We start from the raw sequence: 57,671 nt of genomic DNA, 5'->3' as shown, positions 1-57,671 counted from the left end.
AAGTTGAGTTTTTCGAGTTTATTAATAAATCTAGTACTTGTGGAAGGTGCAATTGACAATTTATCACAAAGTTTTTTTTGCGTGATTCCAGGATATTGATACACCACTATTAAGAGATAAATGTAAGAAGGAGACAGATTAGTCTCTGCAAAAGCATCTTCTGCAATCTTCGTCATATAACGAGAAAAACGATTCGATGTAAAAAATAAACACAGAGATAAAATAGAATCATCTATTTTCACTTGATTTCACCTCTCATTTGCATATACAAATTAACATATAATTTATTAAGAGTCAAATAATTAAAAGGGTTATCGCCATCACCCCAAACGGTATTTTTTGTACTGGACAACTTTTTCATAATATAATTCACTTCTAAATTATTCTCCCTGATTGTTTATTTCTCATTCCATTAATCTGCTTTGTTAGTTTAAATGCAAACCTTCGCAATCTCTTCTAAACTTTAATATAGATATCCAATTTTCTTTAAATGTGTTGTTCCACAATCTGACCCGATTGCGGAACAACAAAGTCCTGCATATCATACAGGACTTTTAATCAATCTTTTTATAAATTATCGAACTTTATTTTAAATCAACACTTTCTCTTTAGAGCAACCGACCATTGCAATAAATAAACATAATAATAAAACAATAAATTTTTTCAAAATATTCCCTCATTTTTACTTTCGAATATTAACTAAATGTGTAAGCCTCTGTATAACCTAAAAAATAAGAAAACCAGCTAAACCTATAAATAGCAGGGTTTTGCTGGTTTAGTTACTTCCTATTCTTATTTCTATCTATTTTTTATTTTCTTCTAATGAATGACATAACAAGAGCAACGATAGAAAGAACTAACGCGATGATTGATAAAATCATTCCTGTATTTGTTGTTTTATTATCAGTTGCTTTTGTTTTTGTATCAGTTGTTTTTTCAGCTATATCATTTGCATTATGATCTGTAGCTGCTTCTGTTTTATTTGGAACAGAGGTAGTAATTGAAGTAATAGAATGAGGTAAATTAGAACCCTTATCTCCAGTCCATTCTACAACAGAACCATCTTTCTAGTATTGATAGGCATCCCAAGCTGCTTTTCCTTCCTTCATTATTTATAAGGCTGAAAATCCACTGATTTTGGTTGGTACATTTTGTCACGATATTCATAAGTAATAATAAACTCTTAATTCTGCATCTATTTAAATAGATCTGCTAATTCATTTTCTGTTTCACTATTTTGATTTTCTCGTCTTTATTGGTAATATTTCCCTATATCAAGTACGTTTTCCTTCAATCCATGCTCTTCTCGACCATTTATAGTTGTACTCTGCACTGTCATTTCTTTATACTTATTTTTGTAAAACCCTACATCTTCTTTTAAATTATCAATTTCTTTTTCTTTACTATATAGAATTTTCTCAAACTCATCTACTTTGAGGACTTTTTCAAATGCACTTTGATAAGCATTAAGAATTTGATGCACTGCCTCTATTAATCTTTTTTTATTATAATAATTGTTGTTTACTAAGTCTTCTGCTGAAACAAGAAAAGCCTGTTCTTTTAATAAATCAACAATTTCTATTGGTGTTTTATTTAATCTTTCAATCTTATGGCCGGTTCGCAAAATCCTGGAAATGCTGGATACTTATCAGGCCTACCTTCTCTTGAAAGTGATAAGGTAGAAAAAAATAAATAAGGCAATGATAATAACAATAATACTAAAGAAGGAACCAATAATAACAATGAAGATAGAGATAACTAAAGAAGATCACCAAACGATCTATGCATGGCAATCCTAGTAGTAAACACTATATTTCATTTTGCTAAAAGGAATCAGTGCCGGTTGGCTTTGGTTCCTTTTTCTATCCTATTTTATTATGCTGGAACCGATATATGGTGGACATAGTAAGTAAAACGCCCTTTCACCATAAAAATAATAGCCCAAATCTTGGTCACTTATATATGACCAAAATTAGGGCTATTCTTAAAATCTAAATAAAGATCATCTTCATCATGAAATCAAATACCAGTTAGATAATAGCTGCCTCTTCTAACTCCTAATTTTTTATCTTTTCATGTCATATTAGCAGTATCTGAGTTTTTGCAATTACTCAAGCAACCTCTACTCGGTTCCGCGAAATGATTACGCGATGGAGGACCATTGCACCAAGGCTCTGTATAACCGTCTTCACAATTACCTGACCTAGAATCGCAAAAGGTACAGCTTCCCATGGTAGGAAATTGGCACCCAATGGGCTTAAGCCAATAATGACAAAGATAGCAGAGTCCAGGAAACCACCGACTAAACCGCTATAAAAAACTCGCCAAGCCATCGGCAGTTTCAATCTCGAGTAAATTTCGGTATCGGTTGTTTCTGAGATGACAAACGAAATAGCAGATGCAAGAACGATTAATAATGTGTCTCCCAACAATTTTGACATGATCGCTGAAAGAGCTAAAGCTGTTCCGATTGCTATATAGGTTTTCTTTCTGCCAAATGTATTTTGAACCAAATCTCTTAGGATAAAAGTTGCACCAATAAATAGCGTTCCCATTGGCACAATAAACACACCGAGAGATAAAGGGGCAAAAGAAGCCGTCACAACATTGGCTGTTACAATGGCGATTAAATATAGTAAAATTCTAATCATTTATTCTCCTCGTTTCTTACACGCCTCGTTTATTTCCCCATACTAATGCATGAAGTTGAGGGAGTACTTTAACTTCTTTTAACTCTTTATCTTGTATCACTTGCTCGATTAACTCTGCGTATTTTTTCAGCAAATGGGTAATTAACTCAGCGTCATTTACAGTCTTCGTATCATCATTCCCCACCTGCATGTAAAAAGGAATGCCAGGGTATCTTCTATGAATTTCCTTTGCATAGTTAAAATCAGCTTCATTGAATACAACGACCTTCAAACTGACATTTCCTGAAAAATCGTCTGACATGAGTTTATCGAGGATCATATCAAGTGAGTCAAAGTTTGTGATCATACCTGAACTAGGTGGCTTAGGTGAGATCGTCAACTCATCAATCAAAAGCATCCAATCTTGCCACTTCGACCCTTGCGTTTCAAGACAGGTTTTCATGTTCTCTTCCTTTATTAATTGGACAAATCCTGCAAGATTCTTCAACAGAGCCGGGTTTCCACCTGAAATGGTCACATGAGAAAACCCGTCTCCCCCAAGTTCTCTTAACTGTTGCAAGATTTCGTCTGGCTCCATTTGCTTAATGAGATGTTTACCGGTTCCATCCCATGTAAAAGACGAGTCACACCATGAGCAAGAATAATCACAACCCGCCGTTCTGACAAACATCGTCTTTTGACCGATGACCATGCCCTCTCCTTGAATGGTTGGTCCGAATATCTCCATAACAGGAATTTTACTCATGTTCCATCCACTCCCTTTTTGCCTCGGCATAGCTCGTTGGCGTTTCATAAAGACGGACAAATTCAACCCTTGCTCCATCATATTGTTTTTGTCTATTTTTTAATGCTTCCGCCATTTTTTCATAAATCCAAACAACCATATTTTCAGCGGTTGTATTCATTAATGGCAACGTTTCGTTTAAATATTTATGATCAAGAAAAATTTCAATCTCATTTTTCCAAATTTCTTTAATGTCGCCAAAATCAATAAGTAAGCCTCGATCATCGATAAAACCACTAAGTCCAAAAATAACCCGGTAGGTATGACCATGAAGGTTTTTGCATTTCCCTTCATAGCAATGTAAATGGTGAGCCGCATCGAATGTAAACTCTTTACTAACTAGTACTCGTTTAGCATGATATTTTAATTGACCAGCTTTAATATCTTTATTGATCTTTTGCAATTTATCTACTACGCGAAAGCCATACATCAATTCTTCACCTTCTGACTCAAGTAGTCATCGAGGCCTTTTCGACGTAATTTACATGCTGGACAATCCCCGCAACCATCTGCCATGATTCCGTTATAACAAGTTAGTGTCTTATTACGAACAAAGTCCAAAGCACCTAATTCATCCGCCATGCCCCAGGCCTCCGCCTTATTCATCCACATAAGCGGTGTATGAATCACAAATGGCTGATCCATCGATAGATTTAATGTCACATTCAATGATTTTATGAAAATATCTCTGCAGTCCGGATAGCCGCTAAAGTCTGTTTCACACACACCCGTAATAATATGCTTCGCACCAACTTGGCTAGCAAGCACCCCAGCAAAAGATAAGAATAACAAATTTCTCCCCGGAACAAAGGTGGAAGGAAGCTCCCCCTCTTCTCCATCACTCACGGCAATGTCATCACGCGTTAATGCATTCGGCGCCAATTGATTAAGCAGCGACATATCCAGAATGTGATGTTTAATGCCAAGTTCGTCTGTAATCTGCTTAGCACAGTCTATCTCTAACCGATGCCGCTGATTATAATCAAACGTAACTGCCTCCACTTCTTTAAACTGCTTCATCGCCCAGAATAAACATGTTGTACTATCCTGACCGCCACTAAAAACTACTACTGCTTTCTCTTGCTTCATTAAAAAAATCCCCTTTTCGACAGAAAAACAGCACTACTAAGAAAGCAGTGCTGTTTTCCTTAGTTTTTTAGAGAGGGTAGCTAGAAACCTCTACCGTAATTAAACGGATTTTATATTTACATCAGTTCATTTTAGACTAAAATCATTATTTCTTCAAACTAAAAATAAAACATGCATAAATTGGTACATCGACTTGTATCAGCGCTTCTCTTTTCAAAGTATAATTTGCTTTGAAATACACTCAAACATCCCAGAAACTTAAGACAAAACCTTGACCATTTGGTAGAATCTGAAGTGTTGTTGAATTACATTACAGAATGGAGAACATATGAAGTCAAAATTCAAGGTACTAACACTTGTCATTGTCAGTTTATTATTACTTGCATCTTGTTCAAACGACAATTACCAAGAAGCAATGGATAAAGGTATCGAAAGCTTGATAGAAAAGGATTATCATCAAGCTGCAATCCAGTTTGAACTAGCATTAAAAGAAAAAGAAGGAGACGAAGATGCCTCCTCTTATTTTGAGCAATCGACTCAAATGAAAAACGCACTGAGCGCCTATGAGCAAAAACAATATGATCCTGCCATTGATTCGCTTAATGCTGTCATTAATCATAGAAATGGATTAAAAACCTTGCAGTCAGAAGCGAAAAGTCTTCGAAACCTCGTCCATTCAGATCAAAATATCACAGCTTCTTTTCAAAAAAACCTTGACCTTGTTAAAAGCCTGATCACAAAAGAGAGCTATAATTTAGCTGAAGAAAAGATACAGCTTTTACAAAAAGACATCGAAACAAACAAAATTCTAGCAGACTATCAATCTGAAGTGACTAAACTATCTGAACAAGTAACAGTAGCTTTAACGACCTATGAACCTATAGTGCAACAAACTGACACAGATCATAACGAAGAAAAATCTAACAGCAAAAAGAACAAAAAAAAGAAAGCTAAAACATTCAAGTATCGTTCATATGCAAACGACCGTTTTGGTTTTTCAATGCAATATCCAGACGATTTAACAATGGATACTCCACCTAGTAATGGCGATGGAGCAAGGTTCTATAATGCAGAATTTGAAGTCACTGCCTATGGCGGTCATACGAATATTGTGAACGAAGGAGAAACAATCGAAACCTATTACCAGGAAGAATTAAATAGCATCTCAGGACAAATTGCCTATCAAAAATTGACAGATGATTGGTATGTAGTTTCATATGAAGAAAATGGCCAAATTTTCTATGAAAAATTTTTCTTTGGCCCAACAGTTTTTAATAAATTTATCATCTCCTACCCGACAAATAAACAAGATAAGTATGATCCAGTAACGACTCATATTGCCAAAACATTTGCTCCAGCTGCTCAATAGAATTAGGAAAGAGTTTGTCTCATAAGGGTCTGACCTCACACTCTAAATCAGTAAGTAGTGTTCCATACACTTATCTTATGTTGTATTTAGTTGTTGCGTGGTCTGACCCTTCTTTTGGGACATTCAGATTTAATTATTATTAAATAAATTTTATCCCCATGCTACTTTCCCCCATTCCGAAGTTATAAAGAGAGTGACAAGCAGAATTCTCTGCATAACGGGAGGGATTAGAATGGCGAAGAAAAAGATTGAATATATTGCAGGTGTCCAAACGTATCAGGAACTAGCATCATTTGCGTCGGTAGAAGAATTAAACGAGGCTATTTTGCTTCATTTAGATTCATTAGAATTAACCAAAACAGAAACAGAAGTCTTACTCCTTCTTGCAAGATATAGTTGTGTGTATCCAGGTGTGAGTTTTTTATGTAAAACGAAAATAGCGGAGATGATTGGAAAAAGTAGGAGAACGGTAATTCGCGTCTGCCTTAAATTAGAACAGCTCGGCGCCATTCGGCAATATGAAATGAAGCGGACAACAGATATGAAACAAACATCCAATGCGATTGTGATTCAATTCATTCAGAAAGAAAAACTTGTGCAGACTGATCTTTCTTCCACTAAAGAAGATGTTGTCACACAAGAGATGCCTGAAAATGTCACACCAAAAAGCTGCATTCCTTTTAAGCAAAAAAATAAAGAATTAGATCATACGTATCAAGACGGTCATTCGTCTGCTTATCAACGATTTAAGGGGATGATTCATAATTTTGTCAGTGACTGCCCTTTAGTGGATAAACTTTATGGCATCTATGTCGCACAAACTCATTACATAAAAAATGTTTATACGCAGGAAGAGCTTTTACATATTGGCATTTCAGCTATTAAGACGTGCTTTCAGGCTACAAAACGAAAAAAAATCCGTAATCTTGCTGGATATTATAACGGTACATTGTCCAATATGCTGGATCAATTATATTATGACTCTGTATTTCCTAATTTCGATGAAGAAGCTACAAACGAAGAATTGGAGTGGCTAGTTTAGTAGTTTAATTGGAAAGATGCCCATTATATCTATTGATGTTCATACTAATACAATCCCAATTAAACGTTACCATGTTTGGTTTCCACGACTATATCTATAGAGTCATCATTTACATATTTCTAGATGGTGCTTGTCACCTAAGTATATTTGCCGTATATGTATTATCTCCAGGGCGTTTCTTGATGTTGTTCCAGGCTGCAATTGCTTCTTCACGACTTTTCCCATTATTTTCCGGGTCAGCGAACAAGTCACGAATAAATGGATTATATTCAAATTGAGGAGCAATTTTTTCCTTATATGATGGGTCTTTCTTTCGTTCTTCTTCTTCATCCCAAGCAACTACAACTTCACGATATGTTTTCATTGTTTTAAAATAATTTTGAATTTAGGTAGAAAAATGAAACCTAGGACTGATCACTGTCTTGTTCCTATCAATCAATTTAATCTTAGACAATTACTACAAACTATACGAAAACAGCCTAAGAAAATGCTCCCTAACACAACACGGGAATATTCGCGCGCCATTATCCGCTACTTTTCATAGAATTTCTGAATCCACAATTACACATTACTGGATGGTACCTGTTACCTACCAAAAAACGGATAGCCCCAAAAGGGCTATCCAGCAATTCTACTATATTTTCCTATCATTATTCTGATAGCTGTTCAGCTACTTTACTTGTATCTTATTATTAATCCATGTAGGTGGAATTTCTCCCTGTAAGCCAGCAACTAGGTTCGTTGCTGCTAACATTGCCATTTTCAAGCGAGTTTCATACGTTGCGGAACCAATATGCGGCAAAGTCACAACATTATTCATAGCAAGCAATGGATTATCCAAATTAACCGGCTCTTTTTCAAAGACATCAAGACCAGCTGCATGAATTTCTCCAGTTTCGAGAGCATGAATTAAAGCGCCTTCATCTACCACTCTGCCTCTTGAACAATTGATAAAAACTGCTGTCTTTTTCATGAATTCGAACTCTCTATTTCCTATCAGCTTTTCAGTCTGGGGAGTTAACGGTGTCATTACACATACAAAATCAGACTGCTTGAGCAGATCTTCCATCGAACAATATGTAGCCCCATACTTTTGTTCAGCTTCATCATTTCTGGATCTATTGTGATATAAAATATCCATATCAAATCCAAAATGAGCCCTTTGGGCAACCGCAGAGCCGATTCCACCCATTCCAATAATTCCTAATACTTTATGATGGACATCAATCCCAAACCAATTTTCCTCAAGTTTTGTTCCCCACTGCCCTGTCTTAACCATTTGATCCAATTCCGGCATCCTTCTAGCCGATGATAAAATTAATCCCATAATCGTATCTGCAACTGTCTCGTTCAGTACTTCTGGAGTATTTGTAGCCATAATTCCTCGTTCTGATAGCTCTGAAATGTCCAAATTGTCGTAACCGACCGAGGTATTGCAGACAATTTTTAATTGTGGAGCCTGATCCAGTAAATTCTTATCCACCTTTAATCCTGAGCCTAATATCCCCTGTGCGTCCTTTAACTCATGTAGAAATTCTGGATAGTTTTGGGAACCAAACTCCTCAAAATAAACAACATGACAAGTCTTTTGAATAAAATCTAATACACTTTGGTCCACTTTCTTATAGACAATTACTTTCGGCTTCATGACTGTTTCCTCTCTTTCAATATAGTAAGAATTACTAGACAGCTGGATTCCACTTTGGTTTGCCATCAATTCTTACCATTATTATTGCACACAGACTTTACAATCTCTATTAAATTACAATATTCTTTAAAGTTTCAATCAACTTCAACAATGAAAAACATCTATGAGCGTCTAATCCCAACCCTCCGCTGAAAAAGGTGCAGGATCTCAAACTGTATCACCTGATGAAGGTGGCGGGACGGGGCTGATTTTGCGAAGCCCCGCCCCTTTTCCGCAGAAAAATAACGACTCTTCACCATTGTTTGTGATTCCCACAAATTCTGGTATAAAGTTAGCTAGATTGGAGCCAATCATCGCAAATTAAAAAGCTGTAGAGTTATGTATATCCAGGGTTACGGTTATTCCTTTCCTATCGGGGAAATGTCCATCCATTAGCTAGTTGTAAATATTTAATTTTATATTCGAGAACTGTTGCGGTATATAAAATTTATTATACATTAATGGATAATCTGCATTGCTGTAAAGGCTTTCCAATAATAAAAAACATTCATTTTGGCCGATTAATTTTTCTTTCTTGTTGACTAGATTAACAGTACGGGTATATTTGATTTCAATTTCTCCGTGGTTGGCATTCAAATACACTTGGTTCTCTAGAAAATCCAGTAACTCATTCTTATTATTTAAGTCCAAGGATAAACTTTCGACCATTTCCATCGACATAAATGTAAAAGCATAGGCTACTAAATCGTCTCCCTTTCTATACAAACGTTCTAAAGCTACAACTGTAGATGAATCTCTTTTTAATACTTGTTTCGTATATTCCGTTTCCTTGTCCAGACGATAATTTGTATCTATTCGATCAAATGTACTTATATGACACTTATGCATAGGGTTACTTAATTTTTCTAACTGAACACCCTCTTGCTTATAAAACGAATCGATCACAAAATTTCCTTTTCCACGTATATTTCTTACTATTCCATCATCTTGCAAAAGGGCTAAAGCTTGTCGTAAAGTTGCGCGACTAATCCCTAGTCTACTTGCTAAATCTGGTTCTGAAGGAAGCCTACTACCTACAGGGTATTCTCCTTTCGTAATTTGAAGCAGGAGCTCGTCATATACATTGATATAGAGTGGTCTTTTCAATTTATCTCGTTTATTTTTAGTCATTTAGTCAATCCGTATCCTTTTCTAAATAATTTTACAAAAAGGGTCAGACCCTGCAACGACTATATACAGATTATAATATACTGTGTATAGAGTGCGAGGTCAGACCCTTTTTGGATATCCTCTTTCATGTATAGTAACGTAATATTTTAGAAATTGTAAGGAAGAGTTACCATATTAGGACTTATTTAACATGATCAGTCATTACAAGCTTCCTTCACGTTCGTCTATGTAGAAGTGAAGGAGGCTTGTCTAACTCAAAGATGGAGCAAATTTACGCTAATTCTAATGCAATCTCCATCATTTTAGTAAATGCAGTTTGACGTTCTTCAGTAGTAGTCTGTTCTCCTGTAATTAAATGATCACTAACCGTTAAGATACATAATGCATTTACACCTGCTTGAATGGCATTCCAATATAATGATACAGATTCCATTTCGACACTCAAAATGCCCATATCCTGCCATTTTTTGATGTATGTTGGATCAGCATGATAAAATACATCGCTTGATAAAATGTTTCCAATATGAACTTTTTGCCCTTTTTCATCTGCTACTTTTTTCGCTTTTTCCAAAAGTTCGAAAGAAGCCGTTAATGGGAATTGGCCAGGTAAATTAAATTGATCGCCAAAATTTGAATCCGTTGCAGAACCCATCCCTAAAATAACATCATATAACTCAATGTTTTCTTGCATGGCACCACAAGTACCAATTCTAATTAAATTTTTAACGCCAAAGACATTAATTAATTCCCAAGAATAAATCCCCATGCTCGGTGCACCCATTCCAGTACCCATAACAGAGATTTTCTTACCTTTATATGTGCCTGTGTACCCTAACATACCTCTCACTTCGTTAAAGCACTCGTAATTATCTAAAAAGGTTTCCGCAATAAACTTTGCTCTTAAAGGATCCCCAGGTAATAGTACCGTTTCCGCTATTTCTACTCCGTTTGGCTTAATATGAGGTGTTTCTTTAGTAGTACCCATCGTTTTCTTTTGCTCCTTTAGTTAAAAATTGAGTTTTTAACATGTCTATTTTTTATACAAGTTTAAATTATCATAATCTTTTTTCGGATGCAAGCACTTTCAAAAATATTTTTATAATACGAAATAGTTAACAAGAGGTGTTTCAAAAGCAAAGAAGGGTCAGACTTCGCAACAACTAAATTCAGTATGAAACACAACATACTGTTTTAGAGTGCGAGGTCAGACCCTTATAAGATACCCTTTCGTTTGAAACTTATTTACTCCAAATTTCATAAATCAATTCTTTAATAATCTCATTTAAATCCGCTTTTTTTTGCTTAGATAACCATTCCGTTTGGTCAATAGGTAAATTTAGTTTTAATATTACTTTCTCATTGGGCATTTCAACTTTTCTGATTTCTTCTAAAGTGATGCCTTCTTCTATGTTCGGGAAAAACGACTCGTTTTCTATTACCTTTTCGAAATCATGATATTCTTCAAGATCATTCACTTCACAATATAAATTAAGCTGTGGTAATGTTCCCGACCATATTTTCAGTTGCATAATTGCACCGATGATTCTGCCGTCTTGTAATTCAATCTCAATAATTAAATTTTCCTCCTTTCTATATTTTTTTACGATCACCTCACTAACAATCATATTTAACTCCAATGTATTTCCCGTACTTGTTACAAATATATAGATTGCACTTTTGAAGACATGGATACTTTCTCCATCAATTTTTACAGATTTCACTTCAACCATGAAACATCCCCCTTCACATGTTTACTTTACAAAAGAAGAAAATATATGCTGAATTGATGCAAACAACAATATTAAGATCTTGTCACGTGAGTACAATCTATTCGTCTAACTGCCTCAGTAAAAGATCCTAAAGTAAGACAATTGTAGTCTATGAAACTTACTATTTTTGTAGGATTTCCCTAGATTAGTTCTTGTCTCTATTGTACTATTCGTGGGCTTTTTTCTCTTGCTATGAATCTTCATTCAACTGCGCACTAACTAAGTTTTTTGGTTATATACTGAATTATTTCTATTATGTCATAATTTTCGGATATTAAGCAGAAAAGGGGCTTACGAAAATTATTCATTTTGAGTTAGCATCAAGTATTGAGTTTAACCAAGTTATTTTGTAATTTCTTAATAGCCGATTTTCTCCATGATTTTACGGCACTGTTGGAAACGCCGTAAAGCTCAGCCATTTCACTAATACTCAACTGATACTGAAATGTGCCGATTACCCATCGCTTCTGTGAAACTGTAAGATTTTCGCAATAACAAGATAAGTACTCCGATTCCAGCAGTAGATCACAGGATGATAAAGCAGGATCCTCAGCCATCTCACTTATATCAGTTACCTTACAAGTATCGTCAATCCGTACATTTTTTCTGAGTGCATTTAATAGTTTTCCTTTGATTACTTTATAAGCATAGGTAGAAAATAGAGCACCGTGATCTGGATCGAATTTTGATTGTGCTTCCCACAACGCAATCAACCCAATCTGATAGAACTCTTCCTTATTTTTATAAATGGACAAAGACTGAATAATACTATAAATCATCGGCCGAAATTGTTCAGCCATTTCAGTAAATTTTTCCAAAGACTTCGCCTTTCGAAATATGCATACTTCTTGAATTCCTAGGTAAGTCCACCGTACAGAACTTCAAGATGTTTGACGAAAGATGAAATCGAACATTTGGAATGAATAATTCACGATATTTAAGTAATTCCTCTTTCAAAAACACTGTTTCAATAAAGCAAATTAAGAAATTGCATCTATTTTGATCCGAATTGAATAGAACTAAAAGGCTCTTTTCGTAAAGATTGTTGCTTTTAGCAAGAAACCAATTCGAACAGATGTTGATTGTAGTGGAAGGTGCGAGACTCCTGCGGGAAAAGCGTGTTGAGGGAGACCCCGCAAGTGCAAAGCACTGAGGAGGCTTCTGAGACCGCCCGCGGAAAGCGAGGACCTGCAACGGAAATCAACCCGGGTTATTAGTGTAAAAATGATTGAAAAGCAACAAAGTATGTGAAAACAGCCAACTAAAAAAAGCCATCCAATGATGGCACCTTGTGAAAATTTATAGGGAAATATCTATTATTATTATTATGTGTTCCTAATGAAAGTACTTAATTAGGAGGAGGGAAAAATGACAAAAGTTCTTATAGATATCCCTTGTTTGAGGGTATTACACAAAGGATCAGTCCCCATTTATTGATTGTTGCGGGACTGATCCTGGCTCTCAACCACTCACTTAATTAGCTTATAATTTTTATGATTAACAACAGTATTTATTGGTTCATCCTTTTTTGTATTTCTACCAATTTCTACAATAACCGAGTTTTCTCGCACGATGACTACTTTCCCCTTCTTTCCTTTTTCAAGTCCACTCTTTATATCAATCATATCTCCTACTTTCACTTTTATTTTACTATCTGTTGGGTTTTTACGATTCGCTTTTTCTTCTGTCAAATTATTTACCCCTTTTTTATGATTTTATTTTGAATATACACTTATATGTAAGATCTAAACTCTATTCCATATGTGCCATAGTTTCACCAGTCCAATTTTTTTCTGAACAGTGTCTTTACTTTTAGTTTATCCTTATCCATCCGACAGCAAGTAAAATTGCCCAGGAAATACTATCTACATATAATATAATTATTCCAGACAATGAATAGATCCAAGCAGCAAAAAGAATAAGTATCCTACAGGTAATTATAGTTAGCAATTTGGGGTTTAATATACTTATGAATGCATGACAAATTTCAAAAAGCTAAAATGACAGTACCTATGTTAGTATGTGAAGATATTAGCTTATATTTCCACAACGTTCAATTATTAAACAAACTTCACAACTTTTCCGCCGAGTTTTTCAGAAGGATTTTTTCCTGATGTTCATCATATCGATTTTTCTTCTTTAAAGTCACTATCTGAAATATGTTTACCTCTCTTTTGGAACGTGATAGCCAAAAAGCAGATATTGTGATGGAGGTAAAAGGGAGAGTACTTTAATTCCGAAGATTACAAGTCTCGATTTTAAGGCAATTGAACATATCAAAGTACTCTATAACATAAAGGAAGCTAGGGATGATTCAAATTTTGAATCACCACCTAGCCTCTTATCTTGTCATTTATTATTGAACTTGCAATTGTCTAACTTCTGTTAATCCAAACCTTGATCCGAAGTACAACTACAGCCTTTCTTTCGTGACACTGATGCCATATCCCTCTCTCATTTCAAATCCCTCTATTTACTTCATCCATTCAGGTTTTCCGAATCCTTTAAATTCTTCGTCAATAATTTTTTCGAATTCATCAGACTCAACAACTTCTTTAATGTCCTTTGCAAACTGTGAATCTTTATTATCTGTTTTTACAGCTACTACATTGCGATATTGATCACTCATATTTTCAAGTGCTAATGCATCAAGCAAGTCCATCTTGGCAGCTAACGCGAAGTTTCCAGGTACAGCCGCTAAGTCTGCACTTTCCACTGAACGGGGAAGTTGCCCAGATTCAAGTGGTTGGAACTTCAAGTTTTTCTTATTTTCCGTAATGTCTTTTTCTGATGCTTTTAATGGATCTGTATTTTTATCAATTACAATTAATCCTTCATCTTGAAGCGTATTAAGAGCACGAGCCGCATTGACTGGGTCATTAGGAAGTGTAACTGTTGCCCCGTCTTTTACTTCATCTATAGATTTATATGTGTTTGAAAAAATTCCCATTGGCGCTGTAGGTACAGCGAGTAATGCTGTTAAGTCCATTTTGTTTTCTTTCGCGAAGTTTTCGAGATATATTGTATTTTGGAACAAGTTTGCTTGAATATCGCCATTGTCCAAAGCTTTGTTCGGTTGGATGTAATCACTAAATTCTATGACTGTCACCTTGTATCCTTTTTCTTCTAATCCAGGAATAATAGCTTTCGTTACCATGTCACTATAAGGACCTGCTGTAGCACCAAATTTAATTTCTTTTGATTCTGAACTTGTCCCTTTGTTACTGCTTTTCTCGCTATTAGTATTGCCACATGCAGCTAAAACCGTTATAACGGCTACTAAAATTAATGCTGTTAACCATTTTTTCATAATTGTCTCCCTCTTTCTGTTTCTTTATCCCGCATTAACGGGCAGTAACACCCCCACTCAAGGCTTGGAGGAATCGAAGAAGCGTAGGTGGGGGATAACTGCCCGTAAAAGCCCGATTGGTTCAACTAACAATTAGTAGGGGATGAAGAAAACCCCTACTGATTGAAGTTTCACTTTATCTTTTATCTACAACTTTAGCGATGAAATCACCAGCAAGTTGAATAATCTGAACTAAAATAATTAAAATAACTACTGTTGCAATCATAATCGTGTTGTCATAGCGATAATAACCAAAACGGATAGCTAAATCACCGATTCCACCGCCGCCAACAGTACCAGCCATAGCCGAAAATCCAATTAAACTGACGAGCGTTAACGTGACACCTGAGATAATGCCTGACTTGGCTTCTAGCAGTAGTACATCTTTAACGATCATCCATGGTGTTGCACCAGCAGCAATAGCTGCCTCAATGACACCTTTATCAATCTCACGCAATGCTGTCTCGACAATTCGAGCAAAAAACGGAATCGCGGCCACCGATAAAGATACGCTTGCTGCAGTAGGTCCAATTGTTGATCCTACGATCCAGTCCGTTAGTGGAAGTAGTGCAACTAATAAAATGATAAACGGAATCGAACGGACTAAATTCACTACAAATCCTAAACCATTTTTGAACCAGCGATTTTCTAAAAATAAACCTTTGTCCGTCACAAATAATAATATTCCAATCGGCAGACCGATCAGAACAGCAACGATTAACGAAATTGTAATCATATAAACTGTTTGCATAAATGCTAGATTTATATCTGGGATAAGTTCTATGAAATGATGATAATCAAAGCCCACCGCGTATCACCTCTACTTGTGCAGCCCGACCTTCAATAAACTGGAGTGAGCCCTCTATTTCTTCCTTTTCACCTTTTAATTCCATAATAAAGATGCCAAGTGGTATTTCCTGAATATATTCAATAGAACCGTGCAGAAAATTACCACTAACGTTAAATTGCTGAAGCATATCGGAAATAATTCCTTCAGAAGCAATCTTCCCTTTAAAGATCACTTTGACAATCGGTCCAGTGCATCCATTCAAAATCACTTCTGGGATTTCAAAAGATACAACACTTTCAATAAACTCATTGGTAAGTTCCGTCTGTGGGTTAGCAAAAATATCATATACCGCCCCTTCTTCAATAACCTTACCTGATTGCATAATAGCCATTCGATTACAAATTTCCTTTACAACATTCATTTCATGCGTAATTAAAACAATTGTAATATGAAGCTCTTTGTTAATTTTCTTCAATAAACTCAATATGGACTTTGTAGTAGTCGGATCTAGTGCTGATGTGGCCTCATCACATAAAAGCACCTTTGGGTTATTAGCAAGAGCCCGTGCAATTCCAACTCTTTGTTTTTGACCGCCACTTAATTGCGAAGGATATACGTCTTTTTTATCAGCAAGACCTACCATTTCTAGCAATTCTTCTACTCGCCCTTTTATTCGATTTGCTGGTACATTGGCAGCTTTTAAAGAAAAAGCAATATTATCAAATACAGTCTTTTGACTAATCAAATAAAAATGTTGGAAAATCATACCAATTTTCAACCTTGCTAAGCGTAAATCCTCACCTTTTAAAGATGTAAGATCGGTTCCATCCACTTTAATTTGACCTGAAGTAGGTCGCTCCAACAAATTAATGCAACGCAGCAATGAACTTTTTCCTGCTCCAGAATATCCAACAATTCCATAAATTTCGCCTTTTTGAATCGTTAGAGAGACGTCATCTACTCCCTTAACTAATCCTTTTTTCGTTTTGTAAATCTTTGAAAGATTACGAATTTTAATCATACAATTCCTCACATTTCTCCAAATTGACAAGTCATTTAAAATATATAGACTTTTCATCCTACGAAAAATGCTCCCTTCAACTGAAAGGAGCATCGAAATACGAAAGAATCTCGACTTATCTTTCAGAATGAAGATCATTCTGCAGGATTGGCACCTTCCCAATTATTGGGGGTTGCCGGACGTCATAGGGCCTAGTCCCTCAGTCGCTCTGGATAAGTAGCTTAGCTTAAATTAAATTTAATGTAATTAATATATTATAAAACTATCCTATTATTGTCAATCTTTAAAAAAAACTAACTAAAAAGGGAAACTTCATTCAGTAGGGGGGTACGGCCCGTTAAAGCGGGATAAACTCTACTACTCTAGCAGAGTACTAATTTTTCCCCTTATAATTCGTATAAATCCGTCCGCCTGTCTTTAAAAACGGGTATCGTCTTCCGCACCTGATCGACTTCCTCTAACTCAAGGTCCGCGTACAAGATCCCTTCCTCTGTTTGTTTGCTAATTAGTAGCTCACCCCAAGGTGCAATGACCATGGAATGACCATTGAATTCATTATTTGGGTCATTACCGACACGGTTGACAGCCACGATAAAACACTGGTTTTCAATCGCCCTAGCTTGCAATAATAATTGCCAATGGTCAATACGTTGCTTCGGCCACTGAGCCGGGATAAACATAATCTTGGCTCCATTTAATGCATGTGTCCGAATCCATTCTGGAAACCGCAAATCATAACAGATGACCCCGCCACATGTAATGCCATTCATTTCAAATACATTCATACTTTGTCCTTCGTTTAAATATACATGCTCATCCATTAACTTGAATAAATGAGCTTTATCGTAGGCCGCGACAATTTTTCCAGTTCTATCCACGATATACATCGTATTAAAGTATTTGTCTCCTCTTTTTGTTGCTACTGAACCACCGACAATGTTCACTTGATGTTTTTTGGCCAGTTGAGACAGTAGCTTTCTTGTTATGCTTCCCTCTCGATCAGCCAGTCTGTCGAGTTGATCAAGAGCGTAGCCTGTATTCCACATTTCCGGAAAGACAATGACATCCGCTTGTGCTTTTGCCGCTTCTTCAATGTATTTCTCAATCGCTGTATAATTTTGATCTGGCTCCCCAAAAGCGATATCCATTTGTACACAAGCAATCTTCATTTTTGACACCTCTAGACTTTTTTATCTAAATATTATAAAATTTTAGATTAAATAGCAACTCTTACATAAAAGGTGGTTCACATGGAATATTCAGAGCGCTTAAAAAAATTACCAGTACAATTTTTTGCAAACCTAGTTGAAAAGGTAGGCAAGGCAGTTGCAGAAGGACGGGATGTTATTAATTTAGGGCAAGGTAACCCAGATCAGCCGACACCACCACACATCATCAAAGCTCTCCAAACTGCGGCAGAGGATCCACTAACTCATAAATACTCCCCGTTTAGAGGACTTAAAGAACTGAAGGTAGCTGCTAGCGAATTTTATTTGAAACAATACGGAGTAGCTATCGACCCAGAGACTGAAATAGCTATTTTATTTGGGACGAAAACAGGTCTAGTCGAGCTGCCAATGTGCTTGTTAAATGAAGGCGAACTAATGTTATTGCCTGATCCAGGATACCCGGATTATTTATCAGGTGCAGTGTTAGCGAATGTCGAATATAAAACATTCCCACTTAAAGCTGAAAATCAATTTTTACCTGATTTCAACGCCATTCCGCAAAAACAAAAAGAATCAGCAAAATTAATGTATCTTAACTATCCGAACAATCCGACTGGGGCTACAGTAGATCGGACTTTCTTCGAAGAAACAGTTGCTTTTGCAAAAAAACATTCAATCACGATTTTGCATGATTTTGCCTATGGCGCAATTGGATTTGATGGAAAAAAACCAGTAAGCTTTCTTGAGGTCAATGGTGCAAAAGACGTCGGCATAGAAATGTATACATTATCTAAAACCTATAATATGGCCGGCTGGCGCGTCGGCTTTGCGGTTGGTAATGCCAAAATTATCGAAGCTCTAAACCTTATCCAAGATCATTTATACTGCAGTCTTTTTCCAGCTGTGCAAAAGGCCGCAGTTGCAGCGCTAACAGATGATCAGCAATGTGTTGGAGAACTCGTCAACCGTTATGAACAACGTCGAAATGCCTTTATTACGGCATGCCAAAATATTGGCTGGAAAGTTGAAGCACCAACTGGATCGTTTTTCGCTTGGTTGCCGGTGCCTAGTGGGTTTACTAGTGAAACATTCGCCAATTATTTGCTTGAGAAAGCAGATGTAGCAGTTGCCGCCGGCAATGGGTTTGGTGAATATGGAGAAGGGTATATTCGTGTCGGTTTATTAGTGGATGAAAAGTTATTGGTAAAGGCCGTAGAACGGATCAAAAAACTCGAATTATTCTAATAATTAAATCTCAAATAAATTTGAATCATAGAGGGCGTCCCATGAGCCAATGTGACAGCCCCCACAATACTATATCTAGCGTGATTTCGATTTAAGATAATCTAGATGCAGTGCTGTGTGGGAGCCAGAACACTTATGGGGCACTCTCTTTTTTGTAAGAAAGTTCCTCGTCGTTTCTTTTGTTTGAAAATTCTTTCTTCTGTTATATATCACTAGTATTAATTTACTTATTTTGGTATGATTTACATATAATATTTCAACTATTCATACTACTATTGAAAGTTCGGTGCAACGATGGACCTTATGACGAAGGACTTACTTATCAATTTTTTATTTATTCTACTCTCTCTATGTTTAGTACAAATGGTTTATTTGGTTAAATATGTGTATCGTTTAGAAGAAATAAAAGGCTGGGTTATCGGTATTTTCCCAATAGTCTCTCTTATCCTATGCATGCTGCTTCCTGTAGCACTTGAAAAGAGTTTCATCTGGGACCTTCGCTGGATCCCCTTTATTTTAGGAAGTTTAATCGGAGGATTTCGTTTAGGTTTTTCACAATTGTTATTAGTCCTAATTATCCGCTATTTACAAGGTAATGATGTAGGTTTTTATGTTACAGCGATTACACATATCTACATCGGTTTACTCGCAATCTTTTTATCTAAATACTACTTAAATATGAACATTAAACAAAAACTAACATTAAGTTTTGCATTAACTCTATTTGCACTATCTAGTTCAGCGATTGTTTCAATACATATATTTCATGTAAAAATAGATAGCATATTCTGGACAAAGTATGTCGTCATACATATCATCGGCATGTTCATATCTACTCTTCTTTGGGAAGTGATCCAAACAAATTTTCAGGTGCTACAAAAGTTAGTAAAAGCTGAAAAGCTACAAATTGTGAGCCATCTTGCTGCAAGCATCTCTCATGAAGTTAGAAATCCGCTCACTGTCAGCCGCGGATTTATCCAAATGCTATCTGAAGGTGAAGCTACACAGGCAAGAAAAGAGTATGCAACTATTGCGTTACAAGAATTGGATCGTGCTACAGAAGTGATTAACGATTATTTAACTTTTGCTAAACCGGCATTCGACATAGAGGAAAATATTAATATTAATGAAGAAGTTCAACATGCCGTCAATGTAATCATCCCGTTAGCCAATATGAACGGAATACAGGTGAAGTTATCTTTAGTAGAGCATCATCATTATCTTGCTAAAGGGGACAAAAAAAAATTCCAACAGTGTTTGATTAATATCATGAAAAATGGAATTGAATCGATGGAAAATCATGGAGAAATTAACATCCATTTAGACTATAAAGATACCACTCTCCATATTAATATCCAGGATGAAGGGGCAGGGATGACACAAGAACAAATCAATCGTCTTGGCGAGCCCTATTTTACAACTAAAGAAAAAGGAACCGGACTCGGAATGATGGTTTCGTATAGTATTATTAAAGGGATGAATGGACATATACATGTGACCAGTGAACACGGTAAAGGAACTTGTTTCTCTATTATTCTACCAGTACAAGCGTATAAAAAAAAGTTAATTAGCAATACTCTATCTTTGACTTAAATCAACAAGATGAAATTGATAGAGAAGCGGGTGTCTCATAAGGGGCTGACCCTTTGCTTTTGGGACACCCTTTTTACATTTTTTTATGATGATCTTGTATGATAAAGTCAAATACTTCTATATTCTCTTCATCTGTTACAACTAGTAAATCTGTATGAATATTGTCAGTCCCCAAAATACCATGTAAATCTTCATAATGAATGCTGTCCACTCTTACTAAAATATCGTCTGCTACATACATGTAAATCGTAAAGTATTTTTGCAAGAAAGAGAAAAAAGCGGCTACTATCATTCCTGATTTTTCAATATATTCACTATTAAATTCTATAAAACCAATCGCTGATTTACAGCTCTCTAGTAACCTGCTCATCCCTTTTAAAACAAACGCTTCATACCCTTCGACATCCACTTTAAAAAGAACGGTTCCATTTGTTGAGCCTTTCTTAAAGATTGAATCAATCGTAATGGTACGAACAGGCACCTTTTCAATCATATTGTGAGCAGGTATATAGGATGCCGAAGATGTTCCCGACCAATGCTTATCGATATAAAATTCTTTTTGTTCGTCGGTTTTGTCTGATGCAAAGGCATTGATAATCGTTATTTGTGCCTTATTCGGGTGAACTTCTCTCGACTTAATGATGTATTGAATCAAATGATGATTCGCTTCGATTCCATAGATGATCGCTCCTACGGGATAGGTTGTTGAAAAAAGACATTCACCATAGTTTACCCCAACATCTATGATCAGATTTGGCGAGAATTCTTTTACAGATGTACTCCAAAAATAAGAAAGTCGCTTTTGTGTGATGCCATCACTAATTAATAATGCTCTACCACGATTCTCCTCTGAGTTAACATAAAGAACATTGGATGATGATAATATAATTTTGTTGGGAATTTTATTAATGTTTAATGTTTTATATTTAAGGAAGATCCCCAAGTCAATTAATATTCTCCAAGTTTTTGGGTGGCGCTCCCACATATTCATTATAAAAGGGGTACGAACTACAACTTTTGATATCAAGATCTGCCCTCCTATTTGTTTTCTCCAATAGAAGCTAATATTCTACTACTGATTTCTTTAATGTTTTGGGAAAATCCTTCAATAGAATCATAGATTAACAAAACATTTACATTCATTAAAGGACATGGGGACGGGGCTTCGCGACTTACTAATCTAGCTAATCTACTTTGCAGCTATACATACTTTATTAAGAAAGTACTGCAACAATCCGGCTCCGCACCGCCACCATTGTATTTAGGCGAGTGTATCGTGCTACAGGATGGGGCTTTCATGGTAAACGGTGGTGGTGCTTAACGTCATACCCATTTCATTCGTTTGATAATATCCAAAAGGAAAATTATGAATACTTCATGAAGGTCGAGAAGAGTACAATCAAAAAAGAAAATGACTCGTTGAATAAACCCACTACCTTCAGAGTCATCTCCTTTCTGTATTAAAATATTCGTTTGTTGTAAGGAGGAATACTTTGAGGAAAGGTAAATACATTATACGGATCATATGCGGTTTTAACTTTTCTTAGCCGGCTGACATTTTCTCCATAGTAGGTTGTTGGCCAATCTTTGATATAAATATCTGGCCAGTTCACATAATCACCCATCGTATCCTTCGATAGCGCTCTTCTGAGCCTTTCAATCCACTCGACGTTTTTCCGTTCCTCACGCTCGGTATTCCAAGAAGAAATATACTCTTGGCCGATAATGGCTTCTCGATAATAGTAAGCTGTATCTTTAGGATCAAATCGGCTCACTGCACCTCCCAGTGATTGGTGCCATATCGCTGCATTTTCGTTAGGTGCGTTTGACAAAAATTGTTTCATCTTTAAAATGGCTTCTCTTGAAAGTGGTTTTTCTATAAAAGAACCAGAACGCTTAAAATGTGTTGGTCGATCTCCGCTTGGAGAATCAAAAAATTTGACCGTGTCAATATACGGTACCTCTTTTACTCTTTGATCTATAGGGCTGCCAGCTTCCAATAATGGCTGAATTAGTTGCTTTAATTTTGTGGCGGGACCAACAAACTCCCCTAGTACTTCAATTCTATTTACTTCCTTTGCTCTTAATTCAATTGTAGAAGTAAGGCGTTTATTCGTGAAAGGTGCCCAATTCTGCCAGACGTTAAATACCTCTTCAAAATCCTCCCATTCCCATGTAATTGAGAAAATCGATACGTCTGAGATTGGATGGACCCTGAATGTAAGTGACGTGACAATGCCAAAGTTCCCACCACCACCACCACGGGAAGCCCAGAATAAATCGCTATTTTCATACTTATTTGCTTTAATGACTTCCGCGCCTCTATTGGAAGAAGCTTTAACCATTTCAATTTCAAGAAGATTATCACAAGTTAGTCCATATAACCTTGTTAATAAACCAATTCCTCCGCCAAGTGTGAGGCCGACAATCCCGGTATTAATAGATGTTCCGGCGGGAATGGTGACTCCATATTCCCATAATTCTTGATATACTTTCCCTAATCCCGCACCCGCCTCAATCTTCGCGGTTAAACTTTGGCGATTACATATGATTTGATTCATTTCACTTACATCAATAACCAGACCTCTGTTCAATAAAGAAAAATTTTCAAAACTATGGCGACCGCTTCTCAAACGGAAAGGAACCCGATTCTCCCTTGCCCATTTTAATGCATTCACTATATCTTCAACATTTTGACAAAAAACGATTACCTTTGGAAACTTAGGTATGCTCAAATTCAGATTTGTTCTCGCTTGCTCATAATCAGAATCTTTCGGTGTTACAATTCGACCTGTCAGTTTCGTCTTTTCCACAAAGAATCCCCTTTCTACAGTTGATAATGGCTTTAATTGTGTGAAGGGTTTTTCTATAAATATTATGAAGCAATTTTAGGAAAAGACCTTTAAAGAAAATACGCTCTGAACTATATCTAAAAAGAAGATTACAAGTCAGAATCTCATGATTACGCGCAAGCATTGGTCTCTCTCATAAGCAAAAGAGCCAAACCCCGCAACAACTAAATACAGTATAAGTACGTGTAAAAAACACTGCATACTGATTTAGTGTGCGAGGTCTGACCCTCTTTTTTGTTATATTTGCTAGCTTCCGGTAACTCTCATAAAGAAAATTCTACAGTAGATCTCTTCTTAATTCTTCTGCAGATTTTGGAGATAAATATACAGGTGCAACTTCATAAACGGTTTTGGCACCAACTTGTCCCTCTTTGTTTAAGCGATATGCAGCTCGTGCATATGCGACTAATACACTTGCAGTAAACTCTGGATTGCTATCAAGATTTAGTGAGAATTCAATAATTTGTTTATTGCCTGATCCTGTTTTCCCACCACGAATAACAAAACCACCGTGTGGCAATTTTGAGTGATTCTCTTTTAATTCTTCTTCTGTAATAAAGTTCACTTTCGTTTCATAATCGGCAAAGTAGTTCGGCATCGTTACAATATCTTGTTCGATTTTGGCTTGATCATATCCTTCTTCTGCTACAACATAGCAAACGCGAAGGTGTTTCTCTGCAGTTGTTAATTCAGGATTTGCACCACTTCTTACTTTTTCAACTGCCTCTTCGATTGGTACGGTATATTGAACAGCACCTTTCACACCTTCAACTCTACGAACAGCATCTGAATGTCCTTGGCTGACACCTTCCCCCCAGAATGAGTAATTTTCACCGTTCGGCAAAATAGCTTCTGCCATTAAACGATTGATCGAGAACAAACCTGGATCCCAGCCAACAGAGATGATGCTCGTCTTCCCACTTTCTTTTGCAGAACGATCAACTGAATTAAAATATTCAGGAATTTTAGCATGTGTGTCATAACTATCTATCGTGTTAAACATTTTTGCAAAATCTGGACCTTGTTCTGGAAGATCAGTTGCCGATCCTCCACATAATATCATTACATCAATTTCATCCTTATAATTCTCAGCTTGAGAGATATGTAAAACCTTCACATTTGGTTCATTTACCGAGATACTGTCGGGTGTTCTTCTTGTAAAAATAGCAACAAGTTCCATATCCGGACATTGTTTAATTGCGTCTACTGTTCCTCTACCAAGATTACCATACCCTACGATACCTACTTTAATTTGATTGCTCATCGTTTTCCCCTCCATCATTGAACATTTCGAGGACATTCATAGTCCTTCATAATATTATATTACTTTTTTTGTGTGGCACACAAATATGAGATGAAGATTGATTTATTTCAAAAGTTAGATTGATTCAGAGAGTTAACCTTGAATATACATAGTTAGACCAGTTTTTATCCTACAAAGGAAACCTTGTGGCTCCTTTGTCGTATTAGTGTTGTTTCTCTAATAAGATCCCTAATCTATTAAAATAAAGTGATAACAATAAAGAAAACAAACATAGTAACTAAACCAACAGGTAGACCGAATTTCGCCCATTCCTTGCTTGTGATCCCTAGTTTTCCAGCTGATATGATATTCGGGATATTGCCTGGTATCAGCATTCCACCACTTATTAATAGACCAAGTAGAATCGCCTTAATAGTCGGTTCATCCATCGAAGGGCTAATTTCAGCCGCAGCGAGAGTCGCATTATCAAGGACTGCTGAAATCATATTAATCCAGTATAAGATCCCCGTATTTAAATCCAGCAGGTAACGGTTGATCAACGTTTCAAAACCTTCCCCTAGAAGCGTCAGTCCCATTACAAACAAATAAATTTTTATCGTTCTAATAATAATTTCACGATAGGTTTCCCTCGATTGATTATTGGACAATCCATCTTGATTTTGTTTCGGATGAACCAGTAACGCAGCAAGAATCCCAAAAATCAGCACAGCAGGAATAACTTCAGGGCCAATTAATCGGAAGAGGTAAAAGAAATCTTCTCCTAATTTACTGATAGCAATAGTTGAAAGTGGCTCACCAATTGGTGTTAATGCTGCTCCAAGACCGATTGAGAAACAGGCTAAAACAACAAGTCGAACCTCTGATTGACGGTCAAGTGTAAGAACACTGACAATAAGAACTAAAATTAAAGCAGCGATAATTGCTGTAATTACACTTGAAAGCAATCCTAAGATAATAACGATTAGAGCAATAAATAACCGAAAAGGCATCGCACGACTTATGCCTAGAATCGCTTTTTCCAAAGGCGTCTTAAGCCATTTAAATAATAGTCCAGCTACCAAAACAGCAATCGTAATTTTAATCGGATCCTCTAATGCTTTAATTAGAAGATGCTTGTCAAATACGCCACCTACAATTGCAGCTAAAAAACCCATGATAAACAAAAATACTTCTAAATTCTCTTCAATGTGTTTGATAAAAAAAGGCAAAAATAACACAAGAAGTAAAATAATTAACAACCCAATAATCATTGAATTCTCCCTTTCAAACAAGCTTTGCTTGTAGCAAAATAATATGTATGACTCTCAATAAAACTATTTTAACATATAACCTGTCATGTTAGTTATATTATTCTGATAATTCAACCAACATTTCAATCTATTAGCCAATACAATGAGGCTTTTTCCAGTCTACTGAACAAAAATGAATGAAAGAATCCTTATCAATGAAGGATTCCGACAAACACCTTGCGATGAAACCTAAGAAACTATCATAAAGTAATTTACGATAGTTTCCTTTGATTACTCAGTTCATTACAGATTCAGATCGTAAAAAAGATATGAAGGCACAAACCTTTCCTATGACTAAAACACCGCTTGCAGAAATAATGGTCACTATTTCAAGCAAAACTGGCTAAACAGAAAACACATGTAACGAAAAGATCCTGCTCTTTTGTTTGAAGGGATAGAGTTTTCTTTTAACTACTTATTCTTCACTCTTTGGCTTCGCTTGATCTTATATTGTTCAAAATCCCACTTCGACAAAAATTCTTTAGTGGAATTATAGCCTGATCTATAGAGAAAATCGATTTCATCTTTATTCAGTTCAAAATCAGTTGCGCTGATATCACCAGTAGGGATTTGAATCGTGCGCTCAATCGTTTCTTCTTTCATATATCTTAAATCATGGGCTTGAAGCATCGTTTTAAATATATTTTTAAAAAGGTGGATTGGCGTTGGTATAACTGCATTTATGTTCACTTCATTTTTCACAAAATGGAAGCCAAACGTTGGAAAGCGGGGATTGTCTGTATCGAATATCCATATTGGGAAGTTACTAAGTAATCCACCATCTAAAATGTAGGATTTGTTACGGTCTTTTGATTTCCAAATAACCGGACGGAAGAAAAATGGTAATGAGGTACTCATCATAATGGCAGTTGAAACTTTTAAATCAGCAGGAGTCATTCCATAGCGAACCAAATCATCTGGCAAAATAAGCAATTGGCCGTTCGAAATATCGGAAGCAATTATCTTCAACTTGCCTTCTGGAAGATCGGCAAATGTCTTAATTCCTTTTTCTGCAAGAAGTGAATCGACCCATGTTTCTAAATAATTGTTTTTATAAATTCCAAGATGTACCACAAGCGCTAAAAAGGTACCGATTATGGGGACTCGATTCAAGATCGTTCTGCCTCTTAGCTTTGAGAAATCAAGTTTACTTAGCTCGTCTCTAATTTCATAGCTTTTATAACCACTTGCCACCAGTGCAGCGATGACGGCGCCTGCTGATGTTCCAGCCAATCGTTCCCACTCAACGTTCTCCTCCTCCATCGCCTGAATCGCTCCAATAAAAGCAATTCCCCTGATCCCACCACCTTCAAAAACAGCATCTACCTTCAATGTACTTCACCTCGTAAAAATTATTCATTACTAAACTACTATGATAGTAGATTAGTAATCACCTCTAGTAAAATTGCATAATTCCTTTTATTTTTCGACTTCGAAATTTGATAAAAAGACGGGGCCACGCTATGCAAACCCGTTTAAAACAGCTGAATTCAGATACCAATGATGACAGCTTTTCTTTATTCTATGTAAGGAGACAAGCTTTTGCTATAAGTCTTAGTCTAATTTGATATAGCATTTTAAAACGTTCTGACTAAGTAAATATAAACCGTTATATTTACTTAGTCACTCTTACAGATATTTTGCTTTCATAAGCTCAATAGGACATTGTACCTTTTTCGATGTGTTTCTTCCGTCCAGAATGGAACAAGGATGATTTTAAATATTTTCACACTTTCAAAAGAACACTTATTTTTCAAAGTTAGAAAGAAAATGACTAGCTTCTCATTTTTTTCTTTTCTTCCCAATCAATAAGGTGATTTGTGTCATAGTAATAGGCAATGAAGTTTTCTTTCGGTAAGCTAAATATTTAGGATGCCATATATCTGCATATTTTTCTTTAAATTTTCTTAAACCATGAAATGAATAGAGAAATTGACCATGCATAAATATTTGGGAAGCTACTTTCTCACTTAAAAATGAATACTTTGAAATTCCAACATTAGATAAAGGTGCCATCCCTATATTAAAGGATTTATATCCTTCCTCTTTTGCCCATTCAAATAAGGATAGAAAAACAAAGTCCATCGTTCCAGAAGGGGCATCCTTACCAAATCGCATTAAATCCAAAGAGATCGTATCTTTTTTATCGTAAACCGGCATAATGTTTACAAATCCAAGAATCCCCTTTCCTTCAGCTTTCACAATGGCAATCTCAGCTTTATTGAGGTAATTCTCATCAAAAAAGCCGAGGGAAAAACCTTTTTCCGTTCTTCCTTGAAGCCATTCATTGGATATTCCCCTAAGTTCCTTCATGAAATCTTCATCAAAAGGAGGGGCTACAATTTCAAAATGATAATTCTCTCGTTCAAACTTGTTTTTTACTGCCCTGGCTCCTTTCATTTTTTTCCCACTATATGAAAAATGGTCTAAATCAACATATGCTTCTTCGCCAAGTTTAAAAAAGTCATAACCGTTTTCATGAAGATAAGGGAGCATCGTATTGCTGACTTCATAAAAGACAGGTGTAAATCCATAAAGATCAGATGTTTCACGGAATTCTTCGATTGCAAGAAGCAATTCATCGCGTTCACCGATCGGGTCTCCAAGGACCACTAGCTTGTCAGAAAATATCTGATAAGAAAACATGACATTGTGCTTTTGATTCCAATAGATATATTTATCATGTAAAAAAATTAAATGCGTTAGAACCGTTCCATTATATCGATCTAAGTGTTCAATAATTTCACCTTCCTGAGCAAGGGATGTTTCCATACTCCATCTTTTATCCCGACTTAACAAATAACCCGCAATAAATAGAGAGAAAGCAATAAGCAAGCCAATTAAAGCACTATTAAATAAGTCATGATAATCTTGAATCACATACGGCGATAGCTTTGAATTTACTTTCAATTTGGAGGTAGGTAAATTTGAATATCCAATTAAGACATACATTAAGGTAATCATGACAAACACAGCTATATCAAAAATCGTTTTGCCCCAGCTTAATATAAAATTTTCTCTGTAAAAACGATTTTTTGACATTCTCAGGAGCACAATAACAATCAAAAGGTATAATGCCTCTTCATAATCAAGTCCTTTAAAGAAAGAAAATAAGGCGGCCAAAAACAATACAGCCATAGTTAGAGAATATGACCGTTTCACCTTATACTGAATACTTCGGGATAAACCAAGCAAGATAAAACCTGTTGCAACGGAGAGCTGATGAGATATATTCATGATTGGCAATGATAAAAATTCCTGGGCAATTTGTAACCTTTCGATAATTCCTGGTACTGCCGCTGAAAGAAGTAAAATAATTCCTGAAAAAAACACCAAAAAGGTTAATATTACATGGCTTATCCTCACCATGACCACTTTGGGTAGATTGTTCCATGATTTATTCCACTTGTTCCAAAAATCTTTGATAAAAAGAAAAACTCCTACTAAAAATGGAAGGATAAAATAGCCTATACGATAAAATAGCAATACGACTAGCACTTTCTCATCTGGAACACCCAGTGCATGGGTTCCCCAAATAAAGACTAAATCAAAGGATCCAAAGCCCCCAGGAATCATACTGATAATACCAGCACATGAAGCAACGATAAAAACAGGGACAAGATCGTTAAAATAAATGGGTAGCTTCAAAATAAAAGATAATAACCAAATGCATAGAAATGCGCCTATCCATTCAAGTAAAGAAACAATGAGTAGTTTTATCATAATTCCAAGATCAGTACCTGAACCAGTAGCTTTTTGGCGTTGGATGATATGTACAATAATAAAAAGCGGCAAATATATACTTACGGCTACAACGGCCCAGAAAAGCCATCTTGTCTCTTGAATCAAAGGGGCATTCCTATAAGCGACAAGTACAATCCAGGAAAGTAAAGAGATACCTGTAAGATAAAAAAGTGAAACAAATGCAATTTTTTTCACCAGTCTTTTCCTGTCAGCTTCGTATTCATTATAGAAATATGTTCTTAGCGTAGCTCCAACAAGACCTCCAAAACCAATTAAATTTGAAAAAGAATTCGCGATAAGAGACTTTTTTACCAACTCTTTCAGAGGAACTTTAATACCTAATATTTTCGCTAAAAATACATCATAAAAAACCATAGGGAAAATGGAACAAAAAGTAAGAAGAAGAATAAAGATCGTCTTAGCAAAATGCAACTGGCTTACTTCATGACGAAGCATTTGAATATCTATGTTTCCAGTAAATTTTTTTATTTCAAAGACTGCAAGTACTAATAAAATCAGTGGAAAAATAATTTTTACAGACTTAAAAATCTTGGCTTTATTTAACCTTTTCATACTCATTCACCTCGTATATTTCTCCTTGGTAACTATCCTTAGACAGATACAATTTGAAACTGGTATTCGTTTCTATTTCAGAAATTACAAATGACTATGACTATAAAAGACAGGGTACCAACACCGTAATTTACATCTGATCAATCTTATAACTGTTTAAGACATTTTTACCACGGACTTTTCCTTCAAACGTATTTGTTTCTTTCCATTCTTGAAAGCCATCATCTTATTGTCTCTAAACTCTTAAAAAATAAAACCGCGATTTCGATTTTTGTTCTTTATTTTTCTGTTTTCACAAACCGGTAAAAGTTTCCTTTAAAAATGTACACATTTGAAATGACCAAAAAAATCGGGGGATAGGGTGAATATGATGTTTAACGTAGGCAAAATTATAACTCGAAATGCAGGGACTAAGAAAAGATAAAGACAATAACTTGTTTTGATTTTAGATTGTGTATATCTCCTTTTTAGCACGTTGTTTTTGCCGTTCGTTTGTAGCTTCATGTTTCCCCTTTAAGTTCCTTCTGAACAATTAATTCATTTAAAGACTCTGGAATGTAAACAAGTTGAATTCCTTATAATTTAAGTCTTGATTTCGGAATATATGAAGGCTTTTTATAATAGAAGTCGAAGTAGGTAGATAGTAGAAAGTCAAAAGGTGGCGAGTTTTATTTTGTTGAATTAGAAGCTGATATCGAAGAAAGGCTTAAACCAACAAAAAGAAATATTGAGCACTCTGAACCATAATGGTGTATGGAGCATTATTGTTTTACACGTAAGAAGAGAGGCTGTCCCAAACAAGACAACCTCTCCCTTATTTTATGTACTTTTATCATTTCTGTCTTGATTATGTATTGACTTAACCTTTTATGTCCTATCTCGCACTAAAGCCTTCCTCTCAAGTAGAACAAATTTCCTTTTTCGAGGTCGTAACTAATCAAGTAGAAATAAAAAAGGCTTCCCGAATCAAAGGAACACCCCAAATAGCCTAAGCACAAATTGTTATGATCTGTTCTATTAGGAAATTGTCCCGTCATCTCACATAATGGCGTTTGCCAGTGCTTTTGCTCGTTTAGATACTCTTAGAGCATTTTAGAAATAACTGCCTTTGCCGTACTTTCTTTATTAATGACAGCGTCCTCATATGTTCGATTAAAAAATTCTGCATATAGAATATCTAATAAGTATAGCTGTGATATTTTTGCTGATAAACTTCCCCCTTGAAGAGGACCTTCGTTTCCACCACAAAGCAAAGTGATATCTGAATAATTTGTTAAAGGTGATTTGGCAAATCGAGTGATGACAATAATCTTGGCTCCTCTTTCCTTTGCACATTTTGCTACTTCAATCATATCTTTAGTTGATCCTGAATAAGAAATAAGAATTGCAACATCATTTTCGGTCATTAATGCTGCTGACATAATTTGCAGATGAGAATCAATTGCACACTCTGTTTTGTTACAGATTCTCATAAACTTATTTTTAGCTTCCATAGCTGTCATTAATGAAGCACCTACACCAAAGAAATGAATTCTTTCAGCCTTAATCATACTATCAATAGATTGAATAATAGCATCATTATTCATATTGTTATAGGTTTCTGTAAGCGCACTGATATTTGTTGTTAATATCTTGGATGAAATCTCCTCAATTGTATCTTGGATATTAATCTGACCAGAAAGCTGTGGAGTTTCATCATCATGTGAAATACTATGAGCTAAAGCAATTTTAAATTCCTGATACCCCTTTAGTTTCATCGTTTTACAAAATCTAAATACACTAGACTCACCGACACTACAAGCATCAGCTAAATCTGTGATCGACATGTATATGACTTCCTTTGTATGTTCAAGGATATAGTCAGCTACTTTTTTCTCCGTATTTGTAAATGAATTGTATCTGGCGTGAATGAGCGGAAAAATATCAGTCTTATTCATTAAACACCTCTTCTAGTAATCTCCTTGTAAATGAAGCGAAACTGCACCAAGGATACCGGCTTTATTTCCTAGCGATGCCTTCATTATATGAACATCTGAAAAACTTTCCATTATAAGCTCTTTTACTTTACTCGAAACCATTTTTACAAGTTTCTCCTGTTCCATAACTCCTCCACCAATTATGATTGCTGGTGGGTTAAAGATGTGAATTAAAGATGTAAGCCCTAAAGCCGCTTCAAAAATCCAATCATGAACAATCTTTTCCAATTCTTTGTCACCTTGATTTACTCGCTCAAAAATGACTCTACCATTTATGAAACTCTTGTCAAGCTCCATTGCTTTTCTTACTAACGCTGTAGTAGATGAATATGTTTCATAGCATCCTAACTTGCCACAATTACAATGGTTGCCTAGTGGGTGAGTAACGATATGCCCAAATTCGCCTGCAACGCCATTATTCCCCTTGTAAATGTTAGAGTTCATAATAATGGCACCACCAATCCCAGTCCCATATGTTAAACAAAGAAAATCTTTATAGGCCTTCCCCGCACCAAAATGCGCCTCTCCTAAAGCTGCTGCATTCACATCATTTTCCACCTCAACTGGAACATGAAATGCATCCTCAAAAATCGTCTTTAATTTAGTGCCTGTATAGTTAGGAATATTATCATTCGCGTAAATAATCGATCCTGTTACACGATCAACTTGCCCCGCAGTACTGATTCCAATGGCTTCAAACCCTTCGTAACCCTTGATAATCTGAATCAATTTTTCAACGATATATTCTCCGCCTTTTTTACTTTCTGTATCATATTCTTTAAAAGCTTCAATATTTCCTTTTTCATCTGACATACCAAGTTTAATAGATGTTCCACCAATATCTGCTGCTAATATTCTCATTTTATTCATCCTTTACGAATACATAGACAGTATCCATCCCTCGAGACATCCGGGGATTTATACTAAAACATTTTCTACTACTATTCAGGTTTAATGGCATTCATAAATCTTTTCGTAATTTCCATTGGTCTAGTAATCGCTGTTCCAACTACTGCTGTATGAACACCTAAATCAAAAATACGTTTTAATTGTTCAGGCGTCCAAATCCCACCTTCAGCAATGATCGGAATTGGAAAGTCCTTAACTAAACGTTCAATTAATTCAAAATTAGGTAAACTACTGCCTTTCGTATATTCTGTATAACCATTCAAGGTTGTACCTAAGCAATCAAACCCTAATTCATAAGCTTCTTTCGCTTCTTCATAAGTAGAGCAATCAGCCATGAATAACTGATCTTTATACGTTTCTCTAATTATCGGAAACACTTCACTTATCGTCTTCCCATCAGGTCTAACCCTGTTTGTTGCATCTATTGCAATAATATCTACTCCAACTTGATAGAGTTGATCTATTTCTTCAATAGTTGGCGTAATGAATACGGCAGATCCTTCATAATCTTTTTTAATGATTCCGATAATCGGTAAATCAACCGTCTCTTTAATTACTTTAATATCCTCAACACTATTTGCTCTAATTCCCTTTGCTCCCCCAAGCATCGCGGCATAAGCCATCTTGCCCATAATAAATGGGCTATGAAGAGGCTCTTCTTCTAGTGCCTGACATGAAACAATCAGTTCTCGTTTAACTCGATCAAATACTTGCTGTTTTTTGTTCATACGTATTCATCCCCACATTGTAAATTATTATTTATCTGCACCAATCGTAATCCCTTTTGTAAAATACTTCTGGAAGAAAATAAATATAAGTAGCATCGGAACCGCTGCAACAGTAGCACCAGCCATCTTATAAGCAAAGTTTGGATTGAGGTCTTGCATTAAGGTTGCAATCCCTACCATTAAAGTTTTTGAAGTTGCATCTTGTCCAACGATTAGCTGCCACAAATAGTCATTCCAAACTTGAACAAAGTTCAGAATAAATAATGCACCAATACCAGGCTTAACTAGCGGTAAGTAAATTTTATAAAAGATTTTAAATTCACTTGCCCCATCAATTTTTGCAGCTTCTCTTAAAGAATCTGGGATACTGTCAAAGAAGCCTTTAAGTAAAAATACTCCGAAAGCAGTTGCTACGTTTGGCCAGATCATCCCACTAAGAGTATTTACCATATCAAAATTTTGAATGATTCTGAACAAAGGAACGATCATTACTTCTTTCGGAATCATCAGACTTGAAATAAAAATGATGAAGATGATATTTTTCCCTTTAAACTTAAGTTTTGAAAAGGCATATGCCGCAAGGGAGCTTACGATGATTAAGGCAATTGTCGCAACTAAAGCTACAACTATACTATTATATGCCCATAGTAAAGCAGGTTGATTATTGAAAACGTCTACATAATTACTCATGGTAAAGGTTTTTGGAAACCAATCAGGTGGCATTTTCACAACATCTGCGCTGTTCTTAAAGGAACTAGTCAAAAGCCAATAAAGAGGGAAAAGACTTAAAATAGCAAAAAATAACACAATGGAATTCGTGATGATATCCAGTTTTTCTTTCTTGTTCTTATTTCCAAACATACTCTCTCACCTCTAATTCTTCTTAAGCATAGCTCTTAGCTGTGGAATAGATAAAGCTAAAGTAATTAAGAACATAATCACACCAACGGCAGAAGCAATACCAAGCTGATTATACTTAAATGCATTGTTATACAAGTAGTACATAAGAGTTGTAGAGGAATTGTTCGGTCCTCCACCGGTCAATAACTGAATAACAACAAATATCTTCAGCACAGCAATAATATTCATAATGATGATGTAAATGGTTGTTGGTTTAACCATTGGAATGAGAATCTTAAAAATGATTTTCATTCTACTTGCACCATCGACTTCAGCCGCTTCGAAAAGCTCTTTAGGAACGCCTATCAAAGAAGCGATATATAAGATGATTGCCTGTCCGACATTCGTGGCAAATGTTACGAAAATAATAACTGGCAACACCCAGCTCTTATCACCTAAGAAATTAACCGTTGATAGCTCCATTTGTCTAGCTACAAACGGGATAAGTCCATTAGCAGGATTCAATAAAAAGCTCCAAACCATACTCATTACAACCATGGAAACCATTACTGGAATATAATAGGCACCTCTTATAAAAGATACATATTTTGCATTTTTATCAAAAATAGCCGTGGATACAAAAAGAGCAAAGATCACTGTTAACGCAACAATAAATACTACGAATATTACCGTATTAAAGGTAGACTGAACAAATACTGGATCACTAAATAATCTTTGATAGTTTCCAAAACCAATAAATGTTTCAGTTTGATAGTTTATTTTATATAAGCTTAGTCTGATTCCTTCAATGATCGGATACACTAAAAATACTAAAAATAGTAACATCTGTGGAGCTATAAACAGATATCCCGTTATATTTTCTTTAAAAGATTCATTTTTTAATTTCATTAGTATCATTTACCTTTCTTCAAGAGCTTGTCTATAGAAGGGGGCTGACCTCACATTCTACTAGTAGATGCAGGGTTTAGCCCCTTTCGTTATGAGACAACTCTTGGTAAAGTCATATACTCTTTAGAACTATTTGCTATATATTACTGAGTCTGCTTTTGCATCTTCAATGATTTTATTACCTTTTGACTGATAGTCCTTAACTGCCTTATCTGCTGTTTTTTCACCAGTATATAGAGCTTGCAGTTCTGGGTATAGAACTTGTCTTAATTGATTGTATCCTGGTACATTTCCTGTGAAGTTGAACATGAATTGATCATTAGCTGTATAGGCAGCGAATAAAGGATTTTCCCCCTTGAACTCCTCAACAACAGATGATCTAACTGGTACACCATTCTTAGAAGCCTTCACTAGCTCTGGGTCAGATGAGATAAATTTAACAAAATCCTTACTCACTTTAATTCTTGTTTCATCCTTCGTATCAAAAATAGCCGCACCTGTTACATACGTAAATGTTAATGGATCGCCACTTTCAGAAGGAATATTAGCAAGTCTCATATCAAATTTAGGAGCTTTGCCAGATTCCATGTCAGCCTTTGCATTATTAAATAAAATGGAGTTTGTGAAGCTAACACCTAGTTGCTGATTCTGGAACATTGCGTTCGCATCATTTGAAGAAACAGATTCAGCACCTGGATTCGTTAAACCATCATCATAGATTTTCTTTAACCAATTTGCCGCCTTAGCCCCGTTTTTATCACCAACGATGATATTTCCTTTTTCATCAAAGAACTTATTGCCAAACATTCTTAGGTAAGCAAGGTTCCAAGTATCCCCCTGATTATTTAGTGCAAATAATGCCATTGGGAATGCATTTGAATATTTGTTCTTAGGTAAATCTTTCTTAAGACCATAAAGAATATTTTCATACTCTGCTAGAGTCCATGTTTTAATTTCATTTTCTTCACCAATATACTTTTCTAGTCCTGCATCTCTTAACATATCCGCATTATAAACTAATGTTCCTGGGTTATGTGAAAATGGATAGAAGTAAATGTCATCACCGAAAGTAACGTTATCCCAGAAATTCTGTGCAATGTCCGCTTTAGCATCTTCATCAACAATGTCATTTAACGGTACTAAAGCACCTCTATGTGCATAGTCCCCCATAGCGAAAACGCTCTCAAAAAAGATATCTGGAGGAGTTCCACCGTTAAGATTTACGTTGATTAGTTCATCTCGTTGGTCACTTGCAACGACCTCTACATTCACTTTTACTTTATGATCTTTGTACTCAGCAGCGAATCTTTCTGCCGCATGTTTAAAGAAGCTATCATAATCAGCACCATCTTCAGATGCATTTAGAACTCCCTTCCACTGCGGAGTTAACCAAACTGAAATTTGAACTTCATCACTTGAACTTTTCCCCGAAGATTTACTTGTTTCCTTTCCAACACACCCCGCAAGTACTCCGAGTATGAGCGCTACGCTCAAGATTGAAGCAAGAAATCGTTTCTTAAACATACATAATCCCCCTTTAAATGTCGTTACTAAATCAATCTCTTAACTTTGTGAAAAACAACTTCTGATAATTTCTTATGTCCTTCCTCATCAAGATGCATAAAGTCAATCTGATTCATCGGAACTAAACCTTTTGTATCTAGAAACTCAATTCCTTGAGCCTGTAGAAGTCCGCTTATATGTACAGCTAGCTCGTCCGATTTACGATCACATTCTCTTCCCATTGACTTTCCTATGTCCGTGTCATAATACTCCTTACCAATTGGCGGTGGGGCAATGACCAGTACTTTTGGAAACCTGCCATTTTCACCGACTGGCGTATTCTTCGCCTTCAGTGACAGTCTAGCTATTCCTTGGGCGATATTAAAAGAAGTTAAATGAAATCTTTCCTTGGTGTCATTCGTGCCGAGCATTATAATCACTAGTTCCAGAGGTGCATGACTCATTAAACATGGATGGATATAGGAATAACCATTTAATCCTTCAAATAAAGGATCATCGACTACACTCGTTCTCCCCGATAGTCCTTCTTCTACTACTTGAAACTCGTCTCCTAATAGTTCTCCTAAAAGACTTGTCCATCTAACTCCATCTGAAAACCTTTTCATCGTTCTAGCATCAAAGCCCCATGTATTTGAATCTCCAAAGCAAACGATTCTTTTTTTCATATCCTTACCTTCTATATTTTAGAATAGCTTGATCAATCGACTCTTTAATTCCTTCTATTTTGAATAAATCTTCTCCTGATACTTCCTCAAGCGGTCCTCTTACACTACCAATGTTTAAACCTCTTAATTTTAATAATTCTTTAATCGCAGAGTACATAGACCCATTTAGTGAACATAAAGCGATAATGATGTCATTAATATCTGTTTGAATTCTTCTTGCATCTGTAAAATTACCAGAAGAAACAAACTCTTCAGCCTGTAAGAAAAGTTCAGGCATTGCCGCGTACGTTCCACCTATCCCACTATCAGCACCGATCAATCTTCCAGAAACATATTGCTCATCCGGTCCATTGAATACGATTACATTTTCTCCGCCACAAGCCTTAAATCTTTCAATATCCATGACAGGCATCGAGGAGTTCTTTACGCCAATAACCTTTTTGTTCTCTAGCATTTTCTTAAATAGATTCATAGAAAGGCTATACCCTGTCGTTTGAGGAATATTGTAAATAATAAAAGGTAAGTCTGTTGAATCAATAATCTCTGACCAATACTTATCAATTGAGCTTTCAGGTAGCTTGAAATAGATTGGTGGAATTGCCGATAACGCATCATATCCTAATTCTTCGGCATACTTTGCCAATATAACGCTTTCTCTAGTAGACGGTGCACCTACATGAGCGATTAAAGTAAGCTTTCCTTTTAACGTTTCTGAAACATACTTTAATGTCGCTTTTCTTTCATCAAGGTTTTGATAAATGCACTCTCCAGAACTTCCTCCTACATAAAGTCCTTTGACCCCTTTTTCAAAGAGATAGTTACAAAATTCTTTCGTTCTATTCTCTGATACTTCCCCAGCATCATCATAACAAGCATAAAAAGCAGGAATAATCCCTTTAAATTTTTCTAATTCCAATTTTCTCTCCACCCTAGATAGACCCCTTTCGTGTTAACGCTTACAAACGAAATATAACATACCAATAAATCATTGTAAATAATTTTCTTCATTTTATGATTATTTTGAAAAAAATTTCTTTGATTATCATGTAAAAATTTTTGATATTTATGATCACCTGACTCCTTAGTCAGAATACACGTAATGAAAAGCCACTGTACGCTCTTTATTTTATTTAAATTCAAGTTTAAGTTCATGATCATTTAAAGAGATGAACAACCTTTTATTAAATCTTTCATCCTCTGATGGATAGTCTTCTCGATAATGAGCGCCTCTGCTTTCCTTTCTTTCAAGCATGGCCTGTAAAAGAATTTTGGACAGCATGATGAAGTTCCTAGCTTTAAAAGCGCTTTTCCGATCCTTTACATTATCAACAAATTGACTGATATTAAAGGATTTCCTTAATTCTTCAATCTTTTCAATAGCAGAGAGAAGATTTTGTTCATCCCTGATAACATTTCCGTTAAACCACATAATGTCTCTAATCGAATCAATCACTTCATTAGGTGTCAAAGAATGATCGACATGAACAGAAAAATGCTTCATAGATTCGTTTAATTTATTGAGCTCTTCTTGTGAATCAATTTCTATAAATGAGTTTTCATTTATATATGCTAGACAATCCTTTGCAGCCCTCTTCCCAAACACCATACATGCACCTGTAGAATTGCCACCGAGTCGATTAGCTCCTTCAATTCCTCCAGCCAATTCGCCTACAGCATAGAGTCCTGCTACATTTGTTTTTCCGAAATGATCAACCTGTACTCCACCATTACTCGCATGGGCGAAAGGAGCTATTTTTACCTGATCCGTTAAAAGATTGATTCCCCGCTCAGTCAACCAATTTAAATAAATCGTGTAAAAATCACTTTCATTCTCATAGAGTGCCTTATTATAAATTAATTCAAAACCTTCTTCACTTCTCGTCTTCATAATCTGTTTCATCATAGCTATATCAAAGTATTTGGACACGAGCGAGTTCGTAAAAGGCCCATGTGTACTTCTAACTTCCAAGCACTCTTCTTTTGATAGCCCCTCAGGAAGAATTTCATCTAAAATACTATTTCCACTATCATCAACAAAGTCTTCACAATAATTTAGAGTGTGCTCTCCAAACAACGTCTTATATTTTGGCGTTGTAAAACCTGGGATAAACTGGATGAATTCTAAGTTAAGCAAGCTAGCTCCAGCTTCTAAGGCAAGAATATGTCCGGAACCATCCACGTCATTAGGATTTAAATTATGCTTATAAATATTTCCGAAACCTCCTGAAGCTAATACGACTGCCTTGCATTGTATCAAAATTAATTCCTTGTTTTTATCCAAAAGAAAGGCACCGATAATCTTGTCATTTCTCTTTATCAAAGAGATAACGACAGATCTTTCCATTACCGTTACATTTGAGTAATTTTCTAAAATTCCCGTGACGTTCTCCCTTATCTTATTCCAATCTCTTAACATATAAATCGTTCGACCATGATTGGCAAAGCATGCCTTTCGATTATCTGAAAGCTTATAAGGCTGAATCCCAATTTCTTCAAACTCATCGACTCGATCTTTAATCTCCTCAATATAGATTTTCGCCATATCCTTATCGTGCATATTATGACTGACGTCTTCTATATCTTGTAAAAACAGATCCTTGTCCTCGTCATTTTTCGTTACTTGCGTTCCTAAAGAGGCTTTAAGAGGATAGAAGCTTGAACCAGAACAAAGCTGGGTTTTGGTTGACATTAAAACGCTTTTCCCTTCTTTAGCCAGTTCAATACTAACCTTCAATCCAGCTATACCGCTCCCTACGACTAATACATCTACCGCTAATTTATCTTTAATATCCATAATTACTCCTCTTAAATTTTCACTTTAAAAACAAGTTTTCTGACCTTTTCCTGTTCATCGACCTTTATTCCAGTCATATGAACATCTTCCGGATAACAAATCATAAAATCGCCCTGTTGGAGTCGTACTTTAGAGTGCAAACTACCTTCCAACAGAAAATAATCGTTCTCTTCATTATAATTCTCTTTAATTCTCATTCTTTCAAATTGCTCGTATCCTATGAATTCGGTTCCTTCTAATAAATAGTGAATATCGATATATTTCTTATGGGATTCCCAAAATCGATTTTCCACATTTGTTGTTTCATATTCAAGTACATTGAAAAAAAGTTCTTCTCCTTCTACTTCATACGTTTTTGGTATGAGTTCGTCAAAGTTCATACTTTTAATGAAAGCAAAGGCTTTATCAATCCTTTCATTGCTTCCTTTGTATAAATCGTAATTAGTAATATGATCAACTATCATATAACTATGCTCCTTTTCTATGTATACTTTGAAGTTCGCAAGCATTAACACCTGTTTTGCTAGCGCTTTCAAATGAAATTTAACACATTACTAACATAATGTAAATAATTTTCACTAATTTTCATAATTGTAGAAAAAATTTCTTTTTATTTTCCTATGAATTACTACATAAGTACCTGATAGGTTTCATTAAGCACTTAATGAGCTTCGTCATATAATGAAACTTTCCTCAGTTCGTATCTGTTACTCTCCATTTAACTGAAATAAAACAGGACAGCTACGATGAGCTGTCCTGTTTTATGAATATTATTAGATCTTGAGCAAATACAAGGTTCTCGATCACTGATATTTTTTAGCGATTTCGATAAATAGCTTAATCGCATCTGGAATAACCTCTTCATCAATATCGAATTTAGGGTGGTGGTGCGGATACATACTTTTCTCTCCACCCATACCTACAAAGATAAACGCGCCCGGTTTATTTTGTAAATAATAAGAGAAGTCTTCGCCACCCATCACCGGATCAACTAACTCAAATACATCATCACCAAAAGATTGGCGAATGACTGACTCAACGAAGTGAGATTCTTTAGCATGATTAACAAGCGGCGGCGTTCCGATGATAAAATCTACTTGACCTTTTGCATCAAATGCCTTGCAAATCCCTTCTGTAAGTTGAACCATTTTGTTTTGCAGCGTAGCAACAGCTTCCGGCGTCAATGCCCTTATCGTACCAATTAATTTCGCGGTATCTGGGATAATATTATATGTCGTCCCCGCTTCTATCTTTCCAACTGAAATAACACCAGAATCGATTGGATTTAATTTCCGACTAATGATGCTTTGTAAAGATTGAATCACATGTGTCGCCACATAGATCGGATCAACAGTTTCATGGGGCATTGATCCATGTCCGCCTGAACCTTGAATCATGATCTCAAAGTCATCAATTGACGCCATCATCGGTCCATGTGTTAAACCGATTTTCCCTTTTTCCATCCCTTGCCACAAATGAATCCCGAAAATTGCATCGACATTTTCTAATACTCCTTGTTTAATGAGCCTATCTGCTCCACTAGGGGTAATTTCTTCGGCTGATTGAAAAATAAGGACAATATTTGGTTCGACTTCATTTCCTTTTATCGATAGCCATTCGGCTACCGCTAACAATGTTGCTGTATGACCATCATGCCCGCACATATGCGCTACCCCAGGATTTTTTGAAAGATAAGGTTTATCCCCTTCTTCTGTAATCGGCAAAGCATCGATATCTGCTCTTAACGCGATCGTTTTGTTTCCTTTTGTCCCTTTAATAAAACCAATCACACTAGGTGGTTCGAAATCTAATATTTCTATTTTTAATGCTTCAAGTCTGTTACGAATAAAGGCACATGTTTCGAATTCTTCTCCCGATAACTCGGGATGTTGGTGAAAAAAGCGACGATCTTCAATCGCTTGTTTAATTAAATGCTCATCTACATAGATATTTTGCAAGAAAATTTCCTCCTTTGTTTAAAACGGTCCATAATGAATCCACTGCGCAATCATAAGTGCGATAATGGCAATTCCAATTTGAATGAAGAAAAAGGGCAGCAACCACTTAATCCATTTCCCCCAAGGAATTCCGGCAACTGCTAGACCAGCAATCAAATAGCCGCTTGTAGGAAAGATGATATTTGAAATTCCATCGCCGAATTGAAATGCAAGGACAGCTGTTTGTCTTGTAACACCAACTAAGTCCGATAATGGAGCCATTAGTGGCATCGTTAATGCTGCTTGTCCACTCCCAGATGGAACTAGAAAGTTTAACCCTATTTGAAAGAATAACATCCCCACAGCAGTCATAGAAGCAGGAATTGCATCAATCGCTTGTGAAGAATAGTAAAGGATTGTATCCATTAGTCCCGCTGTATCAAAAACCACTAAAACCGCCTGTGCCAGTCCGATAATCACAGCCGCACCAATTAGGCTGCCTGCTCCCTTAATAAAGTTATCAGCAATTTCAGAGGGAGATAATTTTCCAATAAGGCCCATAATTACTCCAAATAATAAGAACAAACCAGCAATTTCAGTAATATACCAACCTAATTTAATAACACCGAATACGAGGACAACAAAATTGCAGAGAAAAGTGATTAACACTAGTTTGTGTCTCGTTTCCATTTTTGTGTTAGCGTGTAAAAGAGCCTCTTTCTTTTCTTGTTTATAGTACCCGTAAAACCCAAGTGAAGGATTGCTTTTTACTTTTCCAGCATAACGATAAACATAGATAACGGCTGCCAAGTATAAGACAACAAATACGATAAGACGGAAACCCATCCCTGAAAATGTTGGGAGTTCAGCAATATCTTGAGCAATACCAACCGTGAACGGATTCATCACAGCTGCAGTAAAGCCAACGGACGCACCAAGAGTGACAATAGCATAGCCTGTAATGGCATCAAACCCTAATGCAATCGCCATTGGAACTAGAATCGCGACATACACAATGGTTTCATCTGACATTCCCATTAATGCACCACCTGCAGCAAAAAACAACATAAGCACAGGGATAATTAGTTTTTCACGGTTCGCCATTTTGACTGAAAGCATAGCAATAAATGCATCTAACGCTTTAGTCGCAGAAAGAATTCCAAATGCTCCACCAATAATTAGAACAAAGAAAATAATATTTGAACCTTGTACCATGCCGCTATGAATACTATTGAAAATGTCTAAAAGCCCAACTGGATTTCCATCAACATTTTGAAACGTTTCTGGTTGAATGACACTACGCCCATCAACCTCTGTCCTTTCAAATTGCCCTGCTGGAACGAGATATGTTAAGATTGCCGATACTATAATGAGACAAAACATTAAGACATATACATTGATATTTTTTGGCTCTTTTGTTTGATTAACTACCAGTTTACTCACTCATTTCCTCCTTAACCCTACTATTACTCATGTATCACCATATGTGGTTTGTGAAGATTCTTTTGTAAAATCTACTTGTATTTCCTTTCAGAATTAAAAGTAGTACATCAGATTTTAAATAAAAATAATTATACATATATATTAATTTTTATACAATGTTATTTTTTAAGAAATCCTTATTCAGTATCCAAATTACTTCAGATTCACGTTCTAGAATCCTCTATTTTGTTCCTAAAATGAAAATTATATCCGATTCTCTTCTTATTAAATGATAGGTATTTATTGAGTGAATTCTTGAAGACTATGGTAATTTAAATGAATAATCCAAGATGTAAAAGTCTGGATGACTTCGGTTAATTTTATAATGTAAATTTGAATCCCCTTTATTTTAAGATTTGGTAAAAACACTTAGACACCGGTGTCATAATAGGTCACTTATGATATAGTGAACATAGGAATATTGTTAATTAAGTGAGGATTGATAAATTGGAAAAAAAATATACATTACGTGATATTGCACAGCTTGCTAATGTCTCCTTTAAAACCGTTTCAAGAGTGATTAACAACGAAACAGGTGTAAGGAAAGAAACAAAGGAAAAAGTTTTAAGAGTTTTAAAAGAAACTAATTATACGATGAATTACTATGCAAAAGGATTGTCACAAAACAAAACGTTTCAAATTCTTGTTGTGTCTGACATCGATCGAGACAATTATCCTGTCCAAAGAACAAGCATTATTATTAATAACATTATCAAAGAAGCAAACAATGAAAAATACAAAGTCGTATTAGTAAATAACTTAGATGAATTAGAGTCCAATTATATGGGAGTTTTAGAAAAAGGGTATTATGATGGAATGATTGTCCTAAACTCCCCACGCAACAATGCATTACTAGAAGAAGTAGAAAAATTAGGTGTTCCAGTTATTGTATCCGGAAAAAATGATAAATTTACGTATGTGGGAACGGACCATGAAACTGGAGCCTATCTTGCCGCAAACTATTTATTCAAGTCTGGTATGTCCGACATTCATTTATTGTTAGATAATCCAAACTGGCCTACCCATGATGAAAAAATAAAAGGGTTTCACAAAGCTTTTTTAGATAATCATATCCCTTTTGAACCGAATAGGATTATCACTGACTTGTCCAACAGTACTGACGTCTTTCAGTATGTAGAAAAACATTTCAAAAATGATACTTTACCAAATGGTTTAATCATATCTTCTGATTTCTCAGCATTAGGAGCCATTAAAGCGATCAATAAATATCAAATTCCGTGTCCCGACAAAGTAAGTGTCATCGGCTTTGGAAATATGCCCATTTGTACGGAAGTTTTTCCTGAATTAACATCTGTGGAACAAGATTTTGAAAGAATTGGACAAATACTCGTCCAAAAACTAGTCAAAAAATTAGCAGGTGAACAAACGACTTCCTATAAAATTAAAACGGAATTAGTCGTGAGAAAAAGTACATTGTAAAAAACCAAGTTGAGATTTTTCTCTTAACTTGGTTTTTAAAAATATACAACTTGCATGATTTATGATCATAAACCATATTTGAGATTTACAGTGATTATAACATTACCGTGTACTTTTCATTCCCTTGAAATAAATTTGTATCTTCTGCATGTCCACATCGTTCGTGGTGAGTATGCAAATCGAATTTCCCTCTTCCAATTTATTTACGGTTTTCTTTTTGATAAAACCGTTCACTATTATAATGATTCGCTAACTTTTCATCGAGATAGTCTAATAACTTAAAAGAGTAATCGGTTTGAATGATATTCATTCCTTTATCGACCAACCATCCCCAACCTGCATCAGGATCCACAAGTGACAGCGTATCTGAATGACCACCATTTAATGATAAATCCAACGAGTTTACCCATACATTTGCGTTTTCTTTTATTTTTATTAGTACTTCTTCTGATACAACGGTGCTTGTATCATATTGAAAAGAAATCTCAATCGCAATCGGCTGAAATTTTGTAATGATATCTTCTAGTTCATGGACATTTACTTCATTTACTTTATGCATATAATGTAGTTTTTTATCTTTTGAATTCAAAAATTTTTCGATATTCTCGATTGTAGAGTCACTTTTAATCAGTGCATGATCAAACGTATCTGTTTGCTCTAAGATTTCGTATACTTCTTCTCTAATATCCCAGCATTTATCAATATTAACTAAGGCTTTGTCTTTAACTAAATTCATTGCCTCTAACAGTGTCGGTACTTTCTCATTTGTTAATACAGCTTCATCACCACCATTGTTCTTCTTAAGAAACAATGCTTTAATTTGTTCTAACGTTAAATCAGCAATTTTCCCTGACCCGTTTGTCATCCGGTCGACAGAATCATCATGCATCAAGATTACTTTGCCATCTTTCGTTTTGTGAACGTCTAGTTCAATAATGAAGACACCTTTGTTCATACAATTTTGAATGGCTGATAGGGAATTTTCAGGGGCAAATTTCCAACACCCTCTATGCGCAACTGGGAATAAATAATTCCCTTTTTCTTTAAACTTTTCATAAAAATCTTGAAAATCATGATATCTAGTTATGAAATTTAGTATTTGTTCCATCATTTACTCCTAACCATTTTTATTTTGATATACGTTCGGTCATCAAACGATGTGTTCCCCTTTTTTATGCCCTTCGTCGATTTAAGAAGATTAAACATAAGAGGATCATTTTTTAAAAGAGTTTGAAGTTCAGTTTCTGTATCTGTAAAGCTTTCTTTCAAAAATGGGTAGCCATCACTTGCAAGAACAATGGTATGGGCATTATTACATGTAGCTATTTTTATTTGATCGGCATTCATTGAGAAACCATCAATGACTGAATAGGATAACACCGAGTCATACCTATTGTTTTGGTAAAGATATTGACTCATTAAAAAAGGTTGAATATCCTCTCTCGCTCGATCATTTTCTAATAATTCTTCAACGGAATCTGTTTGCAAATAGTTCGAAATGAGCTGACTTCTCATTTCTGATAAAAGATGATCAATCTTTTTTTCGTTTGTGACATGAAAGCCATCTATTAAACAATGACAATCCCCCATTAACCAGATTTCTTGTCTAGTTTTACTAAATATAATGGCACTAGCTGACATTCGCTTATGAGGATGATCCGTTACTTCCTTCATCATGTTATTTTCTACGTAATAATCACGTATACATTCGGTCAATCTTCTTGATGCCTCTAGACAAGTAATATTTGCAGGAAAAGATTGTATTTCGGTTGCAATTCGTTTAATCGCAATACGTGCAGGTGACTCACCTTGATACAGAGAATAATCTTTTGGCGTCATTCCATCAATGACAGCAATAAAGGAATCTGCAATGACCATAGCATCTTCATTGTCTTTTTCTTGTCCTGTTTTTGCGATTGAAATCTTTTCAATAATTTTCATAGAATACTCCTTTATCCCGCATTAACGGGCAGTAAGCCCCCCACCTCAAGGCTTAGAGGAATCAAAGAAGCATAGGTGGGGGACAACTTGCCCGTAAAAGCCCGATTGGTTCAACTAACAATCAGTGGTGGATGAAGAAAACCCCCACTGATTGAAGTTTCACTTTATCTAGATCCTCTAAAGTGCACGAACACTTCTTACTTTCTAGAACCATTTCTACCATATACAGAGTAAATAACCAGAGCTGTTATAAACATTAACAATACGGAGTAAACAAAAGTCATTGCTTTTGCATCAACTGAGGCAGTTGGTTCTGTACTATTTTGAATAACAATACCAAGCGATTGGAACAATGGATGGTACAAGAATACGGACATGTCATAATCAGTAAGTTGACTATTAAAGTTCTAAGCAAGAATCGCTAATGCTGACGGTAAAATAATAGGTAATACTACTTTGATAAACGTATAAAACGTTTTTGCACCTAAATCTTTAGCAGCTTCTTCTAATGAAGAATCCAGAGTACATGATTTGAAGTCGAAGCAAATGTCATCACAAATACAACTGCTAGATACCCTGTAAACCATTTAGCATTCATAGTAGGAAAAAAGTTCATTAATACTTGAGTAAAAAAACCCGTTTCACCATAAATGAATTTATATCCAGCTACTAATATTATTCCTCCATAGAGTCTTCTCATAATCTGTTGATCCATTCATTTAACTCTTTACTAATCAGAAATGCATTCCCTGATGGACACCGGTGTCATTCAGGAGGATAAAGAAGTTAACTTCTAAAGTTATTTGCCTAACTCTTTTACTTTTCATACAGTAGACACCGGTGTCTAATGTGTGAACCAACATTTATTTATGAATTAAATTTTATCAGCTATTCTTTAATTTAGTTTATTAATATTGTAAATAATACGTAAAAATATAATTATTTGAAAAATCAAGACAATATTTATTAAACTGATGAAATCTCAATTCAGCACATATTTTCACGAATTTTCAAAAAATAAACAGCATATTAATTCATAAGATTTGGAGGGTAAAAAATACAATTAATCGTGAGAAGATCTTCCATATGATGCATATTTAATGGTCGTTATCTATAATAGATGGTTCAAAATTATGGTAAATTTTGCAGACAGATAAAATTCCTTCACAGTTACAATTTTTTTATTATCGCCTTGTCTCTTCAGTTATTAATGCATAGACACAAGGTTAATACGGTATCTCGCAACTCACCTCTTCTACCCTTCCTCTTGAACACATACTAAAAAATTGTGAAATGTGGCGCTTTTTTTGTTGTTTAATGAAAAGCTTTACAAGATAAGCTTAAAATTTTTCATAAAATGTCGAATAATAACATATAGGCCAAATAGCATAGAATTTGTTTTTTTTATTAATACATCTACATAAATCGTAGATTAGAACACTGGAGGAGTACAGATCTTGAATGCAGTAAAAGAAAAAAGCAACATGATGTACAAAAAAGTTAGCACAGAAGAGGAGCTTGCAACATTTCATCGCATTAAGAAAGTGTCATGGGATGAGAAGGGATTCGAGATGGAATATGCGAAAAATGGTTCTGATTTATTTTTATTTGTAAGTGAAGACGGACATTATGGCGGGACATATGAAATCACACCTTACGGAATTTGGACAAACCCTTTTATGAAGAACTTATTTGAAGATGTTGTAACTAATGATATGAAGGTCATGGAAGTTGATAGTTTTGCCGTTTTACCTGAATATCGTGGAAAGCTTGGCAGAAGTGCGATTTGTTTAATGATTGATTATGCAGAAAAAAATGGCTACACACATGCAATTGGAATTGCTGATCCTAAGGTTTTTCGTTCATTTAATGATTCATACCATATCTCATCTATAAAGGTAAAAGATGATGTTTTTTACAAAGGTGCTTATGCAGTGCCCACGCTTTTTCATCTAAAGGAAGTTTATGAAAACAAGCATCTTGAAAAATATGCTTGGCTTACAACTTTAATTGAACAGAAAGAAGGGGATTTAGTTGGAGAATATTAATTTGTTAGTAAGAAGAAATAACTGGGTCGTTCTAGTTTTTGCAGGCATTATAACAACAGTCCAGTTATTGAACCTCATCCTTGGTATTCCATTTACTTTTGTTGCGACAGTTCTTGGCATCATTTATGGGATATTAGCCCCATTTGCCTATATCTCCAATCGACCGAGATGGAAAGATAAACTGGCTCTATTTATGAAATATTTTAATTTAATTGTAATTGGGGCTTTCATGTTCACAATCGTTAGTATTGATCCACATATGATTAATATTATGACAATTTACTTTTATGTTGCCGTAATGGGCATTTATCAGGACAAAATTATTAACGGATTGACCATTTTAATTACTTTAGCAATCGTATCGTATTACTTTTTTACACAAGGTGATGTCATTTTTCATTCAACGAATCCTGTTGATTTAATGTATTTTTTACTCACCTTTTGTTTTGTATCATTAGCTTCTATATTGCAAGCATATTTCAATAATAAATTACAAAAAGAGGTTGTCGTTCAAAAATTAGAAGCGATTGAATCTCAAGAGAAATTACAACAAATGTTAAATGGCATCACTCATTCGCTAGCATCTGTAAAAGAGTATCAAGTCGGATTGAATCAAGCAACGGATGTTGCAAATACACGTGGCTTAGAAATCGTTGCCTTATTAGATGAAATGCTTCAAACCTTTGATGCTCAAACGGAAAAGTCTAAAGAATTAAACAATGGTATGGAGTCCACAAATAATCAAGTAGACGATATGACCAACTCCATTACAGAAATGCACAATTATGTAGAGTCAACGAAAATGGCAACGCATGAAAGTGGGAAACGTATTGAAATATTGGAAAATGACTTAGTTACTTTCAATCGTGATATTCAAAGTACAATTCATCTCATGCAGGAATTGAATGAAGAAACTGAATCAATTGAAAAAATCATTCAGACAATTTCTGACATATCAAAACAGACAAACCTGCTAGCTTTAAACGCATCGATAGAAGCAGCAAGAGCAGGCGAACATGGAAAAGGATTTGCTGTTGTAGCTGAAGAGGTTAGAAAATTAGCAGAATCCTCTAAAGTATCATCCGACTCTATTTCCGAATTATTATCCGGAATCCATTCAAAAATGAATACAGCTGCAAACACCATTTCTCAATCGCAAAAATCCATCGAGAAAAACACTGTTGGAATGGTTGAAGTAAAAGATATTTTTTCAAATGTGGATTCATATATGCAAAATATTTCCAACCAAACAAAAGATCTGCAAGATTTTATTTTAGATGTACGAAGCATGATGCAAGAGGTTGGTGCAGGAGTAGAAATAAACTTGAATACAACAGAAATTAATAAAGAAAGTCTTGATGACACACTCAAGCTTGTATCCAATCAACAAGAAGAGATTCAAAGTATGTCTGATGGATTTGTAAGGCTTGAACAAGAAATATCTGTGTTATTGGATAAGAAATAATAGTCCAGTCCCCTTACCAAAGATATCAAATCTTCTTTTTATAGAATACGCTTGGATTACATAAATCCAAGCGTATTTTCAATAACTATAAGTGGTTTATCTATTTCCACGATGTTCACATGCTGCCTGTTACAAAAAGAAAAGATAAAGTAGTTTAATGATATTATTTAAGATCCTTCTTAATGTCTTAAGCTGTTAGAGGCTTTGATTTGTTATTTTCTTTAAAAACAAATTGTAAAGTTACGACGACGACAAACATAACTAATCCAATAATATCAGATACCCCTTCTGGATAGATTAAGAGGATTCCTCCGAATAATGCTAGAATTCTTTCATACCATAATAATTTTCTGAACCAATGTCCGATCACTCCTGCGCCAATTGCCGTCATACCGGCTAATGCTGTGAATACTACCCAAATCAGGTAATACCAAGTTGTATCAATCATTAAGAGTTCAGGTGACAGAACGAACATATAAGGGATGATAAATGCCGCAATAGCCAGCTTAGACGAGCTGACCCCAGTTTTTATCGGATCTCCTCCCGATACGCCTGCAGCAGCAAATGCAGCGAGCGCAACTGGTGGGGTAATGTCTGCAATAATCCCGAAGTAAAATACGAATAAGTGAGCAGGCAAATCAGGCACACCTAATAAAATAATGGCTGGTGCTGCAATTGTTGAAGTAATAACATAATTTGCAGTTGTAGGTGAACCCATTCCTAGGACAAGAGCAGCGAGCATCGTAAGCATTAACGTAGGAATAATTGCCCCGCCTGCTAGATCGAGCAGTCCGTTTGCAAGTTTAAGCCCCAGCCCTGTCTTTGTCACAACGCCAACGATAATTCCCGCTGCAGCAGTAGCCGCGGCTACCCCAAGTGCCGTCCGAGCCCCATCGACAAGAGCTTCAATTGCATCTTTAACGCTAATCCTCGTTTCTTTTCGAATCGCACTGACACCCACAGTAATAACAATTGACCATAATGCAGCTCGAATGACGCTCATTCCGCTCATAAGAAGAACGATTACTGCTAAGATGGGTAATAGCAAGTAAATTTTACTCAACACTTCTTTTCTGTTTGGCATTTCTTCATCCGTTAAACCCCTGAGACCAAGTCTCTTCGCTTCAAAGTGTGTCATAATCCAAATACCAGTAAAATAAAGCAATGCTGGAATAGCCGCTGCCTTAGCAATTTCCCAATAAGTAATTCCGCCAATAAACTCTACCATTAAGAACGCTGCTGCCCCCATTACCGGAGGCATTAGCTGACCGCCTGTTGAAGCAGCAGCCTCAACCCCTCCAGCAAATTCTTTCTTATATCCAAGCTTTTTCATCATCGGAATGGTGAATGAACCTGATGTAACGACGTTGGCTACAGAGCTGCCACTAATTGTTCCCTGAAGAGCACTTGAAAAAATCGCAACTTTTGCAGGTCCCCCAATTCTTTTTCCAGCAATTGAAAGAGCCAGATCATTAAAATATTGTCCGACTCCAGTTTTCACAAGAAAGGCCCCAAACAAGAGGAATAGAAAAATAAACGTAGAAGATACACCTAAAGGGGTACCGAGGATCCCTTCAGTTGTATAAAACATCGTTTGGACAAGACGTTGCAAATCTAGCCCGCGGTGGGCCAAAAATCCCGGCATGTAAGGACCATATATGGCATAGGCTAAAAACAAAGTAGCAATGATCGTAATCGGCAAACCTACCGCACGGCGAGTGGCTTCCAATACGAGGATAATGGCTGCTAATCCGATATAAAAATCAAGATCTGTCAAACGACCAACCCTCATAACAAGATCATCAATCATTAGCGGCCAATAAGCGCCCACCACAACTGCAGTGAGAGCCAAAATATAATCAAACCATGCCGGCCTATGTTTTACTCCCCGGTCTTTTTTTCTAGCCGGGAATAATAAGAAAATGAGTGCCAACGCAAACCCTAAATGAATCGAACGCTGCAGCTGAGCGGTAAGCATTCCGAATACACCCGTGTAGAGCTGGAATAACGAAAAGGATAGCAATCCTAAAAAAACAACCCAGCCTAAAACTCCTTTTAACTTCCTCGTTCCTGCCTCAGGGTCATATTTTTCAAGTAATGCTTGTTGTTGTTCTTGAGATAATGATTCATGACTGCTGCTCAAGGATGTTCACTCCTTTCAATTGCTGTAATAGATTCAGTTTCTCTATTTTTATACGAACCCAAGTCCCCGGTTGGATTGATTTGGCAAGCGGATACTCATTATTTTTATAGATAACTGTATGATTAGCCTTTACTTGACCAGTCCTAAGATCAAAAGAAGGAAAAACACGGTTCATATTTTTAATAAAATATTTACCATCTATTTGTTCAAAAACCTCTCCCTTTGACGCGTTTTCTGGCATTCCAATCGCAAAATCTTCATACATAAGCTCATACTGTTGAATATAGCCTTGTTTAGTTACTTGATAACTCTCCACTACATCAGATAAATGAATGGAATGTGTATATTTAATCTTAAATTTATCTTCCTTAGAAAAAGGGATATAAGCCAGTATTCTTCCCGTATCTTGAAATTCAAAAACGAGTCCTTGCCTTATTGGAATGAATAATATAATTGCGATGACTGTTAGGATAAAGAGCAGCGGAAAAACTTTTTTTCTATTTGAACTTCTTTTTTTCATAAAGACCCCGCCTGAATAATAAAAAAATTAAACGTACAACAGAAATCGGATTTTATTTTTGTTCCTGTTCTCCTCAAAAAGATAATGTGACCGGCGATCATAACCTATATTTGGCTAAACCACCGGTCAACCTTTGTTGTGGAAAAGAGCGGGGCTTCGCCAATTCAGCTTTGCACCGCCACCTTTATCAGGTAATCCAATTTTTAATCTTTTTCATCGTTTTAGTTGGGATCAGTTGCTCATGGCTGTTTATTAAAACGATTACTGAGCTTTAATCCCTTTTTCATCAAAATATTTCTGTGCACCAGGGTGAACATCAATTCCCACACCTTTTAAAGCATTTTCAGCTTTAATTAATTTCCCTTTTGCATGTGTAACTTTATCCATGTTTTCAAATAAAGCCTTGGTAATATCGTAAACAACTTCATCAGAAAGGTCATTTGAAACAACAAGCATGGCCTGTACCGCAACAGTTGAGACAGCATCAGCCAATTTATATGTTCCAGCTGGAATTTCTTCTTTGATATAGTAAGGATATTTTTCAATTAAAGCATCGATTTTATCTTGTGCAATCGGAACAATAACGACATCTTCAGTAGCTGAAAGACCTTCAACTGCACCTGTTGGCGTCCCAGCTGTTACGAATGCTGCATCAATTGTTCCATCTTGAATACCAGTTGTAGACTCGTCAAATGATAAATCTTGTTTCTTAATATCATCGAAAGTCATTCCGTGGACTTCAAGAATTTGTGCTGCATTTGGGTTCGTACCTGATCCAGGGGCCCCTACAGATACTTTTTTCCCTTTTAAATCTTCCACAGATTTAATTCCTGATTTAGCTGTTGTAACGATTTGAATGGTTTCGGGATAAAGTGTGCCAATTGCACTTACGTTATCAATCTTATCCCCTTCAAACATTAATTTTCCTTCTTTTGCATAGGAAGCAATATCTGTCTGAGAAAATGCAATTTCGGCATCCCCAGCTTTTAAAGTTGTCATGTTTTCAGCAGATGCACCAGACGTTTCCGCGTTTGATTTAATACCTGTTTCCTCTGTTATAATTCCAGCGAAAGCTCCACCTAGCGGGAAATATGTACCACCAGTACCACCTGTTAGAATGCTAATGTATTCAGGTTTTTTAGCACCGCCCTCTCCTCCATTGTTACCTTCAGAATTATTACCGTCTACCTCTTTCGTACTTCCACCACATGCAGCTAGAATTATAGAAAGCGCTAACATTAAAACTGTTACGAGAAGAAAACTTTTCTTTTTCACCTTATTTCCCCCTTTAATATGTAATATTCCCAAATTTTATACTAACATAAATTTTATAAAAATTGTTAATATTTTTATTATTTATCTTGTATTTTCCAAAACGGCATTAACCGCCCCTCTACTCGATTCTACTTCGTGAGTTATTGAAAAATCTAATAGAATACAATACCTAGTGAAATATGGGTAAAATCCTTTATATAATAAGATAGCTTGTTAGTTTCAACAATTTCATGCACTGTAATAGAGTAGTAAATGCCTACCTTTTCCACAAAAAAAGAGAAATAAGACTTTATCCCATTTCTCCAAAAAGCTTCATGTTTATTTTTAAAAATCAAATGTTTACTTCTTCTATTGGTCATATTCTTTAATCTGCATCAAAGCTATTTGTTGCTATCCTGTTTTAAAACATGCTCAACTTATAATTCTTAGATAACAGTTCCAATAACTTTATACCTGCAATACTGTTACCTTTTTCGTCTAGAGCAGGGCCGAAAATTCCAATGCCGAATTTCCCCGGCACCGCACCCATAATCCCACCGGATACGCCGCTTTTTGCGGGAATGCCAATTTTAATGGCAAATTCTCCAGAAGCATTATACATTCCACATGTCACCATAAATGTTTTACAAATACGAGCGATATCTGCAGGGATGATTTGTTTACCACTTTGAGGATCGATTCCATCCATTGCAAACACCAAACCGATTCGAGCCAAGTTCAAACAATTCATTTCTATGGCACATTGCATTGTATATAATTCCATTAGTTGTTCTATATCTGTATTCTCGGCTATCATTTTATGCTGCTTTAAAAAATAACATAGAGCCCGGTTTAAATAAGACGTTTCAAATTCAGAACGTGCTACTTCCTCACAATACCGAATGGTTGCATCCTTCGTCAGCTCCTGAACAAAAACTAAAAGTCTTTGAAATCGCTCTTTTACTGTATCTCCTTTAATCATATGGGTCACAACAAGGGCACCCGCATTGATCAGAGGATTTAATGGTTTGGTCGGAGCCATTGTTTCTAATTTCACGATCGAATTAAAAGGATCTCCAGTTGGCTCCATTCCCACATGCTTAAAAACATCATCCTGTCCTTTATCCATCAAAACAAGGGCCAAGCTAATCACTTTTGAGATACTTTGCAGTGTAATCTTTTTTTCGATATCTCCTGCTGATAGACAGCGCCCGTCAGGATAATGAATAGCAATAGACAAATCATCTTCCCTAGCTTTACCAAGTGCAGGAATATAGTCTGCTACTTTCCCGTTTTTTGTACAGTTTCTTGCTTCTTCCACTAATGCCTTTAATTCATCACTAGATTGACATGGCATATTCATCACCCATAGTAGTATATGCCAAATACTTTTAACCTATCCAACTCATTTATATAGTAATCCCTTCCATGGGATTTATGCCATCTATTACTTGCAAAGATGACAGTATTTTTCATGTATAATCGATTGAAGAAGGGGTGATTGAATTTGAAAATATTATTCTTTGTCGTATTAGCCATATTTCTTCTTTATTTAATAAAAAAAGCCTATAAAAACACGAAGGATATCGTGATGAATAAAGTTAAAATTCATAAAGAATCAGCCAATGGACAACATCCTACATTAAATATTCTGCAACTTTCCGATTTACATCTCGAAAATATATCGATTTCCCCATTTGAACTCTATGAAAAACTAAAAGATGAGCCAATAGACTTGATTGCACTTACTGGAGATTTCCTCGACCGTAAACGTACCATTCCTAAGTTAGTCCCTTATTTAAACATATTGAATAAATTAAATGCAAAATATGGCATCTATGCCGTTTTGGGAAACCATGATTATCTTTTACGTACTCAAAACCTACAAGTATTAATCGATACACTTACTGAAAATAACTGCAAAGTTTTACAAAACGAAAGCGACATAATTTTTGTCCAAGGAAAACCGGTTAATATTATTGGAATTGATGATTTTAGTACAAAACGGAGCATACTTGAAGCTTCTTACAAAGGCATTGAAACTGGAACAAATTTAGTATTAACCCATGATCCAAATATTGTTCTACACATGAAAAATTACCATTTTGACTATCTGCTCGCTGGACATTTCCACGGCGGGCAAATCTGTTATCCAAAAGCGTATCACCTCGTAAAAATGGGCAAGCTTGTAAGAATGAATATGATAAAAGGATTCCATACGCATGATGGTAAGCCTTTCTATATTAATGAAGGGCTTGGTCAAACTGGTGTTAACATCCGTGTTGGAAGCCGACCTGAAATTACTCTTCACGAATTATCCTTAGCCGCTGGTAAAACTGAAGTAGATACAGCCATATAAGGAGGGTGTCTCAAAAGGGTCTGACCTCGCACTTTAAATCAGTATAGTGTTTCAACCACTTTTCTTATACTGCATTTAGTTGCGTGGTATGACTTTTTTAGGACACCCTTTTGTAAATCTAACTAAACATATTATTTAATAGGGTAACAAATTATTTCGGAAAATTCAGGACTATTTATACCCTCCTAGATGTGGTGATTTTATTCAGTTTTTTTAAAGTAACAATAATTGTATGTTCAATTTAAGACTAAGAAATTGTTCAAGGTACATATTAAGATTGATTATTTCACCTAATAATCCGGAGGTTAATTCAATGAAATATAAAT

General features: G+C 35.7%; 49 protein-coding genes, 3 pseudogenes and 2 riboswitches (1 of these 54 only partly in view). Of the genes and pseudogenes, 9 read left to right on the top strand and 43 right to left on the bottom strand.

Annotated elements, in window-relative coordinates; all coding sequences use genetic code 11:
* The 6 genes from HNP81_RS18375 to queC form a co-directional block, all read right to left on the bottom strand.
* On the bottom strand, nucleotides 1-242 hold the 5' portion of the coding sequence (locus HNP81_RS18375; protein WP_182503572.1) for a MarR family winged helix-turn-helix transcriptional regulator. It extends 196 nt beyond the left edge of the window; 242 of the gene's 438 nt are visible here — the first part of the coding sequence; it begins with the start codon at nucleotides 240-242; the stop codon falls past the left edge of the window.
* 1,010 nt (nucleotides 243-1,252) lie between these two features.
* Complete coding sequence (locus HNP81_RS18370; RefSeq protein ID WP_182503571.1) at nucleotides 1,253-1,624, bottom strand: hypothetical protein; 372 nt, start codon at nucleotides 1,622-1,624, stop codon at nucleotides 1,253-1,255.
* Between the two features lie 487 nt (nucleotides 1,625-2,111).
* A complete protein-coding gene (locus HNP81_RS18365) occupies nucleotides 2,112-2,648 on the bottom strand; it encodes a VUT family protein (RefSeq protein ID WP_028390162.1) in 537 nt (178 codons plus the stop codon).
* A 19-nt stretch (nucleotides 2,649-2,667) separates the two neighbouring features.
* A complete protein-coding gene (gene queE / locus HNP81_RS18360) occupies nucleotides 2,668-3,396 on the bottom strand; it encodes a 7-carboxy-7-deazaguanine synthase QueE (protein ID WP_028390161.1) in 729 nt (242 codons plus the stop codon).
* Nucleotides 3,389-3,865 (bottom strand): 6-carboxytetrahydropterin synthase QueD, encoded by a 477-nt coding sequence (gene queD / locus HNP81_RS18355; protein WP_182503581.1) that lies wholly within the window; start codon nucleotides 3,863-3,865, stop codon nucleotides 3,389-3,391. Before queD ends, queE begins: the two co-directional genes overlap by 8 nt.
* Complete coding sequence (gene queC / locus HNP81_RS18350) at nucleotides 3,865-4,524, bottom strand: 7-cyano-7-deazaguanine synthase QueC (protein ID WP_028390159.1); 660 nt, start codon at nucleotides 4,522-4,524, stop codon at nucleotides 3,865-3,867. The genes queD and queC overlap by 1 nt, the downstream gene beginning before the upstream one ends.
* A gap of 53 nt (nucleotides 4,525-4,577) precedes the next feature.
* A riboswitch (PreQ1 riboswitch) is annotated at nucleotides 4,578-4,621 on the bottom strand.
* 231 nt (nucleotides 4,622-4,852) lie between these two features.
* Between queC and HNP81_RS18345 the strand changes: the two genes are divergently transcribed.
* Both HNP81_RS18345 and HNP81_RS18340 read left to right on the top strand, forming a co-directional pair.
* Nucleotides 4,853-5,893 carry a hypothetical protein gene (locus HNP81_RS18345; RefSeq protein ID WP_182503570.1) on the top strand — a complete coding sequence of 347 codons (1,041 nt, stop codon included), beginning with the start codon at nucleotides 4,853-4,855 and terminating at the stop codon, nucleotides 5,891-5,893.
* Between the two features lie 232 nt (nucleotides 5,894-6,125).
* A complete protein-coding gene (locus tag HNP81_RS18340) occupies nucleotides 6,126-6,935 on the top strand; it encodes a helix-turn-helix domain-containing protein (protein WP_182503569.1) in 810 nt (269 codons plus the stop codon).
* Between the two features lie 133 nt (nucleotides 6,936-7,068).
* Here the strand turns inward: HNP81_RS18340 and HNP81_RS18335 are convergent.
* The 11 genes and pseudogenes from HNP81_RS18335 to HNP81_RS18285 all read right to left on the bottom strand — a co-directional run.
* Nucleotides 7,069-7,359 (bottom strand): annotated as a pseudogene (locus HNP81_RS18335) (DUF6434 domain-containing protein); the annotation flags it as partial.
* Nucleotides 7,360-7,605: 246 nt separating this feature from the next.
* Nucleotides 7,606-8,583 (bottom strand): 2-hydroxyacid dehydrogenase, encoded by a 978-nt coding sequence (locus HNP81_RS18330; protein WP_182503568.1) that lies wholly within the window; start codon nucleotides 8,581-8,583, stop codon nucleotides 7,606-7,608.
* 435 nt (nucleotides 8,584-9,018) lie between these two features.
* Nucleotides 9,019-9,753 carry a GntR family transcriptional regulator gene (locus tag HNP81_RS18325; protein ID WP_028390156.1) on the bottom strand — a complete coding sequence of 245 codons (735 nt, stop codon included), beginning with the start codon at nucleotides 9,751-9,753 and terminating at the stop codon, nucleotides 9,019-9,021.
* A 271-nt stretch (nucleotides 9,754-10,024) separates the two neighbouring features.
* A complete protein-coding gene (gene deoD, locus HNP81_RS18320) occupies nucleotides 10,025-10,738 on the bottom strand; it encodes a purine-nucleoside phosphorylase (RefSeq protein ID WP_028390155.1) in 714 nt (237 codons plus the stop codon).
* 253 nt (nucleotides 10,739-10,991) lie between these two features.
* Entirely contained in the window at nucleotides 10,992-11,483 is a 492-nt protein-coding gene (locus HNP81_RS18315; protein ID WP_028390154.1) for a hypothetical protein, read from the bottom strand.
* Between the two features lie 359 nt (nucleotides 11,484-11,842).
* Nucleotides 11,843-12,340, bottom strand: a complete 498-nt coding sequence (locus HNP81_RS18310) for a sigma-70 family RNA polymerase sigma factor (protein ID WP_028390153.1) — start codon at nucleotides 12,338-12,340, stop codon at nucleotides 11,843-11,845.
* Nucleotides 12,341-12,991: 651 nt separating this feature from the next.
* Nucleotides 12,992-13,213: a DUF2187 family protein gene (locus tag HNP81_RS18305; protein WP_034300251.1), complete on the bottom strand. Its 222-nt coding sequence runs from the start codon at nucleotides 13,211-13,213 to the stop codon at nucleotides 12,992-12,994.
* Nucleotides 13,214-13,995: 782 nt separating this feature from the next.
* Nucleotides 13,996-14,832: a MetQ/NlpA family ABC transporter substrate-binding protein gene (locus HNP81_RS18300; protein ID WP_028390152.1), complete on the bottom strand. Its 837-nt coding sequence runs from the start codon at nucleotides 14,830-14,832 to the stop codon at nucleotides 13,996-13,998.
* A 175-nt stretch (nucleotides 14,833-15,007) separates the two neighbouring features.
* On the bottom strand, nucleotides 15,008-15,679 hold the full coding sequence (locus tag HNP81_RS18295; protein ID WP_028390151.1) for a methionine ABC transporter permease: 672 nt from the start codon (nucleotides 15,677-15,679) through the stop codon (nucleotides 15,008-15,010).
* On the bottom strand, nucleotides 15,669-16,682 hold the full coding sequence (locus HNP81_RS18290) for a methionine ABC transporter ATP-binding protein (RefSeq protein WP_028390150.1): 1,014 nt from the start codon (nucleotides 16,680-16,682) through the stop codon (nucleotides 15,669-15,671). The genes HNP81_RS18295 and HNP81_RS18290 overlap by 11 nt, the downstream gene beginning before the upstream one ends.
* Nucleotides 16,683-16,794: 112 nt before the next feature.
* A riboswitch (SAM riboswitch) is annotated at nucleotides 16,795-16,901 on the bottom strand.
* A 167-nt stretch (nucleotides 16,902-17,068) separates the two neighbouring features.
* Nucleotides 17,069-17,851, bottom strand: a complete 783-nt coding sequence (locus HNP81_RS18285; protein WP_182503567.1) for a carbon-nitrogen family hydrolase — start codon at nucleotides 17,849-17,851, stop codon at nucleotides 17,069-17,071.
* An 81-nt stretch (nucleotides 17,852-17,932) separates the two neighbouring features.
* Here HNP81_RS18285 and HNP81_RS18280 point away from each other — a divergent pair, with 81 nt between their 5' ends.
* Together HNP81_RS18280 and HNP81_RS18275 are read left to right on the top strand one after the other, a co-directional pair.
* On the top strand, nucleotides 17,933-19,096 hold the full coding sequence (locus HNP81_RS18280; protein ID WP_182503566.1) for a pyridoxal phosphate-dependent aminotransferase: 1,164 nt from the start codon (nucleotides 17,933-17,935) through the stop codon (nucleotides 19,094-19,096).
* A 303-nt stretch (nucleotides 19,097-19,399) separates the two neighbouring features.
* Complete coding sequence (locus HNP81_RS18275) at nucleotides 19,400-20,689, top strand: ATP-binding protein (RefSeq protein WP_182503565.1); 1,290 nt, start codon at nucleotides 19,400-19,402, stop codon at nucleotides 20,687-20,689.
* A 73-nt stretch (nucleotides 20,690-20,762) separates the two neighbouring features.
* Here the strand turns inward: HNP81_RS18275 and HNP81_RS18270 are convergent, their stop codons facing one another.
* The 6 genes from HNP81_RS18270 to mprF form a co-directional block, all read right to left on the bottom strand.
* Nucleotides 20,763-21,716, bottom strand: a complete 954-nt coding sequence (locus HNP81_RS18270) for an FkbM family methyltransferase (RefSeq protein WP_182503564.1) — start codon at nucleotides 21,714-21,716, stop codon at nucleotides 20,763-20,765.
* Between the two features lie 433 nt (nucleotides 21,717-22,149).
* On the bottom strand, nucleotides 22,150-23,502 hold the full coding sequence (locus HNP81_RS18265) for an FAD-binding oxidoreductase (RefSeq protein WP_182503563.1): 1,353 nt from the start codon (nucleotides 23,500-23,502) through the stop codon (nucleotides 22,150-22,152).
* Between the two features lie 316 nt (nucleotides 23,503-23,818).
* Complete coding sequence (locus tag HNP81_RS18260) at nucleotides 23,819-24,805, bottom strand: diaminopimelate dehydrogenase (RefSeq protein WP_028390144.1); 987 nt, start codon at nucleotides 24,803-24,805, stop codon at nucleotides 23,819-23,821.
* Nucleotides 24,806-25,041: 236 nt separating this feature from the next.
* On the bottom strand, nucleotides 25,042-26,055 hold the full coding sequence (locus HNP81_RS18255) for a DUF1646 family protein (RefSeq protein WP_182503562.1): 1,014 nt from the start codon (nucleotides 26,053-26,055) through the stop codon (nucleotides 25,042-25,044).
* Nucleotides 26,056-26,505: 450 nt separating this feature from the next.
* Entirely contained in the window at nucleotides 26,506-27,426 is a 921-nt protein-coding gene (locus HNP81_RS18250) for a patatin-like phospholipase family protein (RefSeq protein WP_182503561.1), read from the bottom strand.
* A 450-nt stretch (nucleotides 27,427-27,876) separates the two neighbouring features.
* A complete protein-coding gene (mprF, locus tag HNP81_RS18245; RefSeq protein ID WP_182503560.1) occupies nucleotides 27,877-30,411 on the bottom strand; it encodes a bifunctional lysylphosphatidylglycerol flippase/synthetase MprF in 2,535 nt (844 codons plus the stop codon).
* Nucleotides 30,412-31,059: 648 nt separating this feature from the next.
* On the opposite strand from mprF, the pseudogene HNP81_RS24755 reads away from it, so the two are divergent.
* Nucleotides 31,060-31,152: pseudogene (locus tag HNP81_RS24755) on the top strand (shikimate kinase); the annotation flags it as partial.
* A 341-nt stretch (nucleotides 31,153-31,493) separates the two neighbouring features.
* Here the strand turns inward: HNP81_RS24755 and HNP81_RS18240 are convergent.
* The 12 genes from HNP81_RS18240 to HNP81_RS18185 all read right to left on the bottom strand — a co-directional run bounded on the left by HNP81_RS18240 (nucleotide 31,494) and on the right by HNP81_RS18185 (nucleotide 44,136).
* Nucleotides 31,494-32,348 carry a MurR/RpiR family transcriptional regulator gene (locus HNP81_RS18240; protein WP_028390140.1) on the bottom strand — a complete coding sequence of 285 codons (855 nt, stop codon included), beginning with the start codon at nucleotides 32,346-32,348 and terminating at the stop codon, nucleotides 31,494-31,496.
* A 12-nt stretch (nucleotides 32,349-32,360) separates the two neighbouring features.
* On the bottom strand, nucleotides 32,361-33,248 hold the full coding sequence (locus HNP81_RS18235) for an ROK family protein (RefSeq protein ID WP_028390139.1): 888 nt from the start codon (nucleotides 33,246-33,248) through the stop codon (nucleotides 32,361-32,363).
* Between the two features lie 80 nt (nucleotides 33,249-33,328).
* A complete protein-coding gene (locus HNP81_RS18230; protein ID WP_182503559.1) occupies nucleotides 33,329-34,024 on the bottom strand; it encodes an N-acetylmannosamine-6-phosphate 2-epimerase in 696 nt (231 codons plus the stop codon).
* Between the two features lie 27 nt (nucleotides 34,025-34,051).
* A complete protein-coding gene (locus HNP81_RS18225) occupies nucleotides 34,052-34,885 on the bottom strand; it encodes a carbohydrate ABC transporter permease (RefSeq protein WP_182503558.1) in 834 nt (277 codons plus the stop codon).
* Nucleotides 34,886-34,897: 12 nt separating this feature from the next.
* On the bottom strand, nucleotides 34,898-35,773 hold the full coding sequence (locus HNP81_RS18220) for a carbohydrate ABC transporter permease (RefSeq protein WP_182503557.1): 876 nt from the start codon (nucleotides 35,771-35,773) through the stop codon (nucleotides 34,898-34,900).
* A 129-nt stretch (nucleotides 35,774-35,902) separates the two neighbouring features.
* A complete protein-coding gene (locus HNP81_RS18215) occupies nucleotides 35,903-37,297 on the bottom strand; it encodes an ABC transporter substrate-binding protein (protein ID WP_182503556.1) in 1,395 nt (464 codons plus the stop codon).
* A 26-nt stretch (nucleotides 37,298-37,323) separates the two neighbouring features.
* The gene (locus HNP81_RS18210) at nucleotides 37,324-37,962 is read right to left on the bottom strand and encodes a GDSL-type esterase/lipase family protein (RefSeq protein ID WP_182503555.1); all 639 of its coding nucleotides are present in this window, start codon (nucleotides 37,960-37,962) and stop codon (nucleotides 37,324-37,326) included.
* A 4-nt stretch (nucleotides 37,963-37,966) separates the two neighbouring features.
* A complete protein-coding gene (locus HNP81_RS18205; protein WP_182503554.1) occupies nucleotides 37,967-38,878 on the bottom strand; it encodes a dihydrodipicolinate synthase family protein in 912 nt (303 codons plus the stop codon).
* A 210-nt stretch (nucleotides 38,879-39,088) separates the two neighbouring features.
* Nucleotides 39,089-40,756, bottom strand: coding sequence for an FAD-binding protein (locus tag HNP81_RS18200; protein WP_182503553.1), 1,668 nt, complete (start codon nucleotides 40,754-40,756; stop codon nucleotides 39,089-39,091).
* A gap of 11 nt (nucleotides 40,757-40,767) precedes the next feature.
* Nucleotides 40,768-41,220 (bottom strand): NanQ anomerase/TabA/YiaL family protein, encoded by a 453-nt coding sequence (locus HNP81_RS18195; protein WP_028390130.1) that lies wholly within the window; start codon nucleotides 41,218-41,220, stop codon nucleotides 40,768-40,770.
* A gap of 339 nt (nucleotides 41,221-41,559) precedes the next feature.
* The gene (locus tag HNP81_RS18190; protein WP_220478632.1) at nucleotides 41,560-42,714 is read right to left on the bottom strand and encodes a M20 metallopeptidase family protein; all 1,155 of its coding nucleotides are present in this window, start codon (nucleotides 42,712-42,714) and stop codon (nucleotides 41,560-41,562) included.
* A gap of 18 nt (nucleotides 42,715-42,732) precedes the next feature.
* A complete protein-coding gene (locus HNP81_RS18185) occupies nucleotides 42,733-44,136 on the bottom strand; it encodes a YfcC family protein (RefSeq protein WP_182503552.1) in 1,404 nt (467 codons plus the stop codon).
* A gap of 486 nt (nucleotides 44,137-44,622) precedes the next feature.
* On the opposite strand from HNP81_RS18185, the gene HNP81_RS18180 reads away from it, so the two are divergent.
* Entirely contained in the window at nucleotides 44,623-45,615 is a 993-nt protein-coding gene (locus HNP81_RS18180; RefSeq protein WP_182503551.1) for a LacI family DNA-binding transcriptional regulator, read from the top strand.
* Nucleotides 45,616-45,814: 199 nt separating this feature from the next.
* Here the strand turns inward: HNP81_RS18180 and HNP81_RS18175 are convergent, their stop codons facing one another.
* From HNP81_RS18175 to HNP81_RS18160, 4 genes and pseudogenes are all read right to left on the bottom strand, one after another.
* Nucleotides 45,815-46,726 (bottom strand): glycerophosphodiester phosphodiesterase family protein, encoded by a 912-nt coding sequence (locus HNP81_RS18175; protein WP_182503550.1) that lies wholly within the window; start codon nucleotides 46,724-46,726, stop codon nucleotides 45,815-45,817.
* A complete protein-coding gene (locus HNP81_RS18170) occupies nucleotides 46,723-47,556 on the bottom strand; it encodes a hypothetical protein (protein ID WP_182503549.1) in 834 nt (277 codons plus the stop codon). The genes HNP81_RS18175 and HNP81_RS18170 overlap by 4 nt, the downstream gene beginning before the upstream one ends.
* Nucleotides 47,557-47,753: 197 nt before the next feature.
* Nucleotides 47,754-48,080 (bottom strand): annotated as a pseudogene (locus tag HNP81_RS18165) (ABC transporter permease subunit); the annotation flags it as partial.
* Nucleotides 48,062-48,271: a hypothetical protein gene (locus tag HNP81_RS18160; RefSeq protein ID WP_182503582.1), complete on the bottom strand. Its 210-nt coding sequence runs from the start codon at nucleotides 48,269-48,271 to the stop codon at nucleotides 48,062-48,064. The gene HNP81_RS18160 and the pseudogene HNP81_RS18165, both read right to left, overlap by 19 nt.
* Nucleotides 48,272-49,013: 742 nt before the next feature.
* On the opposite strand from HNP81_RS18160, the gene HNP81_RS18155 reads away from it, so the two are divergent.
* Both HNP81_RS18155 and HNP81_RS18150 read left to right on the top strand, forming a co-directional pair.
* Complete coding sequence (locus HNP81_RS18155; RefSeq protein ID WP_246399441.1) at nucleotides 49,014-49,604, top strand: GNAT family N-acetyltransferase; 591 nt, start codon at nucleotides 49,014-49,016, stop codon at nucleotides 49,602-49,604.
* A complete protein-coding gene (locus tag HNP81_RS18150) occupies nucleotides 49,591-51,069 on the top strand; it encodes a methyl-accepting chemotaxis protein (RefSeq protein ID WP_220478631.1) in 1,479 nt (492 codons plus the stop codon). The genes HNP81_RS18155 and HNP81_RS18150 overlap by 14 nt, the downstream gene beginning before the upstream one ends.
* Nucleotides 51,070-51,256: 187 nt before the next feature.
* Here the strand turns inward: HNP81_RS18150 and HNP81_RS18145 are convergent, their stop codons facing one another.
* From HNP81_RS18145 to glsA, 4 genes are all read right to left on the bottom strand, one after another.
* A complete protein-coding gene (locus HNP81_RS18145) occupies nucleotides 51,257-53,212 on the bottom strand; it encodes a TRAP transporter permease (RefSeq protein ID WP_028390124.1) in 1,956 nt (651 codons plus the stop codon).
* Nucleotides 53,196-53,732 (bottom strand): DUF1850 domain-containing protein, encoded by a 537-nt coding sequence (locus HNP81_RS18140; protein WP_182503548.1) that lies wholly within the window; start codon nucleotides 53,730-53,732, stop codon nucleotides 53,196-53,198. Before HNP81_RS18140 ends, HNP81_RS18145 begins: the two co-directional genes overlap by 17 nt.
* 261 nt (nucleotides 53,733-53,993) lie before the next feature.
* Complete coding sequence (locus tag HNP81_RS18135; RefSeq protein ID WP_182503547.1) at nucleotides 53,994-55,007, bottom strand: TAXI family TRAP transporter solute-binding subunit; 1,014 nt, start codon at nucleotides 55,005-55,007, stop codon at nucleotides 53,994-53,996.
* Nucleotides 55,008-55,407: 400 nt separating this feature from the next.
* The gene (gene glsA, locus HNP81_RS18130) at nucleotides 55,408-56,343 is read right to left on the bottom strand and encodes a glutaminase A (protein WP_182503546.1); all 936 of its coding nucleotides are present in this window, start codon (nucleotides 56,341-56,343) and stop codon (nucleotides 55,408-55,410) included.
* Between the two features lie 150 nt (nucleotides 56,344-56,493).
* On the opposite strand from glsA, the gene HNP81_RS18125 reads away from it, so the two are divergent.
* Nucleotides 56,494-57,345 (top strand): metallophosphoesterase, encoded by an 852-nt coding sequence (locus HNP81_RS18125; RefSeq protein WP_182503545.1) that lies wholly within the window; start codon nucleotides 56,494-56,496, stop codon nucleotides 57,343-57,345.
* Nucleotides 57,346-57,671: the final 326 nt, after the last annotated feature.

The organism is Peribacillus huizhouensis (assembly GCF_014138605.1).
GTDB lineage: Bacteria > Bacillota > Bacilli > Bacillales > DSM-1321 > Peribacillus > Peribacillus huizhouensis.
The sequence above is the reverse complement of the archived record's forward strand: the minus strand, read 5'-3'. Positions and strand labels throughout refer to the sequence as shown.

Bases quoted from the DNA above. Each gene is read 5' to 3' on its own strand.
- HNP81_RS18300 (WP_028390152.1), bottom strand. From the start codon at position 14,832: ATGAAAAAATGGTTAACAGCATTAATTTTAGTAGCCGTTATAACGGTT.
- HNP81_RS18195 (WP_028390130.1), bottom strand. From the start codon at position 41,220: ATGATAGTTGATCATATTACTAATTACGATTTATACAAAGGAAGCAAT.
- HNP81_RS18280 (WP_182503566.1), top strand. From the start codon at position 17,933: ATGGAATATTCAGAGCGCTTAAAAAAATTACCAGTACAATTTTTTGCA.
- deoD (WP_028390155.1), bottom strand. From the start codon at position 10,738: ATGGGTACTACTAAAGAAACACCTCATATTAAGCCAAACGGAGTAGAA.
- queD (WP_182503581.1), bottom strand. From the start codon at position 3,865: ATGTATGGCTTTCGCGTAGTAGATAAATTGCAAAAGATCAATAAAGAT.
- HNP81_RS18215 (WP_182503556.1), bottom strand. From the start codon at position 37,297: ATGTTTAAGAAACGATTTCTTGCTTCAATCTTGAGCGTAGCGCTCATA.
- HNP81_RS18225 (WP_182503558.1), bottom strand. From the start codon at position 34,885: ATGTTTGGAAATAAGAACAAGAAAGAAAAACTGGATATCATCACGAAT.
- HNP81_RS18235 (WP_028390139.1), bottom strand. From the start codon at position 33,248: ATGAGAATATTAGCAGCAGATATTGGTGGAACATCTATTAAACTTGGT.
- HNP81_RS18285 (WP_182503567.1), bottom strand. From the start codon at position 17,851: ATGAAGATTGCTTGTGTACAAATGGATATCGCTTTTGGGGAGCCAGAT.
- HNP81_RS18315 (WP_028390154.1), bottom strand. From the start codon at position 11,483: ATGGTTGAAGTGAAATCTGTAAAAATTGATGGAGAAAGTATCCATGTC.
- queE (WP_028390161.1), bottom strand. From the start codon at position 3,396: ATGAGTAAAATTCCTGTTATGGAGATATTCGGACCAACCATTCAAGGA.
- HNP81_RS18140 (WP_182503548.1), bottom strand. From the start codon at position 53,732: ATGAAAAAAAGAAGTTCAAATAGAAAAAAAGTTTTTCCGCTGCTCTTT.
- HNP81_RS18230 (WP_182503559.1), bottom strand. From the start codon at position 34,024: ATGAACAAAAAACAGCAAGTATTTGATCGAGTTAAACGAGAACTGATT.
- HNP81_RS18330 (WP_182503568.1), bottom strand. From the start codon at position 8,583: ATGAAGCCGAAAGTAATTGTCTATAAGAAAGTGGACCAAAGTGTATTA.
- mprF (WP_182503560.1), bottom strand. From the start codon at position 30,411: ATGAAAAGGTTAAATAAAGCCAAGATTTTTAAGTCTGTAAAAATTATT.
- HNP81_RS18275 (WP_182503565.1), top strand. From the start codon at position 19,400: ATGACGAAGGACTTACTTATCAATTTTTTATTTATTCTACTCTCTCTA.
- HNP81_RS18170 (WP_182503549.1), bottom strand. From the start codon at position 47,556: ATGAAAATTATTGAAAAGATTTCAATCGCAAAAACAGGACAAGAAAAA.
- HNP81_RS18325 (WP_028390156.1), bottom strand. From the start codon at position 9,753: ATGACTAAAAATAAACGAGATAAATTGAAAAGACCACTCTATATCAAT.
- HNP81_RS18220 (WP_182503557.1), bottom strand. From the start codon at position 35,773: ATGAAATTAAAAAATGAATCTTTTAAAGAAAATATAACGGGATATCTG.
- glsA (WP_182503546.1), bottom strand. From the start codon at position 56,343: ATGCCATGTCAATCTAGTGATGAATTAAAGGCATTAGTGGAAGAAGCA.
- HNP81_RS18240 (WP_028390140.1), bottom strand. From the start codon at position 32,348: ATGAATAAGACTGATATTTTTCCGCTCATTCACGCCAGATACAATTCA.
- HNP81_RS18210 (WP_182503555.1), bottom strand. From the start codon at position 37,962: ATGAAAAAAAGAATCGTTTGCTTTGGAGATTCAAATACATGGGGCTTT.
- HNP81_RS18345 (WP_182503570.1), top strand. From the start codon at position 4,853: ATGAAGTCAAAATTCAAGGTACTAACACTTGTCATTGTCAGTTTATTA.
- HNP81_RS18290 (WP_028390150.1), bottom strand. From the start codon at position 16,682: ATGATTAAAATTCGTAATCTTTCAAAGATTTACAAAACGAAAAAAGGA.
- HNP81_RS18255 (WP_182503562.1), bottom strand. From the start codon at position 26,055: ATGATTATTGGGTTGTTAATTATTTTACTTCTTGTGTTATTTTTGCCT.
- HNP81_RS18260 (WP_028390144.1), bottom strand. From the start codon at position 24,805: ATGAGCAATCAAATTAAAGTAGGTATCGTAGGGTATGGTAATCTTGGT.
- HNP81_RS18340 (WP_182503569.1), top strand. From the start codon at position 6,126: ATGGCGAAGAAAAAGATTGAATATATTGCAGGTGTCCAAACGTATCAG.
- HNP81_RS18200 (WP_182503553.1), bottom strand. From the start codon at position 40,756: ATGGATATTAAAGATAAATTAGCGGTAGATGTATTAGTCGTAGGGAGC.
- queC (WP_028390159.1), bottom strand. From the start codon at position 4,524: ATGAAGCAAGAGAAAGCAGTAGTAGTTTTTAGTGGCGGTCAGGATAGT.
- HNP81_RS18160 (WP_182503582.1), bottom strand. From the start codon at position 48,271: ATGGATCAACAGATTATGAGAAGACTCTATGGAGGAATAATATTAGTA.
- HNP81_RS18175 (WP_182503550.1), bottom strand. From the start codon at position 46,726: ATGATGGAACAAATACTAAATTTCATAACTAGATATCATGATTTTCAA.